The organism is Corynebacterium sp. sy017, from assembly GCF_017918135.1.
Taxonomy (GTDB): Bacteria; Actinomycetota; Actinomycetes; order Mycobacteriales; family Mycobacteriaceae; genus Corynebacterium.
This window is the reverse complement of the sequence record NZ_RZUE01000001.1, coordinates 692,058-749,728: the sequence shown is the minus strand read 5'-3', so window position 1 is coordinate 749,728 and position 57,671 is coordinate 692,058. Positions and strand designations below refer to the sequence as shown.

Annotated in this window: 51 protein-coding genes, 3 tRNA genes and 1 riboswitch; of the genes, 35 read left to right on the top strand and 19 right to left on the bottom strand. The window is 49.1% G+C overall.

Annotation, left to right across the window (positions count from 1 at the left end):
• Positions 1 to 46 precede the first annotated feature (46 nt).
• Entirely contained in the window at positions 47 to 1,510 is a 1,464-nt protein-coding gene (locus EML15_RS03360) for a hypothetical protein (RefSeq protein ID WP_144273394.1), read from the top strand.
• 92 nt (positions 1,511 to 1,602) lie between these two features.
• Here the strand turns inward: EML15_RS03360 and nadE are convergent, their stop codons facing one another.
• Positions 1,603 to 2,484: an ammonia-dependent NAD(+) synthetase gene (nadE, locus tag EML15_RS03355; protein WP_144273393.1), complete on the bottom strand. Its 882-nt coding sequence runs from the start codon at positions 2,482 to 2,484 to the stop codon at positions 1,603 to 1,605.
• Between the two features lie 162 nt (positions 2,485 to 2,646).
• Between nadE and ykgO the strand changes: the two genes are divergently transcribed.
• Complete coding sequence (gene ykgO / locus EML15_RS03350) at positions 2,647 to 2,769, top strand: type B 50S ribosomal protein L36 (protein ID WP_005511141.1); 123 nt, start codon at positions 2,647 to 2,649, stop codon at positions 2,767 to 2,769.
• 112 nt (positions 2,770 to 2,881) lie between these two features.
• Here the strand turns inward: ykgO and EML15_RS03345 are convergent, their stop codons facing one another.
• Positions 2,882 to 3,043 (bottom strand): hypothetical protein, encoded by a 162-nt coding sequence (locus EML15_RS03345; protein ID WP_185967153.1) that lies wholly within the window; start codon positions 3,041 to 3,043, stop codon positions 2,882 to 2,884.
• 133 nt (positions 3,044 to 3,176) lie between these two features.
• Between EML15_RS03345 and nrdH the strand changes: the two genes are divergently transcribed.
• From nrdH to nrdE, 3 genes are all read left to right on the top strand, one after another.
• Positions 3,177 to 3,410 carry a glutaredoxin-like protein NrdH gene (nrdH, locus tag EML15_RS03340; protein ID WP_144273392.1) on the top strand — a complete coding sequence of 78 codons (234 nt, stop codon included), beginning with the start codon at positions 3,177 to 3,179 and terminating at the stop codon, positions 3,408 to 3,410.
• An 80-nt stretch (positions 3,411 to 3,490) separates the two neighbouring features.
• A complete protein-coding gene (gene nrdI / locus EML15_RS03335) occupies positions 3,491 to 3,955 on the top strand; it encodes a class Ib ribonucleoside-diphosphate reductase assembly flavoprotein NrdI (RefSeq protein ID WP_144273391.1) in 465 nt (154 codons plus the stop codon).
• A 3-nt stretch (positions 3,956 to 3,958) separates the two neighbouring features.
• Positions 3,959 to 6,121, top strand: a complete 2,163-nt coding sequence (gene nrdE / locus EML15_RS03330; protein ID WP_144273390.1) for a class 1b ribonucleoside-diphosphate reductase subunit alpha — start codon at positions 3,959 to 3,961, stop codon at positions 6,119 to 6,121.
• 119 nt (positions 6,122 to 6,240) lie between these two features.
• Here the strand turns inward: nrdE and EML15_RS03325 are convergent, their stop codons facing one another.
• Positions 6,241 to 6,726 (bottom strand): ferritin, encoded by a 486-nt coding sequence (locus EML15_RS03325; RefSeq protein WP_144273389.1) that lies wholly within the window; start codon positions 6,724 to 6,726, stop codon positions 6,241 to 6,243.
• 413 nt (positions 6,727 to 7,139) lie between these two features.
• Between EML15_RS03325 and nrdF the strand changes: the two genes are divergently transcribed.
• The 4 genes from nrdF (at position 7,140) to EML15_RS03305 (ending at position 12,534) form a co-directional block, all read left to right on the top strand.
• Positions 7,140 to 8,126 (top strand): class 1b ribonucleoside-diphosphate reductase subunit beta, encoded by a 987-nt coding sequence (gene nrdF, locus EML15_RS03320; protein ID WP_144273388.1) that lies wholly within the window; start codon positions 7,140 to 7,142, stop codon positions 8,124 to 8,126.
• A gap of 443 nt (positions 8,127 to 8,569) precedes the next feature.
• Positions 8,570 to 10,303 (top strand): cytochrome c oxidase subunit I, encoded by a 1,734-nt coding sequence (ctaD, locus tag EML15_RS03315; protein ID WP_144273387.1) that lies wholly within the window; start codon positions 8,570 to 8,572, stop codon positions 10,301 to 10,303.
• A gap of 126 nt (positions 10,304 to 10,429) precedes the next feature.
• Positions 10,430 to 11,704, top strand: coding sequence for a phosphoserine phosphatase SerB (serB, locus tag EML15_RS03310; protein ID WP_246846902.1), 1,275 nt, complete (start codon positions 10,430 to 10,432; stop codon positions 11,702 to 11,704).
• Between the two features lie 44 nt (positions 11,705 to 11,748).
• Positions 11,749 to 12,534, top strand: a complete 786-nt coding sequence (locus EML15_RS03305) for an aminoacyl-tRNA hydrolase (RefSeq protein ID WP_144273386.1) — start codon at positions 11,749 to 11,751, stop codon at positions 12,532 to 12,534.
• On the opposite strand, the gene EML15_RS03300 is transcribed toward EML15_RS03305, so the two are convergent.
• From EML15_RS03300 to EML15_RS03290, 3 genes are read right to left on the bottom strand one after another with little or no spacing between them, the layout of a single operon-like run.
• The gene (locus EML15_RS03300; protein ID WP_144273385.1) at positions 12,531 to 13,064 is read right to left on the bottom strand and encodes a GNAT family protein; all 534 of its coding nucleotides are present in this window, start codon (positions 13,062 to 13,064) and stop codon (positions 12,531 to 12,533) included. The genes EML15_RS03305 and EML15_RS03300 overlap by 4 nt on opposite strands.
• 19 nt (positions 13,065 to 13,083) lie before the next feature.
• Positions 13,084 to 15,063 (bottom strand): ATP-dependent DNA helicase, encoded by a 1,980-nt coding sequence (locus EML15_RS03295; protein WP_144273384.1) that lies wholly within the window; start codon positions 15,061 to 15,063, stop codon positions 13,084 to 13,086.
• A gap of 6 nt (positions 15,064 to 15,069) precedes the next feature.
• Positions 15,070 to 16,389, bottom strand: a complete 1,320-nt coding sequence (locus tag EML15_RS03290; RefSeq protein ID WP_255455976.1) for a nicotinate phosphoribosyltransferase — start codon at positions 16,387 to 16,389, stop codon at positions 15,070 to 15,072.
• A 101-nt stretch (positions 16,390 to 16,490) separates the two neighbouring features.
• On the opposite strand from EML15_RS03290, the gene clpS reads away from it, so the two are divergent.
• The 10 genes from clpS to rdgB all read left to right on the top strand — a co-directional run bounded on the left by clpS (position 16,491) and on the right by rdgB (position 25,871).
• Positions 16,491 to 16,820 (top strand): ATP-dependent Clp protease adapter ClpS, encoded by a 330-nt coding sequence (gene clpS, locus EML15_RS03285; RefSeq protein WP_185967152.1) that lies wholly within the window; start codon positions 16,491 to 16,493, stop codon positions 16,818 to 16,820.
• Positions 16,821 to 16,839: 19 nt separating this feature from the next.
• A complete protein-coding gene (locus EML15_RS03280) occupies positions 16,840 to 17,382 on the top strand; it encodes a DUF2017 domain-containing protein (RefSeq protein ID WP_144273383.1) in 543 nt (180 codons plus the stop codon).
• Between the two features lie 41 nt (positions 17,383 to 17,423).
• Complete coding sequence (locus EML15_RS03275; RefSeq protein ID WP_144273486.1) at positions 17,424 to 18,401, top strand: P1 family peptidase; 978 nt, start codon at positions 17,424 to 17,426, stop codon at positions 18,399 to 18,401.
• Positions 18,402 to 18,742: 341 nt separating this feature from the next.
• Positions 18,743 to 19,993, top strand: coding sequence for a hypothetical protein (locus EML15_RS03270; RefSeq protein ID WP_144273382.1), 1,251 nt, complete (start codon positions 18,743 to 18,745; stop codon positions 19,991 to 19,993).
• Positions 19,994 to 20,368: 375 nt separating this feature from the next.
• Positions 20,369 to 21,871, top strand: coding sequence for a hypothetical protein (locus EML15_RS03265; protein ID WP_144273381.1), 1,503 nt, complete (start codon positions 20,369 to 20,371; stop codon positions 21,869 to 21,871).
• Between the two features lie 165 nt (positions 21,872 to 22,036).
• A complete protein-coding gene (locus tag EML15_RS03260; protein ID WP_246858066.1) occupies positions 22,037 to 22,756 on the top strand; it encodes a rhomboid family intramembrane serine protease in 720 nt (239 codons plus the stop codon).
• Positions 22,753 to 23,589, top strand: a complete 837-nt coding sequence (murI, locus tag EML15_RS03255) for a glutamate racemase (protein ID WP_144273379.1) — start codon at positions 22,753 to 22,755, stop codon at positions 23,587 to 23,589. The genes EML15_RS03260 and murI overlap by 4 nt, the downstream gene beginning before the upstream one ends.
• Positions 23,590 to 23,644: 55 nt before the next feature.
• Positions 23,645 to 24,412: an MBL fold metallo-hydrolase gene (locus EML15_RS03250; RefSeq protein ID WP_144273485.1), complete on the top strand. Its 768-nt coding sequence runs from the start codon at positions 23,645 to 23,647 to the stop codon at positions 24,410 to 24,412.
• A 44-nt stretch (positions 24,413 to 24,456) separates the two neighbouring features.
• On the top strand, positions 24,457 to 25,197 hold the full coding sequence (gene rph / locus EML15_RS03245) for a ribonuclease PH (RefSeq protein WP_144273378.1): 741 nt from the start codon (positions 24,457 to 24,459) through the stop codon (positions 25,195 to 25,197).
• A gap of 38 nt (positions 25,198 to 25,235) precedes the next feature.
• Positions 25,236 to 25,871 (top strand): RdgB/HAM1 family non-canonical purine NTP pyrophosphatase, encoded by a 636-nt coding sequence (gene rdgB, locus EML15_RS03240; RefSeq protein WP_144273377.1) that lies wholly within the window; start codon positions 25,236 to 25,238, stop codon positions 25,869 to 25,871.
• Between the two features lie 4 nt (positions 25,872 to 25,875).
• Here rdgB and EML15_RS03235 read toward each other — a convergent pair whose 3' ends face one another.
• Both EML15_RS03235 and EML15_RS03230 read right to left on the bottom strand, forming a co-directional pair.
• Complete coding sequence (locus EML15_RS03235; RefSeq protein ID WP_144273376.1) at positions 25,876 to 26,226, bottom strand: DUF3817 domain-containing protein; 351 nt, start codon at positions 26,224 to 26,226, stop codon at positions 25,876 to 25,878.
• A 34-nt stretch (positions 26,227 to 26,260) separates the two neighbouring features.
• Positions 26,261 to 26,620, bottom strand: a complete 360-nt coding sequence (locus EML15_RS03230) for a hypothetical protein (protein ID WP_246847006.1) — start codon at positions 26,618 to 26,620, stop codon at positions 26,261 to 26,263.
• Positions 26,621 to 26,994: 374 nt separating this feature from the next.
• On the opposite strand from EML15_RS03230, the gene EML15_RS03225 reads away from it, so the two are divergent.
• The 3 genes from EML15_RS03225 (at position 26,995) to EML15_RS03215 (ending at position 37,154) form a co-directional block, all read left to right on the top strand.
• Positions 26,995 to 27,076, top strand: a tRNA-Leu gene (locus EML15_RS03225).
• A gap of 384 nt (positions 27,077 to 27,460) precedes the next feature.
• Positions 27,461 to 36,643 (top strand): type I polyketide synthase, encoded by a 9,183-nt coding sequence (locus EML15_RS03220; RefSeq protein WP_255455975.1) that lies wholly within the window; start codon positions 27,461 to 27,463, stop codon positions 36,641 to 36,643.
• Between the two features lie 118 nt (positions 36,644 to 36,761).
• Positions 36,762 to 37,154: a holo-ACP synthase gene (locus tag EML15_RS03215; protein WP_185967151.1), complete on the top strand. Its 393-nt coding sequence runs from the start codon at positions 36,762 to 36,764 to the stop codon at positions 37,152 to 37,154.
• Positions 37,155 to 37,157: 3 nt separating this feature from the next.
• Here EML15_RS03215 and EML15_RS03210 read toward each other — a convergent pair whose 3' ends face one another.
• The gene (locus tag EML15_RS03210) at positions 37,158 to 37,814 is read right to left on the bottom strand and encodes a TetR/AcrR family transcriptional regulator (protein WP_144273375.1); all 657 of its coding nucleotides are present in this window, start codon (positions 37,812 to 37,814) and stop codon (positions 37,158 to 37,160) included.
• Between the two features lie 16 nt (positions 37,815 to 37,830).
• Positions 37,831 to 38,304, bottom strand: a complete 474-nt coding sequence (bcp, locus tag EML15_RS03205) for a thioredoxin-dependent thiol peroxidase (protein WP_144273374.1) — start codon at positions 38,302 to 38,304, stop codon at positions 37,831 to 37,833.
• 137 nt (positions 38,305 to 38,441) lie between these two features.
• Here bcp and EML15_RS03200 point away from each other — a divergent pair, with 137 nt between their 5' ends.
• Positions 38,442 to 38,717: a DUF3618 domain-containing protein gene (locus tag EML15_RS03200; RefSeq protein WP_144273373.1), complete on the top strand. Its 276-nt coding sequence runs from the start codon at positions 38,442 to 38,444 to the stop codon at positions 38,715 to 38,717.
• A gap of 54 nt (positions 38,718 to 38,771) precedes the next feature.
• Here the strand turns inward: EML15_RS03200 and EML15_RS03195 are convergent, their stop codons facing one another.
• The 4 genes from EML15_RS03195 to EML15_RS03180 form a co-directional block, all read right to left on the bottom strand.
• Positions 38,772 to 39,335 (bottom strand): isochorismatase family protein, encoded by a 564-nt coding sequence (locus EML15_RS03195; protein WP_144273372.1) that lies wholly within the window; start codon positions 39,333 to 39,335, stop codon positions 38,772 to 38,774.
• Positions 39,336 to 39,387: 52 nt separating this feature from the next.
• Positions 39,388 to 40,629 carry a Fic family protein gene (locus EML15_RS03190; RefSeq protein ID WP_144273371.1) on the bottom strand — a complete coding sequence of 414 codons (1,242 nt, stop codon included), beginning with the start codon at positions 40,627 to 40,629 and terminating at the stop codon, positions 39,388 to 39,390.
• Between the two features lie 119 nt (positions 40,630 to 40,748).
• Positions 40,749 to 40,821 (bottom strand) — tRNA-Lys (locus tag EML15_RS03185).
• Positions 40,822 to 40,948: 127 nt separating this feature from the next.
• Complete coding sequence (locus EML15_RS03180) at positions 40,949 to 42,436, bottom strand: APC family permease (protein ID WP_144273370.1); 1,488 nt, start codon at positions 42,434 to 42,436, stop codon at positions 40,949 to 40,951.
• 348 nt (positions 42,437 to 42,784) lie between these two features.
• Here EML15_RS03180 and EML15_RS03175 point away from each other — a divergent pair, with 348 nt between their 5' ends.
• The 5 genes from EML15_RS03175 to EML15_RS03155 all read left to right on the top strand — a co-directional run bounded on the left by EML15_RS03175 (position 42,785) and on the right by EML15_RS03155 (position 48,417).
• The gene (locus EML15_RS03175; RefSeq protein WP_144273369.1) at positions 42,785 to 43,933 is read left to right on the top strand and encodes a tyramine oxidase subunit B; all 1,149 of its coding nucleotides are present in this window, start codon (positions 42,785 to 42,787) and stop codon (positions 43,931 to 43,933) included.
• Positions 43,934 to 43,996: 63 nt separating this feature from the next.
• Complete coding sequence (locus tag EML15_RS03170; RefSeq protein WP_144273368.1) at positions 43,997 to 45,175, top strand: FAD-dependent oxidoreductase; 1,179 nt, start codon at positions 43,997 to 43,999, stop codon at positions 45,173 to 45,175.
• Positions 45,176 to 45,334: 159 nt separating this feature from the next.
• Entirely contained in the window at positions 45,335 to 46,525 is a 1,191-nt protein-coding gene (locus EML15_RS03165) for an Ig-like domain-containing protein (protein ID WP_185967150.1), read from the top strand.
• Positions 46,526 to 46,664: 139 nt separating this feature from the next.
• Positions 46,665 to 47,933, top strand: coding sequence for a cation:proton antiporter (locus EML15_RS03160; RefSeq protein ID WP_144273480.1), 1,269 nt, complete (start codon positions 46,665 to 46,667; stop codon positions 47,931 to 47,933).
• Between the two features lie 31 nt (positions 47,934 to 47,964).
• A complete protein-coding gene (locus EML15_RS03155) occupies positions 47,965 to 48,417 on the top strand; it encodes a hypothetical protein (RefSeq protein WP_144273367.1) in 453 nt (150 codons plus the stop codon).
• A 38-nt stretch (positions 48,418 to 48,455) separates the two neighbouring features.
• Here EML15_RS03155 and EML15_RS03150 read toward each other — a convergent pair.
• The 3 genes from EML15_RS03150 to cmrA all read right to left on the bottom strand — a co-directional run bounded on the left by EML15_RS03150 (position 48,456) and on the right by cmrA (position 50,088).
• Positions 48,456 to 48,531, bottom strand: a tRNA-His gene (locus tag EML15_RS03150).
• Between the two features lie 53 nt (positions 48,532 to 48,584).
• Entirely contained in the window at positions 48,585 to 49,235 is a 651-nt protein-coding gene (gene orn, locus EML15_RS03145; protein WP_144273366.1) for an oligoribonuclease, read from the bottom strand.
• Positions 49,236 to 49,275: 40 nt separating this feature from the next.
• Positions 49,276 to 50,088, bottom strand: a complete 813-nt coding sequence (cmrA, locus tag EML15_RS03140) for a mycolate reductase (RefSeq protein ID WP_246847005.1) — start codon at positions 50,086 to 50,088, stop codon at positions 49,276 to 49,278.
• A gap of 226 nt (positions 50,089 to 50,314) precedes the next feature.
• Positions 50,315 to 50,417: riboswitch (TPP riboswitch) on the top strand.
• On the opposite strand from cmrA, the gene EML15_RS03135 reads away from it, so the two are divergent.
• From EML15_RS03135 to EML15_RS03120, 4 genes are all read left to right on the top strand, one after another.
• Entirely contained in the window at positions 50,408 to 50,995 is a 588-nt protein-coding gene (locus EML15_RS03135; RefSeq protein ID WP_144273365.1) for an ECF transporter S component, read from the top strand. (Overlaps the previous riboswitch by 10 nt.)
• 33 nt (positions 50,996 to 51,028) lie before the next feature.
• Complete coding sequence (locus EML15_RS03130; protein WP_144273364.1) at positions 51,029 to 52,429, top strand: ABC transporter ATP-binding protein; 1,401 nt, start codon at positions 51,029 to 51,031, stop codon at positions 52,427 to 52,429.
• Complete coding sequence (locus EML15_RS03125; RefSeq protein WP_144273363.1) at positions 52,426 to 53,187, top strand: energy-coupling factor transporter transmembrane component T; 762 nt, start codon at positions 52,426 to 52,428, stop codon at positions 53,185 to 53,187. The genes EML15_RS03130 and EML15_RS03125 overlap by 4 nt, the downstream gene beginning before the upstream one ends.
• Positions 53,184 to 53,741: a hypothetical protein gene (locus EML15_RS03120; RefSeq protein WP_185967149.1), complete on the top strand. Its 558-nt coding sequence runs from the start codon at positions 53,184 to 53,186 to the stop codon at positions 53,739 to 53,741. Before EML15_RS03125 ends, EML15_RS03120 begins: the two co-directional genes overlap by 4 nt.
• Here EML15_RS03120 and EML15_RS03115 read toward each other — a convergent pair.
• A complete protein-coding gene (locus tag EML15_RS03115) occupies positions 53,696 to 54,073 on the bottom strand; it encodes a CrcB family protein (RefSeq protein WP_144273362.1) in 378 nt (125 codons plus the stop codon). The genes EML15_RS03120 and EML15_RS03115 overlap by 46 nt on opposite strands.
• Positions 54,066 to 54,440, bottom strand: coding sequence for a CrcB family protein (locus EML15_RS03110; RefSeq protein WP_246858065.1), 375 nt, complete (start codon positions 54,438 to 54,440; stop codon positions 54,066 to 54,068). Before EML15_RS03110 ends, EML15_RS03115 begins: the two co-directional genes overlap by 8 nt.
• A 145-nt stretch (positions 54,441 to 54,585) precedes the next feature.
• Here EML15_RS03110 and pgm point away from each other — a divergent pair, with 145 nt between their 5' ends.
• The 3 genes from pgm to EML15_RS03095 all read left to right on the top strand — a co-directional run bounded on the left by pgm (position 54,586) and on the right by EML15_RS03095 (position 57,597).
• On the top strand, positions 54,586 to 56,235 hold the full coding sequence (gene pgm / locus EML15_RS03105) for a phosphoglucomutase (alpha-D-glucose-1,6-bisphosphate-dependent) (RefSeq protein WP_144273361.1): 1,650 nt from the start codon (positions 54,586 to 54,588) through the stop codon (positions 56,233 to 56,235).
• A gap of 47 nt (positions 56,236 to 56,282) precedes the next feature.
• The gene (locus EML15_RS03100) at positions 56,283 to 56,771 is read left to right on the top strand and encodes a DoxX family protein (protein WP_255455974.1); all 489 of its coding nucleotides are present in this window, start codon (positions 56,283 to 56,285) and stop codon (positions 56,769 to 56,771) included.
• Between the two features lie 61 nt (positions 56,772 to 56,832).
• Entirely contained in the window at positions 56,833 to 57,597 is a 765-nt protein-coding gene (locus EML15_RS03095) for a thioredoxin domain-containing protein (protein ID WP_144273360.1), read from the top strand.
• Positions 57,598 to 57,671 lie beyond the last annotated feature (74 nt).

Below are 57,671 nucleotides of genomic sequence, written 5' to 3'. Positions count from 1 at the left end.
GTGGGGTGGAGTGGACTGTGACACTGGTTCTACCTGTGTGAAACAAGTGGGGGATGAAACACAGGTCACCTGGCAAGTACAATTATCACCTTTGGTGATGTCTGAGGATCACATCCAAACCTCTCGTGGTGCGCAAATCATGATCCCATCAACGGTGAAAGATGTGTCTATTAAGCTGACGCATATGCCGGCGCAAAAATACTATGATTTCCCTAACGGATCTATTATGCCGACTGTTGTGCCTGCGAAGATGGTGGATTATCAGGTTCCTATTGTTAATTCAGAGGAAGAACTAACAGATAACGAGACATATTACGTGTCGTCATTTGTGAAGAATCCTCATGGTTCTCTGGAAAATATTGATTCTTATCAGGGTGGTTCATATGGCGTGGAGCCTTCTTCTTATGGATATCAGCCTGATTGGGATTTTTATCAAATTGGCTTGTATGCCATAGGTATTTTTACTTTCGAGGTGACCGGTACTGTTGAAGCAGTTGGTGAGGATACTTATATTCCAATTCGCGCGGATAATGAGTTGTGGAAGTGTTCTTCCGAGGGTGGTGGACCTGGTAGCGCTGAAGAGGGGTGCCAGAGTCTGAAAGATTATTACTGGGGTAACTCTGGTGAGTTGCCTCCTGTGTCTATTCCTATGATTGCGGAGGATGATTCTGCGTCTTCAGCACGTAAAGCAGAGATTGTTCAACGCAATAAAGAAATCGCCCTAGAGAATGAGAAGATTGCTGCTTTGTATGCTGAACAGGGCACGAAGCACGGTTTAACGAATGTGGGTGCGTGTGCGGTTACTCGTAATACTGGTCGGTTCGATACCATTGGTAATGACGTTGAAACTGCTGGTGAGAAGTATGGTAAGTATGTGCAGACGTTTAATCTTCACTTGAATCCTGGGGTGAGGTATTTTGGTCCGCTTAATGGTGCTGAGGATAACTGCGACCAGGGTTTCCAGCATATTACTCTTTGTCCTGATGAGGAGACTGAGGTGCCTCCTAGTGAGGAGCCTGTAGAGTCTGAGGAACCAACACCAAGTGAGGAAACCCAGGAACCTACTCCTTCTGACGAAGAGGAGGTCGATCCTGCTAAGCCTTCTAAGGAAACGGAGGAGCCAACCTCTAGCGAGGAACCACAGGAGTCTGAAGAGCCAACTCCAAGTGAGGAAACCCAGGAACCTACTCCTTCTGAAGAACCACAGGAACCTGAGCAGGAGAAACCTGTGAAGCCGGTTGATCGTCCTGAGGAACGTGAGGAACCAGTTAAGCCTGTTGTTCCACCAACTCTTCCTGACACAGACACTGAGGTTGAGCAGGGTGAGGTTGTTACCACCGTTGTAGAGCCTGAGCAGGACAAACCTGCCGATTCTAAACCAGAATCCAAGCCTGCACCTAAGACTGTTATCTCTGAAAGTGTGAAGGATAACGTCGCTAAGCAGGCTAAGACTGTAGCAAAGAAAGACCGTCCTAAAGTTACTACGGGCGGACATCTGCGCGCAGCGTAAAACTAGTTACTGCATTTACACGTGAACCCCAATCTGTGGCGGTCGGTTAGTGATCACCGCCAAGGATTGGGGTTTTGCGTATGTTTGGGTGCCTAGCGCCACCATGTATCACCAGGTGCAACGGGTAGGTGGCGTTTGTGTTCGCCTGCATACCAGAGTTGTTCTAGGCGTTCACGGCTGTGTGTTGGCACTTCTTGGTTTTCTAGGTAGTTGTCGATGTCGTGGTAGCTCACGCCAAGGGCTTCTTCGTCGGGGAGTCCGGGGCGATTATCTTCTAGGTCGGCGGTGGGAACTTTCTTCCAGGTAGATTCTGGTGCGCCGAGTGCTTGGAGTAGTGCTGCGCCTTGGCGCTTGTTGAGCCCAAAGAGAGGGATAATATCGGCGGCGCCGTCGCCATGCTTGGTGAAGAAACCGGTGATATTTTCTGCAGCATGGTCAGTGCCAATGACGAGCAGTTTCTTTTCGCCTGCGATAGCGTATTGGGCAATCATGCGTTGGCGTGCCTTGATATTGCCTTTGTTGAAGTCGCTCAGTGGTTGTTCTAGTGCGGCACTTGCTGCGGCGACGGCAGCGTCGGTGGCGTCTTTGATATTGATGACAATGCTGTGATCTGGAGCAATGAACTCTAGTGCGGTACGCGCGTCAGCTTCATCGGCTTGTACTCCATATGGCAAGCGTATCGCCCAAAAAGCTACTTCTTTGCCTTCCTTTCGCAGCTTTTCGACGGCTTTCTGTGCCAGTTTTCCAGCCAGGGTCGAATCCTGGCCGCCTGAGATGCCGAGGGCAAAGCCGCAAGCTCCGCTGGCGCTGAGATAGTCACAGAGGAAATTGATGCGCTTGGTGATTTCTGTTTGTGGGTCGAAAGCGGGAGCGATATCTAACTCTTGGATAATTTTTTCTTGTAGACTGCGCCCTTTTTCTTTATTTGCGCTGGTGGTGGTAGTGGGGCTTGGGGAAGGGTTGTGAGTATTCATGGTTTTATCCTAGTAGTATTTTGTATTTAGGGCGCGACTGTAATACGATGTTTCTTCGTGTCGTAGATAGATTTATTTATCCGTGTTCTATCTACTGTATAGGTATTGTGAAGTCTCATGCTTTGCTGGCTTCGCTTTTATGATTCAAGAAAGGAGCGCCCAATGAAGGTTCGTAAATCCCTTCGGTCGCTGAAGAACAAGCCTGGCGCTCAGGTTGTGCGTCGCCGTGGCAAAGTTTATGTGATCAACAAGAAAGAGCCACGTTTTAAGGCTCGCCAGGGCTAATTTCAGCTTTGCATTATCGCCTTGACTACTTATGTGTAGTTAAGGCGATTTTTTATTAACCAGAAAACTCTAGAAAATCGCACAAAATATAAAAACTATGTTTAGTGTCACACTATCGATATTTTTCTGTTCCCTTAAAAACGGCAATCATGCGCTGAACTGGGCAAATGGTGATATGGCAACAAAGGGCAAACAACACCGATGTAATTTCTTTAACGAAAATTATCGCTATATCTGGGGGCTGCTTAAGTGCCATGCTGGGAATTTCATCCATGTAACTACTATATATAGTATATGTTGCATACTTCCGACACAAAGTATAGTGTTTAATCTCGATTGCTAGTGAGAACCAGCAGCAAGGTGCCAAGGCATATCTGCTGGTGCGAGGAGAACGTAAGGAATACCCAATGTCGATTACTGTGTACACCAAACCAGCTTGTGTTCAATGCAACGCCACCAAAAAGGCACTTGACCGCGCAGGTCTTGACTATGAACTCATCGACATTAGCGTTGATGATGAGGCTCGCGACTACGTAATGGCACTCGGATACCTCCAAGCCCCTGTCGTAGAGGCTAATGGCGAGCACTGGTCAGGTTTCCGCCCAGAGCGCATTCGCACCCTCGCAGCGCAAGTTGCCTAAGCGCCATCTTTTTTGCCCCAACAGGGGCTTTTCTATTTCCGGTCTATTCCTAAGCAGAAGAAGCAGAAGAGGAGTCGCGTATGCTCATCGTTTACTTTTCCTCTGCCACGGAAAACACAAAGCGTTTCGTCGAAAAGCTCGGTTTTCCGGCGCAGCGCATCCCGTTGCATTCTGCAGAACAGCCCCTAGAAATACGCGAACCCTATGTGCTGATATGCCCTACCTACGGTGGGGGAGCGTCGATAAGCGGAGCCACATCACGCCCAGTGCCGGTGCAAGTGATTCGGTTCTTAAACGATGAACGCAATCGCTCGTTTTTGCGGGCAGTGATTGCCGGGGGAAACACCAACTTTGGCGCAGACTTCGCAAAGGCTGGGGATATTATCGCGAAAAAATGCAACGTGCCTTTTGTTTATCGCTTCGAGCTTATGGGCACAGATGAAGATGTGCGAGTAGTCAGAGCCGGTCTTCTCGCTCATGCTCAGCGCTTAGGACTAGAACACACACCAACACCACCACAATCAAGAAAAGAAAAGGTTTCCTAAAACATGAACGCAGCAAATCTAGGTCGAACCGTCGCAGAGCCTGCTAGCCGCCAGGAACAATTGGATTACCACGCGCTTAACGCATTGCTCAACCTCTACGACGCTGAGGGCAATATCCAATTTGATAAAGACCGCGAAGCAGCAAATCAATTCTTCTTGCAGCACGTCAACCAAAACACCGTATTCTTCCATGATCTTGAAGAAAAAATCGACTACCTGGTCACCAATAAATACTACGACCCAGAAGTGATCGAAAAATACGAATTCGCCTTCATTAAGCAGCTGTTCAAGCAGGCATATGCGCACAAGTTCCGGTTCCCGACATTCCTTGGCGCATACAAGTATTACACCTCTTATACTCTCAAAACCTTCGACGGAACCCGTTACCTAGAGCGTTTTGAGGATCGCGTGTGCATGGTAGCGCTCACGCTTGCCGACGGGGACACCACGCTAGCGCAAAACCTCGTCGACGAAATTATGGCTGGTAGATTCCAACCTGCAACGCCAACATTCCTCAACTCCGGCAAAGCGCAACGTGGTGAACCAGTATCGTGTTTCCTCTTGCGTATCGAAGACAATATGGAATCCATTGGACGCTCGATTAACTCCGCACTACAGCTCTCAAAGCGCGGTGGTGGCGTCGCATTATTGCTATCTAACCTGCGTGAAGTAGGAGCGCCAATTAAGCACATTGAGAACCAGTCTTCTGGTGTTATTCCCGTGATGAAGCTATTGGAAGACTCTTTCTCCTACGCAAATCAATTAGGCGCGCGCCAAGGTGCAGGTGCGGTGTATCTGAGTGCGCACCACCCTGACATCCTCAGCTTCTTGGATACCAAGCGTGAAAATGCTGATGAGAAAATCCGTATCAAGACCCTCTCCCTTGGCGTGGTAATCCCGGATATCACCTTTGAGCTGGCCAAGCGCAATGATGATATGTACCTTTTCTCGCCATACGACGTCGAGCGCGTCTATGGTAAGCCTTTTGCTGATATTTCCATTACGGAGCACTATGAGGAAATGGTGGAAGATCCACGCATTCGTAAGAAGAAAATCAATGCGCGAGAGTTCTTCCAAACAATTGCGGAAATTCAGTTTGAGTCTGGTTACCCCTACATTATGTTTGAGGACACAGTCAATAAGGCGAACCCTATTGCTGGACGTATCAATATGTCTAACCTGTGTTCCGAGATTCTTCAGGTAAATACCGCCTCTTATTTCAATGATGATCTCAGCTATGCGCAGGTAGGCGAGGATATTTCTTGTAACCTTGGCTCTCTTAACATCGCAATGGCTATGGATTCACCCGACTTCGCCATCACTATCGAAACCGCTATTCGTGGTTTGACTGCGGTGTCTGCGCAGACTGCAATCAACTCTGTGCCTTCCATCAAAAAAGGCAATGACGCAGCTCATGCCATTGGGCTAGGTCAAATGAACTTGCACGGTTATTTGGGTAGAGAGCACATTCACTATGGCTCTGAAGAAGGTCTGGACTTTACCAATGCCTACTTTGCCGCAGTGCTCTACCAATGTTTGCGTGCCTCCCATAAATTGGCGCAAGAACATGGGCAGCCTTTTGCTGGGTTCGCTGATTCTGAATATGCTTCTGGAGCATATTTTGATCGCTTTGACCCAGCAGAGTTTGAGCCAAAAACTGAGAAAGTAAAGCAACTTTTCGCTAACTCATCTATTCATACCCCAAGTGCTCAGGACTGGCAGGCACTAAAAGAAGATGTCATGCGCGATGGTATCTTTAATCGCTATCTTCAAGCTGTGCCACCGACCGGTTCGATTTCTTATATCAATAACTCGACCTCGTCGATTCACCCTATTGCCTCTAAAATTGAGATTCGTAAAGAGGGCATTATCGGTCGCGTGTACTATCCGGCACCGCATATGAACAACGATAACTTGGAGTATTACGCTGACGCCTATGAGATCGGCTATGAAAAGGTTATCGACACTTACGCAGTAGCAACCAAATATGTTGACCAAGGTCTGTCATTGACCTTGTTCTTCAAGGACACTGCTACTACTCGCGATATTAACCGAGCGCAAATTTACGCATGGCGTAAAGGAATTAAGACCTTGTACTACATCCGTTTGCGTCAGGTAGCTTTGGAAGGAACCGCTGTGGAGGGCTGCGTTTCTTGTATGCTCTAAGCGCTTAAAACGCTAGTTTTCGTATAGCGTTATGCAGCGGACCTAATCGCGTTGCAACGGCAAAAAGGGCGTGTACCTCGTGGTGAGGTGCACGCCCTTGGGTTTGTTTATGCCAGGGATTAGCGAGCGCCAAGCTCAGCGTCGATCCGCAAAATACCTGAACCGGAATCTGCGATACGCAGGCGGTCAAGAATTTCTTTCACTGTGGATTCTTCTTCGATTTGCTCGTTGAGGAAGTGGTCGAGCAGTGGGCGAGAATCATAATCCTTAACAGAATCAGAAAGAGCTGCCAGCTCACGGATAAGACCAGAGATCTTCTGCTCATGAGCAAGAGCTGCCTCAAATGCGTCAATTGGGCCGTTGACATCTACCTTTGGTGGCTGAATATCGCCGATTTGTGGGGTGTAGTCACGATCGAGCAAGTGCTGAGCGAAAGCCTGTGCGTGCTCAAGTTCTTCAGCGTGCTGAGCTTTCATCCAGTCGCGCATTCCGGAGAGGCCAAGGTCGTCGAGAACATAAGAGAGCTGAAGGTAAATAAGAGATGCTTCTAGCTCTGCGGTTACTTGATTATTTAGTGCTGTAGCCAGCTTTTCATTGATACTCATGCCACAGATATTAAGCCTAGTTATGGCAGCTGTCATCTAAGGTAAGCGCAGCTTAAGTGCATTTTTGGGATAGGTTTGGCTAAGGGAAGTTCAATAAATAGGCGGTTATTTTTAAGAGATGATTATCTAAAAGATGTGGTCAATCCCACTTTCCATCAGTGCCGCCGTGGAAGCTGGATTGTATAAGGGCAACCTTATTACATCAAATTATGTGATAAATCTAACATGAAATCGGGTCGTCGATATGCTGCCGACGCACTTCTCGAGCGCAAGAACTGCCGGTGCGTCGACGCTGCCGCGGGTGTTTGCCGCGGGGGTTCTTATGCGTTTCATTCGCACAATATGTGCTCGTTCGCGCGATTGAGGGTACGCTACATAAAAGTAAAGTTTTTCTTAGAAAGAAGGCGGCATATATGAGTGTGCACGACGGCTCTCCTCAAAGTTCTCCCACCCCAGTGCGGGCAATTAACTGGAATAACATTCCAGATGAAAAAGACTTAGAAGTATGGGATCGTCTCACTGGTAATTTCTGGTTGCCAGAGAAAGTGCCAGTATCTAATGATGTGAAAAGCTGGAATACGCTCAATGAGCTAGAAAAGCAAACCACAATGCGAGTATTTACCGGGCTTACTCTCTTGGATACTATCCAGGGAACCGTGGGTGCAATATCAATGGTTCCTGATGCCTTGACTCCTCATGAGGAGGCGGTTTATACCAATATCGCTTTCATGGAGTCAGTGCACGCCAAAAGCTATTCCAATATCTTCATGACTCTCGCCTCCACTAAAGAGATTAACGAGGCGTTTAGATGGTCAGAAGAGAATGAAAACCTGCAGCAAAAAGCAAAAATTATTCTTTCGTATTATGAGGGCGAGGACCCACTCAAGAAAAAAGTAGCGTCTACTCTCTTAGAGTCATTCCTGTTCTACTCTGGTTTCTACTTGCCAATGTACTGGTCAAGTCACGCTAAGCTGACCAATACTGCCGATATTATTCGGCTTATCATTCGCGACGAAGCGGTGCATGGCTATTACATTGGCTATAAGTATCAGCGTGGGCTGGAGAAAGTAGAGCAGCAGCGTCGTGATGAGCTTAAAGAATATGCTTTCGACCTGCTCTATGATCTCTACGATAATGAGACTCAGTATTCAGAAGATCTTTACGACAATCTTGGTTGGACTGAGGATGTTAAGCGTTTCTTGCGCTATAACGCCAATAAGGCGCTTAATAATCTTGGCTATGAGGGGCTATTCCCGGCAGATGAGTGCCGTGTCTCGCCTGCAATTCTTTCTGCGCTTTCGCCCAATGCCGACGAAAACCATGACTTCTTCTCTGGCTCTGGTTCTTCTTATGTGATTGGTAAGGCAGAGAACACCACCGACGAGGATTGGGACTTCTAGTACCATCCCTCTACTGCTTAACGACGCTCACCCGTAGTTCATCGACTGCGAAAATAACGGGTGGGCGTCGTTGGTGTATATGGCCATAGCCTGCACTTATCAACCTTTGGATTGATTACTGTTAGGGGGAAATGGGGAGGTTGGTGCGGGGTAAAAAGAGCGGGGGAGTGCAGTGAAAAATGTGTTACCTATCACTATTTTTTGGTGGGTGGTGTTGGGAAAGCTATGGGAAAGATTTATATCGGGCGTGGACTTATGGTTTTTTCCAGGAAAAATGATGCGCTCAGTTTCTCTTCGGTGAGGTATTCGGGATAAAATTAAGGAAATCTTAGTCAAGAAATGGCTGGATTAAACATTTATGCTGCAATAAGATAAAGGCAGCGTATTTTTGGGCTGCTTACTTTTCGCTAAAAGATGGTAGCCCTCTTAGTCAGGAGGAACGTATGACCTATGTGGCGCCACGGCGTGAGGATTACTCAGAGCCAACCAGACCTGCGCCAGCTGGTAATGGTCGAAAAGGCTCATTAGCCTGGACAATGCTTACCACCACCGACCATAAACTACTTGGCGTTATGTATATCGTCATGTCTTTCGTGTGGTTCTTTGTTGGTGGTTTGATGGCTTTGCTTATCCGTGCTGAGTTGTTCTCACCAGGATTGCAATTCCTATCAAATGAACAGTTCAACCAGCTTTTCACCATGCACGGAACCGTCATGCTTTTGGCATTCGGTACGCCAATCGTGTGGGGTTTTGCTAACTATGTTTTGCCACTGCAAATCGGTGCACCAGATGTGGCATTCCCTCGTCTAAATGCTTTTGGTTTCTGGATTACCCAGATCGGTATTGTGGCAATGCTTGCTGGGTTCCTTACCCCAGGTGGTGCTGCAGACTTCGGTTGGACCATGTACCAGCCACTTGCTGATTCTATTCACTCACCAGGAATCGGCTCAGATATGTGGATCGTAGGTGTGGGTGCTACCGGTGTTGGTACTGTGGCATCTGCAATTAACATGATCACCACGTTGATCTGCTTGCGTGCACCTGGTATGACAATGTTCCGTTTGCCAATTTTCAGCTGGAACATTTTTGTGGCATCCGTGCTTGTGCTCATGATCTTCCCATTGCTTCTTGCAGCGGCATTGGGCGTACTCTACGACCGCAAACTCGGTGGTCACATTTATGATCCAGGCAATGGCGGCGCTGTATTGTGGCAACACCTATTCTGGTTCTTCGGACACCCTGAGGTATATGTTCTTGCCTTGCCATTCTTCGGTATTGTGTCTGAGATTATTCCAGTATTCTCCCGTAAACCAATGTTCGGTTATATCGGTCTGGTATTCGCAACCCTATCTATCGCTACCTTGTCTATGGCAGTGTGGGCGCACCATATGTTCGTTACCGGCGCTGTGCTCTTGCCATTCTTCTCCTTCATGACCTTCCTTATCTCCGTTCCTACTGGTGTTAAGTTCTTCAACTGGTTGGGAACAATGTGGAAGGGTCATATCTCTTGGGAGACTCCAATGATCTGGGTGATGGGCTTCCTCGTTACCTTCCTCTTCGGTGGTTTGACCGGTATTATGCTCGCGTCTCCTCCACTAGACTTCCACCTTTCTGAGTCTTACTTCCTCATTGCACACTTCCACTACACCCTCTTTGGTACGGTTGTGTTGGCTGCTTGTGCTGGTGTGTACTTCTGGTTCCCTAAGATCACTGGTCGTATGCTCGACGAGCGCCTGGGCAAAGTTCACTTCTGGCTCACCTTTATCGGGTTCCACGGAACCTTCCTCGTACAGCACTGGCTCGGTAACATGGGTATGCCTCGTCGTTATGCTGATTACCTTGACACCGATGGCTTTACTACCTTGAACCAAGTTTCAACAGTGTTCTCATTCCTGTTGGGTATGTCAGTTATCCCATTCGTGTGGAATGTCTTTAAGTCATGGCGCTATGGCGAAATCGTTACCGTTGATGATCCTTGGGGATACGGTAACTCTCTTGAGTGGGCAACCTCATGCCCACCACCACGCCACAACTTCACGTCAATGCCACGCATTCGTTCCGAGCGTCCAGCATTCGAGTTGCATTATCCTCACATGGTTGAGCGTATGCGTCGAGAAGCACACGTGGGGCATCACACTGAACCAGTGACTAAGAAGAAACAAGAAGAACTGGTTTAAGTCGGTTAGCTCAACAGCGTTTCATTCCTTGACTTAAATAATTCTCAACGACCTTCATCTTTAAGCACTCCGCAAAGATGGAGGTCGTTGTGCTACATCTCGATTAAATATCGAAAAGAGTACCTCGTGTCAGTTAAAAAAAATTTACGTCCTAGCGTATCGCTCAAAGAATCATATATTCCTGCCGTCGTCACAGCTGCTGGAGCAGATCGACAAGGTGTTACCGCAGCGTTCTTCCGAGTGCTAGCTTCACATGATGTTCAAGTGCTCGACGTGGAACAATCACAATTTAGAGGTTTCCTCTCCTTGGCGGCTTTCGTAGGTGTTAATCCACAGACAATTGAGAATCTCGAACAAGGTCTGACCGAAACTCTCAAAGCCTATGGGCAAAGCATCACCTTAGAATTGCAAGAAACAGCGCAATCATCACGACCACGATCAACCCATGAAATAGTGGTCTTGGGAGATCCCGTGGAGGCATTAGCCCTGTCTCGCATTGGACAAACCCTCGCTGATTATGGGGCAAATATCGACACAATCCGAGGCATAGCAGACTACCCGGTCACAGGGTTAGAACTCAAAGTGACAGTGGCGAACCCAGAAATAGGCGGCGCCATTCCACTGCGCAAAGCACTCGCACAATTAACCGGCGAACTAGGGGTAGATATTGCCATCGAGCGAGCCGGACTAGCACGTCGCAATAAACGCCTCATCTGCTTTGATTGCGACTCCACACTGATTACTGGCGAAGTCATCGAGATGTTGGCAGCCTATGCTGGCAAAGAAGAAGAAGTTGCTCAGGTAACTGAAAAAGCAATGCGTGGTGAATTAGATTTCGAGCAGTCCTTACGCGAGCGAGTAAAAACCCTGGCAGGCCTAGATGCACGTGTCATTGATGAAGTCGCGCGCGCCATTGTGCTCACCCCAGGAGCACGCACGACGATTCGCACACTAAAGCGGCTTGGCTATAAAACAGCAGTGGTTTCTGGTGGGTTTATCCAAGTGCTTGATGGTCTTGCCGCCGACCTAGAGCTGGACTATGTCCGCGCCAATACCCTAGAGATTGTTGATGGCAAGTTGACTGGGCGAGTCGTTGGAAAAATCGTCGATAGAGAAGCAAAAGCAGAGTTTTTGCGTGAGTTTGCGGCGGACTCAGGACTCGAGATGCGTCAAACCGTTGCCGTGGGCGACGGCGCAAATGACATTGACATGATCTCGGCAGCGGGACTCGGCATTGCATTTAACGCTAAACCAGCATTGCGTGAAATTGCAGATACCTCAGTTAATTCACCGTTCCTCGACGAGGTACTGCATATGCTCGGCATAACGCGCAATGAAATCGAAGCAGCAGAGGAAGAAGCCCAAGGAGGCAGCAGCTACCAGCGGGTACCGCTGGACTAACAACCCCAGAGAGCACAGGAAGCCCCAGAGAAAACGGACACATTATGGATACACTTGCCATTGCTCATCGTCGATTAGCACTGCATTGTCAAGGACGTTATTCGGGTCGTCCTAGGGCGAATGACCAGGAATACCAGACAGAGCTACTGGAAAACCCAGATGATCCGAGCACTATTCAAGCCATGCAAATGGTGCTCCACCTGCCTAAACAACAGCCGCCACCTCGGGCGGATGTGCTTGCCGCTAGCGCACAAGCAGTAGTGGCAGTATGCCTTGCCCCGCAAGCTGGACACGATGGCGCCTGGGCACAAGCCCTAGAGCGCTGGTACACGCACCGGATTCGGAAAGTCGCCAGAAGAGCGCGGGGGAGTGCATGGCACAAAGTGCACGTATTACCTGGGGTGAGCGTCGAAAGTGGACAGGCACAAGTGCGTGCCTTTGTGCCCAGTGCAGTAGCTGAAGTACCCGCACAGATTGCTAAATTGCAAATACATGGTACGGATGTGCCGTATGAGCCTGTGGCACAACCCCCAGCGGAAGATTTGCCTGTCATTTATGTGGATCGCAGTCTGGGCATGACTATGGGAAAGACTGCGGCACAAGTCGGACATGGGGCAATGCTGCTGGCAGCAGAATTATCCTATGCCCACATCCTGCAGTGGCAGCACAATAATTTTGCCTGCACAGTTCGAGAAGTCGATGCGCAACAATTCCGCCTGGCGTGCGACCAAGCACCAGTACGCGTACAAGATGCCGGCTTTACCGAAATCGCACCAGGGTCGGTCACAGTGTGCGCAGCGCCGCGACCGCTAACACTATCACAATGCTAAACCGCGCCAGGATTGATAAGCGCATATAATGCCATGTCATAGTAGCTACCATTGTGGTAGTTATGCTGGCGCAAAATACCTTCTAACTCAGCACCAGCTTGCTCGGCGACATGACGCGAAGCCTGATTATCCACCCGGCAATAAATTTCCACGCGATGCACACCATGAGCAAAAGCATGAGCAAGCACTAACTTCAACGCTCGAGTCTGCAACCCACGACCGCGTGCCCACGGCGCAGTGTTATACCCAACATCAACGCGTCTCGCTTGCTCATCAAGAACACGCAACTCAATAGAACCCAGGTAGTTATCCTCAGGATCTGATAACGCCCAGCGCAAAGCTGGACTCTCAACATAATCGCGTGCGTGTTCCACAGTATAAGGATCAGGAAGTGAAATAAACGCACGCATACGCGTATCGGTGCAACACTGGAATACCGCATCGGCATCTGCGCTACGCAGCGGGCGAAGAATGAGGTCGCCGTCGTTTAGCACGCTGACTGGAACTGTCCAAGAATTCATCGAACTCATTGGATAAGCATACCAAGCATTAAGGCCTAAGCCGCTTTAATGCCCCGCGCACTACTGTGGGATCACTGGTGCACCAGAAACTTGGCATAGAGGCACGAATGAAAGAACCATAGCTTTTGAGCACAATGCGTTTATCCAACACAGCTACCACGCCTCGGTCATCAATACTACGCAGCAAACGACCAGCACCTTGCGCCATTAGCAATGCAGCATGAGTAGCCGATACCTCCATAAACCCATTTCTGCGTTGTTGGTCGGCATTCTCTTTGCGCGCTTGCAACAGCGGATCATCGGGGCGAGGGAAAGGTATTTTATCAATAATCACCAGAGAGCACGATGATCCAGGAACATCAACACCTTGCCATAGGCTTAGCGTGCCAAACAAACACGTATTTTCTTCCTTACTGAATCTCCTAATCAGTGCCGAAGTAGCATCATCACCCTGGCACAGCACATCAAAAGGTAATCGGGTACGCATTGCCTGGGCTGCTTCTACCGCTGCGCTACGCGAGGAAAATAATCCGAGAGTGCGCCCACCAACTGCCATGATAAGCTCATGGATTTCGTCGAGAGTTTCTGGACTCAACCCATCCCGACCCGGCAGTGGCAAGTGAGTAGGCAAATACAAAATACCTGCTTTTTCTGGGTGGAAAGGCGTGCCAACATCAATACCATCCCATTTCCCAGCAGGCAGCCCCCAATGCGCTGCCATTGCGTTGAAATTACCACCAATGCTCAAGGTTGCGCTGGTCAGAACCACCGTTTTGCGCGCAAAAAGATGGCTGCCCAATAAATCGGATACGGCCAAAGGTGCAATATGTAATACGCTACCTCGACGATCATCATGGCTAACCCATACCACATCACGATCTGGCTCATCAGTGGTGCTGTTCTTGGCAGTTAAAGACTCAAAAGCTCGAGTGAAACAATCACTATGGCTTTGCAACACATTAGCCAGGCTCAAACGCTCTGCATGACGAGTAGGGTGATCCGCTGCCTCATTAGCAGGAGCAGCAGAAATAGTGCGGCAGCATTGGTCAATGCGTTGCCTGAGGGCCTGAGAACTATGCAGCAAAGATGTGGGCAGCGTCAATAAGCGACCAGCCTGGGTGTGCTCTAATTCGGCAGACCATTCTTTGATGACCTCCAAGAGTTTTTCTACCTGTGCGCCCAGTTTTTCTGCGCGTCGAGCGGCCATAGACAAGGCAGTGGCGCTGAGTTCATCAGCGGCAGCAGCAGTGATCCGATCGCTTAGCTCATGTGCCTCATCCAGAACAACCACATCATGTTCGGGTAATACATTGGCGTCGAAAAGCGAATCAATGGCAAGCAGTGAGTGATTAGTCACCACAATATCGACGTCATGCGCGCGCAGGCGTGCCTTTTCCGAGAAACAATCCTGGGAATGGGGGCAGTTTTTGGCTCCGACGCACTCCTGGGCACTCACACTGACTTGTTTCCATACCAGGTCAGAAACACTGATCTCTAAATCTGCGCGATCTCCTGTGTCGGTTTCTGCTGCCCATGTGCGCAGCTCAAGGATTTGTTCGCCCATGTTGCTGAGTTGCTCTGGTTCGATGAGCGACTCAGCTTGCGCCTCGAGATCCTCAGGGGCATGGAGTTTATTGAGGCACACATAGTGTGAACGCCCTTTGATAAGCGCAAAACTAGGGTCGCGGGATAGTTGCGTGCGCAATGCCTCGCGCAGGCGTGGCAGATCCCGATTCACTAATTGGTTTTGTAGGGCAATAGTTGCGGTAGACACCACCACAGTGGAGTTGGTTTCATGCGCGTATTCAATGGCAGGAACCAAATATGCCAATGATTTTCCGGTGCCGGTACCAGCCTGTACTGCCAGGTGGCGCTGGGTGTGAAACGCTTTGCTTACTGCCTGTGCCATAGTATTTTGCCCAGGTCGGGGTGCGCCACCGATAGCGCTTACTGCAGTATCAAGGAGCGCTTGGGTGGTGTGAGCGTAGTCAGTTTCGGAATCAGCCATAGGGCATTACTCAAACCCAAGGAAACGCGTGGTAAGCACTGGATCATCTTTAGACAAGGCGAGTCCTTCCCACGGCAGAGTAATGAGCTGTTCAGCTAAGTATGCGCGGGATTGTTCCAACGTAGGCAGCCCCTCGACGATCTCCCCATCACGAATAAGCGGAATAGTCAGTGGGCGCACATCAAGATTACCTACGCTAGGTAATTCTGCGTCGAATGGGAAGATGAGTTCTTCTACGGCAGTGCCTGTAGCCCGGTGCGCACGAGCAGCGCGTTTTGCCCCACCGACTGTCTTTTTGCCTCGGGAGCGCTTTGCCACTGGGTGCCCGTCTACCTCGACGAGCTTGTATACCATAGCTGCGGTGGGGGCACCAGAACCGGTAACTACTGAGGTACCTACGCCAAAGGAATCTACTGGTTCACCTCGTAATCCAGCAATGGCGTATTCGTCGAGGTCAGAGCTGACCACAATCCGAGTGTTATAAGCGCCAAGGCTGTCTAGTTCTTGGCGCACTTTGCGAGTCATAACCCCAAGATCACCTGAGTCAATGCGAACGGCACCAAGTTCAGTACCGGCAACGGCAATGGCGTTGCGTACCCCTTGGGTGATGTCGAAAGTGTCGATTAGTAAGGTGGTGTCGGTGCCTAGGGTTTTTACTTGGGAGCGGAATGCGGCTTCTTCATTAGGGGTGCCGTCTTCATTGACGTGGAGAAGTGTCCAGGCGTGCGCTGCGGTACCTGAGCTGGGGATACCGTATTTGTGTGCGGCTTGGAGGTTGGAGGTGCCCATGAAACCGGCAAGATATGCTGCTCTTGCAGCGCTTACTGCTGCGTGTTCGTGAGTTCTACGCGAGCCCATTTCTAAGATGGGGCGTCCGTCTGCAGCGGTTACCATGCGGGCTGCGGCAGAGGCGATGGCGGAGTCAGTGTTCATAATAGACAAAATGAGAGTTTCTAAAATGACACATTCGGCAAAGCTACCCCGCACGGTCAGAATAGGGGAGTATGGGAAGTAGAGTTCGCCTTCGCGATAGCCGTCGATATCGCCGGTAAAGCGATAGTTGCTGAGGTAGTCGAGGGTTTTGTCGTCCAAGAAAGTGAGGGAATCGAGTTGTTCTTGGGTGAATTGAAACCGCGAGAGTGCTTCTAAAACTCGAGCGGTACCAGCAACAACCCCATAGCGTCGTTCGTTTTGGAGGCGTCGGGCAAATACCTCAAAGACGCTGGAACGATGAGCCGTGCCGTCGGCAAGCGCTGATTGGAGCATGGTCAGCTCATACATATCAGTCAGAAGGGCTGTTGATTCTTGGACTGTTTCTTTGGTCACAAGCAAGTAGTTTAGACCGCTGAGCCGGAGATAGCCACCATAAGGTTTTCTTAGGGGTTATCACATGATAAAGCGCGGATAACTGTGGCATGATGGGTGGCATGAAATCACAAGAATTGAGCTTTCCGACGGCAAATATGCCCTTGGCTACTCCAGAGCTTGATGAACTGGTCGATATTGACATAGAAACCGCAGAGAACCTGCCGTGGATGTGCATTGTTTGGGATGATCCCGTCAATTTGATGAGCTATGTGACCTATGTGTTCCAAACTGTGCTCGGATATAGCAAAAAACGCGCTATGGAACTGATGATGCAGGTACACACCGAAGGCAAAGCGGTAGTCTCTAGCGGAGAAAAAGATAAAATCGAAGCCGATGTAAAGAAACTGCATACCGCTGGATTATGGGCGACGATGCAGCAGGCAGGATAAAACCAAGCAGGGTAAAGCTATGCAAGACTGGAAGAAGAAGAGATCCCTGGTGCGTGGCGCAAAATATAGTTGCGTGCTAGAGCCAATGGAGCGAGAAGTCCTGGGGGAATTGGCAGCCACAGTAAGCGAAGCACTGATTGCTCGTGCACAATCAGCACCACAAGATGAACTGGCCGAGCTTACCGGCATAATCAGTGGGCATAAAGAAGCCCCGAGTGATCCCGGGCTTGCTCGGTTACTACCAGATTTTGAGCGTGATTGTGATGAGGAGTACGAAGGCGATAATGCTCTGCTGCGCTCTTTACACGAGCATGACATCACGCGCGCTAAATTAGAACACCTGAGAGTTATTGTTGATGCGCTCGGACCTGATGGAGGCGTGCATATCAACATCAGCGAAGAAGAAGCACACGCGTGGCTGGCCGGACTCAATGATATTCGACTTTTCCTCTCTGCCAGCGAAGTACCTACACAAGAGCTTATGCAGCGGGAACAGATTGTGGAATGGCTTGCATATAATCAAGACAGTTTACTCACCGCCATGATGGGGGATATGCCGTGAGTGCGGCTGCCGGTGCAGATAGTCGGCATAGTGCAGAGAGTATAGGCGCCACCAGTGAGGTAGCCGGTATTTATTTCGGGCACACAAGTTTAGGTAGTACAGGGTGTACGGCAGTGGTAGCGCCTGAGTCTGCAATATGTGCAGTTGATGTGCGTGGTGGCGGACCTGGTACGCGTGAGACTGACCTACTGCGTCCAGAAAATACAGTGCAAAGAGTACACGCTGTGTTGTTGTGTGGCGGTTCTGCCTATGGACTAGCAGCAGCTGATGGCGCTACGTGCGCTTTAGAAGAAGCACATATTGGTTTTCCTGTTATCCCTGGTGCGCTCACCACACCTATTGTGCCTATTGTGCCCGCGGCGGTTATTTTTGATTTATTGGTCGGGGATAGTAAAACTCGCCCGCAAGCACAACATGGGTATGACGCGGTGCAGGCAGCTTTGTCCGTAGCAGCTGGTAAACAGGAGCAGGCACTACCAGAACATTCTTGTTTTGGTGCTGGTTGTGGTGCTACCGCAGGAGTGCTGAAAGGTGGGATAGGGATTAGTGCGCGCACAGTTGGTGGTTGGACACTGAGTGCCATTATTGTGGCTAACCCAGTCGGAAGTGTTATCAATCCCACTAGTGGAACCTTGTGGGCAGCTCAGGAATGTGAGTCGGTGCCCGTATGCGAGCAGGTGGACATTAAGCGTTATGCGCAATTAAAACCTTTGGCTAGTAAGTTGAACACCACAATTGGGGTAGTGCTTACCGACGCGCCGCTAACGAACGCGCAGGCAAAGCGTCTAGCAATGGTGGGGCATGACGGTATTGCCATTGCAATTAGACCAGCTCATTCGCCATTAGATGGGGATACATTGTTTTGTATGTCTACAGGTAGTGGGCAGGGTGTATCTGATGAGGATATGTATGCGCTTTCTAGTCAGGTGGCGAGTGTAGTAGCTCAGGCAATTGTGTCGGCGGTGCGCAATGCTCAGCCGGGGTATGAAGTGCCAGCGTATCGAGAGTTGCTCCTGTGAGAAACTATGTTGGCTTTGCGACGTTGAGCTGGTTTATTCGACGGTTTTGTGGTTATGATGAGTGTGCTTTTAGGTTTTTCTCAGCTTTGTGTTTGTGGTTGGGATGGCTTGGAAAGTGTTTTTGTTCTTTTTCCTAGGAGAGAAATAATGTTGTTGAATCGTTTTGCTAAGCGTGCTGCGGCTGTGGTTGCCGTAAGTATGCTTGGTTCGAGTTTTCTAGCCCCCCCCCCTCGGTATTAGCCGGTAGTAGCGGTAGCGACGGCTACCAAAAGACTGTTGATAATGTTCATGGTTCGTGGGGTGGTGCGAACTGTGATACGGGTTCAGTCTGCGTAAAACAAGTGGGGGATGAAAAGCAAGTCACGTGGCAGGTGCAGCTAGCTAAATTAGTATCATCTGATGATCACATCCAAACATCTCGTGGTGCGCAGATCATGATTCCATCCACGGTGAAAGATGTGTCAATTAAGTTGACGCATATGCCAGATGAATCTCCACAGGAGACTGAGGACTATGATCCTGTGCAGGAGGTGGATTATCAGGTTCCGATTGTTGATTCAATGGAGGAAGTGCCTGATGATGAAACATACTATATAGCGTCGTTTGTGAAGAACCCTTATGGTTCGTTGAGTGAAGTTAAGGATTCTGTTGCGACGTATGGTGTGGATCCTTCTACTTTTGAGAACCAACCTGATTGGGATTTCTATCAAGCTGGGTTGCTAGGAAACGGTATTTACACCTTTGAGGTCACCGGTACTGTGAAAGCAGTTGGTGCAGATACTTATGTTCCGATTCGGGCTGAGAATATGTTGTGGAAGTGCGGATTTGAGGGTGTTACCCCTGGTAGCGCGGAGGAAGAATGCCAGAACCTAAAAGAGAAAGTGGAGTTTCGTACTGGCGAGTTACCTCCTGTGACAACTGCTGAGCAGTCTGAGGAAACGCGTAACAAGATTGTCGAACTATATAAGAAGCAGGGGAAAGTTGATGGTTTGACTGGTGTTGGTGCGTGTGCGGTAACGCAGAATACGGATCGTTTTGACACTATTGGTAGTGATATTGAGGATGCTGCCGAGGGGAAACATCATGCTTATCGAAATAAGTTTAACCTTTACTTACTTCCTCAGGTGAATTTTTATGGTTCGCTCAATGGTGATGAGGATAATTGTGACCAGGGTTTCCAGCACATTACGTTGTGCCCTGATGAGGAGACTGAGGTGCCATCTAGTGAGGAGCCTGTAGAGTCTGAAGAGCCTACTCCTTCTGAGGATCCTGAAAAGGTTGGTCCTGCTAAGCCTTCTAAAGAATCTGAGGAGCCTACCGCTAGCGAGGAATCTGGGGAGTCTGAGGGGCCTACATCTTCTAAGAAATCACAGGAGCCTGGAGAACCTATTTCTAGTGAAGAATCTGTTTCTTCTGAGAGTAAGTTTGTACCATCTGCTCAATCTGAGCAGCATAAACCTGCCGATTCTAAGCCTGCACCTAAGACCGTTATCGCTGAAAGTGTGAAGGATAACGTCGCTAAGCAGGCTAAGACTGTAGCGAAGAAAGACCGTCCTAAAGTTACTACGGGTGGTCATCTGCGCGTAGCGTAATTTTTGTTTCTTAAGATGTTTAAGAGTCCTGGCACCATTGGTGCTAGGACTTTCTGTGTTTCTTGGGTTATGATGGGAAACGCTTTTAGGTTTTTCTCAGCTTTGTGTGGTTGAGGGGAATCTGGAAAGTGTTTTTTGTTCTTTTCCTAGGAGAATAGAGGAAATAATGTTGTTGAATCGTTTTGCTAAGCGTGCTGCGGCAGTAGTTGCCGTAAGTATGCTTGGTGCGGGTTTTCTAGCCCCCCCCCCTCAGTATTAGCCGCTGGCAGCGGTACTGGTACTTATAGCGGTGGTGGCGGCAGCTCCCGGGTTGGCGGTGCTGATAATGTTCATGGTGCATGGGGTGGTGCGAACTGTGACACTGGTTCAACCTGTGTGAAACAAGTAGGGGACGAAACACAGGTCACCTGGCAAGTGCAATTATCACCTGTGGTGATGTCTGAAGATCACATCCAAGCCTCTCGTGGTGCGCAAATTATGATCCCATCCACGGTGAAGGATGTGTCGATTAAGCTGACGCATATGCCTAATGTGCAATGGCATAGAGGTGTTGCCGCTCAGGGAGAAGATCCTGAGAAAACTTATTGGGAAGATTTGGATGGTAATCCGTTACCTGAAGAAAATATCATTTCATCAAGTAATGATAGTTATGTTCTTACCAAGGCAGTGGACTATCAGGTTCCGATTGTTGATTCGATAGCAGAGCTTACTGATAATGACACGTATAAGGTGTCGTCGTTTGTGAAGAATCCTCATGGTTCTTTAGCTGATGATGAAAAGGGAAGGTATGGTGTTCAGCGCTCTTCTTTTGCTGATCAGCCTGATTGGGATTTCTACCAAATCGGCTTGAACGCGCTGGGTGTATTCACTTTCGAGGTCACCGGTACTGTGGAAGCGGTTGGCGAGGATACCTACATTCCGATTCGTGCAGAGAATACACTATGGAAGTGTTCTTCTGAGGGCGGTGGACCTGGTAGCACTGAAGAGGGGTGCCAATCCTTGAAGGATTACGAGTGGGGTCGTACTGGTGAATTACCTCCTGTGTCTATCCCAATGATTCCTGAAGATGAGTCTGCATCTTCAGCTCGTAAAGCAGAGATTGAGCAGCGCAACAAAGAAATCGCTTTGGAGAATGAAAAGATTGCTGCTTTGTATGCTGAACAGGGCACGAAGCATGGTTTAACTGGTGTGGGAACCTGTGCTGTTACTCGTAACACTGATCGTTTCGACACGATTAGCAATGATATTGAGTCTGGTGGTGATCGCTACCGGCAGTATGCGAAGACTTTTAATCTTTACTTGAATCCTGCCGTGAATTATTATGGTTCATTGCTTGGAGCTGAGGATAACTGCGACCAGGGCTTCCAGCATATTACTCTTTGTCCTGATGAGGAGACTGAGGTGCCGCCTAGCAAGGAGCCTGTAGAGTCTGAGGAACCAACGCCTTCCGACGAAGAGGAGGTTGATCCTGCTAAGCCTTCTAAGGAAACTGAAGAACCAACTGATTCTGAGGAACCTGAGCAGTCTGAGGAGCCAACTCCAAGTGAGGAAACTCAGGAGCCAACTCCTTCTGAAGAACCACAGGAGCCTGAACAGGAGAAACCTGTGAAGCCAGCTGAGTATCCTGAGGAGCGTGAGGAGCCTAAGATTCCTGTTGTTCCGCCAACTCTTCCTGACACAGACACCGAGGTTGAGCAGGGTGAGGTTGTTACCACCGTGGTAGAGCCTGAGGATAAGGAAGAACCTGCTGAATCTAAGCCTGCACCTAAGACCGTTATCTCTGAAAGTGTAAAGGGTAACGTCGCTAAGCAGGCTAAGACTGTAGCGAAGAAAGACCGTCCTAAAGTTACTACTGGCGGTCACCTACGCGTAGCGTAATTTTTTATCCCACCCATTGAGCTAAGGTTTTTCTACCTATCTCAGGGGTGGGTTTCTTCTATACATTTATACATTTCTATACATGCTCTATGCATGCGTGTGGATACGGTGCCAAAATTTCGCACGTGCTACAGAAAAGTTGCTCAAGTGGGTAGAATGGTCGTGATGAACTCGCCATTTTTTCAGCAAGTGCCACAGCATAATCTGCAGCACACCCCGCAGCCGCAACCAGGGCGGAAGCCAGCGCGTCGGGGGTGGGCATCTCGTTTTCATACTGCCACAGCACTGTCGTATGCCGTGGGTTTTCCCATCATCATGTGCATGGTTTTTTTCTTCGGCAAACTCATGAATAACAATGCCATCATTGCTGCATTTGGCATTCGACCGTTAGATTTTTCGGCGATCTGGCATATTTTCACCGCCCCATTTATCCATATTGATATTGCCCATTTGATCTCTAATCTCAGCGTCGGGGTGGTGTTGTGTTGGTGTATTGGACTATCAGGGCACCGAGTGTTTCTTGAAGTCACCGCAATTGTATGCCTCATATCGGGTCTTGGTACTTGGTTCCTTGGCGGGGTAGGCACAGTCCATGTTGGTGCGTCTGGAATAATTTATGGCTGGTTGCTATATCTCATTGTGCGCGGCTTTTTTAATCGTAGTTTTTCTCAATCCGTCATGGGTTTTGTTTTGATCCTGCTCTACAGTGGGCTTATGTGGGGTGTTTTACCTGGTACTCAAGGCGTGAGTTGGCAAGCACACTTCTTTGGTGCCCTAGGCGGACTGTGCGCTGGCGCTATTCTTACTTCCGACGATCCACCTGCGCGCAAAGCACAACGAACCACACAAGGATCAACACAGCGAGGGTATGGTGAGTTGCGATGAGTACGGCACAAGGCAAGCAACAACTCGCTATTACTGCCCAGGCCCCAATCGGTATTTTTGACTCTGGTGTGGGTGGGTTGACCGTCGCCCGTACTATCATGGAGCAGCTACCTCATGAGTCTGTTATCTACATCGGGGATACTGCGCATTCTCCCTATGGCTCAAAGCCTATTGCGCAGGTGCGAGAGCTTTCTCTAAAAATTGCTGATGAGCTGGTGCGACGCGGCTGCAAAATGATTGTCATTGCGTGCAATACTGCTACCTCGGCAGCTTTGCGTGACGTTCGTGAGCGCCATAATATACCGGTGCTGGGGGTTATTTCGCCGGCTGTTCGTCGTGCGGTATCCACAACTCGCAATGGTAAAGTGGGAGTAATTGGCACCGAAGGCACAATCAACTCTGGTGCGTATCAAGAGCTTTTTTCGGTAAACCCGCAAGTGGAGTGTTTTGTGCAGGCGTGCCCACGCTTTGTGGATTTTGTGGAACGTGGTATTACCGCAGGTAGGCAGATTCTTGGGGTGGCACAAGCCTATGTGGAACCCCTCCAAGCCGCAGGCGTGGATACGCTCGTTCTTGGCTGTACGCACTATCCTTTGCTCTCTGGTGTTATCCAGTTGGCCATTGGCGATCATGTGACCTTGGTGTCTAGTGCGGAAGAAACCGCCAAAGATGTTATGCGCACTTTAACGCAACACGATATGCTTGCTTCAGCGGCATCTGAGCCACCAATGCGAAGTTTCGGCTCCACTGGTGACCCAGAACTTTTTGCTCACTTGGCTTCACGCTTTTTATCACCTCACGTTATGAACATAGAACAGCTTGGTAATATGTAACGCGACTAGCGTTGAAACTAGATAGCAACAGTAGTCCACAAGGGAAGGTGCGATGATGAAGATAACTGTCTTAGGTAGTTCTGGCAGTGTCGGGCAGCCAGGCAACCCTGCTTCAGGGTATCTCATTCGTACTGAGGGCAATCCCGCTATTCTTATGGATCTTGGACCTGGTGTGTTCGCAAAATTGCAGCAAGTTCATGCCCCCAGTGATGCGCATATCATTTTCAGCCATTTGCACGCTGACCATTGCCTAGATTTTCCCAGCCTCATGGTATGGCGGCGCTTTCACCCCCATGCTTCGGCACAGCGCAAACACATATGTTTAGGTCCCGAAGATAGCCCCACTCATTTAGGGCGATTAAGTAGTGATAGCGTTGACGACGTTGATGATATGTCTGATACTTTCGAGTTCAGCCCGTGGCAGCTGGGAAAACCAGAGCTTATCGACGATTTCTCCCTCACACCATTTCGCGCTATTCACCCCATAGACTCCTATTGCATTCGCCTGCAACACCGCAGCAGCGGAAAAATCATCGCCTACTCAGGTGATACTGCGTATACTGAACAACTCATTGAATGTGCCAAAGAAGCAGATGTGTTTTTCTGCGAGGCGACCTGGGGCGCAACTGGTGAGGGCAAAGCTCCCAATATGCATCTCAGCGGTAAAGAAGCTGGTGAAATCGCACGCCTAGCTGGCGCAAAGCGTTTGGTTCTCGTGCATATCCCACCGTGGTGTGATCCGCAAGAAAGCCTCGACGCTGCTCGCAAAGAATTCGACGGTCCGGTTGAACTGGGGATAAGCGGCTACGAACTAGAGCTCTAGGAACGTATGCTGAGTGTGTCCCCGCACTAGGGTAGGCTGGCAGCATGACTGATTCTCATACTTTTAGCCGTGCCGACGGGCGTCGCCCAGATCAAATGCGAACCGTGAAAATTACCCGAGGGTTTACCACCAACCCTGCTGGTAGTGTGCTCGTGGAGTTTGGTAACACGCGTGTCATGTGTACCGCGTCAGTAGAGTATGGCGTTCCTCGCTTTAAGCAAGATTCCGGCGAAGGCTGGCTCACTGCAGAATACTCCATGCTACCTGCGGCAACGCACGAGCGAATGCCACGCGAATCCATGAAAGGCAAAGTAAAAGGACGCACTCACGAGATTTCCAGACTCATCGGTCGCAGTCTCCGTGCCGCTGTTGATCTGCGCGAACTAGGGGAAAACACCATCAACATCGACTGTGATGTCCTCCAAGCTGATGGCGGCACTCGCACCGCTTCCATCACCGGTGCTTATGTCGCGCTTGCCGACGCCATCTCTCATCTTAAAGCAGCAGGTGTAGTGCCTGGTGAGCCACTCCTCGAGCCACTGGCAGCGGTATCAGTGGGCTTAATCGACGGCACAGTATGCCTTGACTTGCCTTATGAAGAAGATTCCCGAGCCGAAGTAGACATGAACGTTGTCATGACACAAAGCGGTGAATTTGTGGAAATTCAAGGTACTGGTGAGCACAATACCTTTACTCGGGCGCAGCTAACGGAATTGCTTGATTATGCCCAAAAAGGATGCGAAGAACTTATTGCTGCGCAAAAAGCAGCCTTGGGAATTGACTAGGTATAAGCACGAAGCAATAGAACAATGAGGAAAGAATTGTGCAGATTCTATTAGCGTCGAATAACAAAAAGAAACTTATTGAGCTGCAAAATATCATTGATGGTGCAGGCATTAACGGAGTAACAGTAGTTCCACTATCACACGTTGCCAGCTATCCAGAACCCAAAGAAGACGGCAGCAGTTTTGCCGAAAACGCGCTCATCAAAGCACGTGCAGGGGTGGCACACACTGGTCTGATCAGTGTTGCAGATGATTCTGGTTTAGAAGTGGCTGCCTTGAATGCAATGCCTGGTATTTTGTCCGCGCGGTGGTCAGGGGCAGGGCATACAGACGAGTCCAATAATGCTTTACTTTTGGATCAGTTAGCTGATGTTCCAGATGAGCGTCGACAAGCTGCTTTTGTTTCGGTATGTGCTTTGGTCACTCCTGATGGTGCAGAGCACGTGGTGGAAGGACGCTGGGAAGGGCGAATTTTACGCGAAGAATCTGGTGAAAATGGCTTTGGCTATGACCCACTTTTTGTGCCAGCAGAAGAGGACGCTGCGGGCACCCAGCGCAGTTCAGCTCAACTCAGTAGCGAGGAGAAGAATGAAATATCGCACCGAGGGCGAGCATTGCGCCAACTCATTCCGATAATCCAAAAGCTAGCGCAGCAGGAGATAAGTGCAGACTAGATGCCTAGCTGTCTAGCTGAAACGTCTGGGTGATTTCTTTGCGGCGTGAATGCTCCACGAAGAAAGATAAAAATGGGATTGTGCCAGCGATTGCGGTGATCAGCCATTTGGTTGGCTGCCACCGTGCAATGGTACCTAGATTGAGTGTGGTGACCAGATAGATCATATACAAACCACCGTGAACCTGGGCTACATATTTTGTCCATGTGGGTAAGTCCATATGGAAAATATATTCAGCAATCATGCGCGCTACGAGAATGAGCAAAAAGATACCAGTGCACCAAGCAGCAATGGAAAAGAAAGAGAGTGCTTGGCGGACACGGCGCTTGCGTTCAGGGTGAATCTGATGAGTCATGTTGAGTGCTCCTTGAAAACTGGATATGAGGTGATTAGGTTCCGCTACTATGACCACGACGCGGCTTATTCAACGCATTAAACTCTTCGACGCTGAGCTGTTGGCGCTGAGGCAATAACTCAGTAAAACGGTCATCGGCTTCATCGCCTGACTTGCGACGGGCTAGGGTAGTCGCTGCAGTAGAGTCATGCTCCGTAGACTCCTGCTCATCTTGGATATCTTGCTGATAACGGATATTTTCGTACTCAACAAACTTGCGATAAGCGTAGACAAAAAATGCGCCGAAGAAAGGCCACTGTAGGGCGTAGCCAAGATTTTGGAAGGTGCCAGAACCAGAGCGAAAACGAGTCCATTGCCACCATGCCAAGAAAATAGTGGCAGTAACAAGCACCATAAGGAACAGCAGATGCCATAGTCGCACCTTAAACCGCCGTGGTGGCACTGAATCGCTATCGCTAGGGTATGCAGAACTCACGAAAGACAAGTCTACTCTTAATTTAGAAAAGAGCTGTACTGGGTGCTGCTGAGTTATATCAAAATGGTTTGACCTCAGTCGTTCGGCGCTCTCCACGTAGCTGGAGGGTCAATGGCTGAGATCGATGAAACAAGCATATTGTTATTTTGCAGTTTGGTCAATGCTTTTTATCAAAATTTTTTGCTTTGATTTTTCTCAACTTTCATAGACTTACAATCTGCTTTTCTCTAAGAAAACCCTTATGACGTGTGCATTAGTAAAACTTATGGAAATGCGGTAGACTTTCTGCTCATGCGCCTGTGGCGGAATTGGCAGACGCGCTGGATTTAGGTTCCAGTGCCTTAGGGCGTGAGAGTTCAAGTCTCTCCAGGCGCACAATAAAAAGGTTGCTCAATATCTCGTTGAGCAACCTTTGGGGGTTAAGGGGTAAAAGGGGATAAATAAGGGGCAATGGGTAAAGCTGTGGAATATGTAGGGCATGAGAGCGCGTTGGGGTATGAGAATGCTGATCATTTTCCCTGTTGAGCGCATTGACGGGGGTAATACTTAGGTGGAAGAAACAAAATATATGACACTTTCCTCATGTTTTGGCAAAATGTTTCATATGGAAAACCTTTTGTGGTGTTTGCTCCACATGTCGTACTCGTGTGCTAACAATGGGGAACTCAGCATGAATCTGCTGGATCACAAAGGGGAACTAAACTAAGTAGCAGCATAAGATATTTATGTGCGCTCAACGTTCAATAGGAGAACAATATCGTGGCAACTTCTAAGATAACCGAATTGGTCGATAGCTCTTGGAATTATCGCTTGATAGACACTTTTGTCCAGCACCCATATGCACTTGTATTTGCTGGTCAAGGTGTTCCGTGGTTGGGTACCCTAGCGCAGTGCTTAGCCCAGGGCGCAGATAAAGAACTCTCGGAAATCGTCGAAAGTGCACATGAATTATTAGCTCCCGTTGCTGGAGAATTGCTCAGGATACGACCACATGGTTTTCAACCAATCCAATGGGCATGGCGTACCCAAGAACAGGAACATCATGTGCCCGACTATGTGAATCATGCGGCCAGTAGCGTACCAGGTATTTATCTGAGTCAGATTGCACTTCTTTCCCTCTTGGAAGCACAAGGTCTGCCGAGCGCCCAAGCGGTCAGTGTATTGGGTCATTCGCAGGGAGTATTGGCGGTTTATGCCTATGAACAGCCAGAACGCAAAGCAGAAATTTTAGCAATCGCCCAGCTTATTGGAGCTGCGATCACCCGCAGAGCACAACAAACGGGATTAGTGCAGGTAGGCAGTGCTGTACCTATGATCGCTGTCGACGGGATCTCTCGGACACAGCTAGTGCACGCTATCGAAGAAAGTTGTGCACACACTGACCAGCAGATACGTCCTGTCATTGGGCTATGCAATGGGCGCAAAAAATATGTAATAGTAGGTCGACCAAAAGACAATGAGAAGGTCATTGCCTACCTAGCGCAGTATGGGGAGCAGTACACAGTTAAGCCAAAAATCACTCCCTTGAATATCTCCGCTGGGTTTCATCACCCAGCAATGCTTGAGGGAGTTGAGCAAGTAGTAGCCTGGGCTAAGCACATAGGCGTTGATTACGAACTTGCTCGTCAAGCAGCACAAGCGGTGATGTTCACCCCTGTTGATTGGCAGCAGACCGTCGAGCATGCTCAGCGTCAAGGCATCCGGTGGTTCCTCGACGTAGGACCTGATACCGGGGTAGAGAAAATCACCAATGCGTTGTTGATTGGCACAGGTGCCCGCTCCTTATGTGTGAGCACAGAAAAAGGACAACAGCAGCTTTTCGACGTAGGTGCCGCACCACACGTAGCTCAACCCTACAGTAACTTTTTGCCACGACTTGTCCGTGACGATGAAAGCACCGAGGTTCGTCTGGCAACGAAATTCACCGAACTTACTGGTTGTAGCCCCATCCTATTAGCTGGCATGACCCCGACAACGGTGGACCCAGAAATTGTTGCCGCTGCCGCCAATGCTGGACATTGGGCAGAGCTTGCTGGTGGCGGTCAAGTAACTCCGGAAATAGCGCAACACAATCTGGAAAAATTAACCCAGCTTCTACAACCCGGAGTGAATGCACAATTCAACTCCATGTTCTTAGATCCAAAACTATGGCAACTACATATCGCTGGAAAAGCACTCATCCCTAAAGCCAGAGCTCAAGGAAAACCAATTAACGGAATCGTCATTAGCGCTGGTATTCCAGATAAAGATGAAGCAGTGGCACTCCTGCGTGATTTAAGAGCACGAGGCTTTTCTTGGATAGCATTTAAGCCTGGTGCAATAACACAAATTCAGCAGGTCATTGCGATTGCCAAAGCCACCCCAGAACTACCTATTATCATGCAGGTCGAAGGTGGTAAAGCAGGTGGTCACCACTCATGGGAAGACCTAGACGATCTACTCCTGGCTACATATAACGATATTCGAGAACAAGAAAACCTCATTCTTTGCGTCGGAGGCGGTATCGGCACACCAGAACAAGCAACCCACTATCTCACCGGCGAGTGGGCTAAGAAGTATGAGTTTCCCGCCATGCCAGTAGACGGCATTCTTCTTGGTACCGCTGCTATGGCAACAAAAGAAGCAAAAACAAGCCACAGCGTAAAAGAATTACTGGTCGCTACCCAAGGCAGTGATACATGGGTTCGTCCAGGGCAATCACGAGGCGGAATGACCTCTGGGCGCTCCCAACTTGGTGCTGACATCCACGAAATAGACAATTCCTTTGCCAAAGCAGGACGCTTGCTTGATGAGCTTGCAGGCGACGCAGAAAGCATTGCTCAAAGAAAAGCAGAGATCATTGCTGCAATCAATAAAACTGCTAAACCTTATTTTGGTGACCTCGACTCCATGACCTATGCCCAATGGCTTGAGCGTTATCTCGAACTCTCCGGCCCCCAAGCAGGAACAAACACATGGCAGGATCACAGCTGGTTCACTCGCTTTAGCCACATGATTGACCGCACCCAATCGCGGCTTAGCGACGTCGATCATGGCAGTTTTACAGCTGCAATAACCCTTAGCACTGACGATGATCCACGAGATATCGTCGAAAAGCTCACAGCAATGTATGACACCACGCATACTTTGCACCCTGCGGATCGCGCCTGGTTCTTGCAGCTTGCCCGGTCAGCAGGAAAACCAGTGAACTTTGTGCCAATCATTGACAAAGATGTGCGTGGTTGGTGGCGATCTGACTCACTGTGGCAATCCCACGATGATCGCTATGATGCTGATCAAGTAGCGATTATCCCAGGAATTGCCGCGGTTTCTGGAATCACACAACTCAATGAGCCAGTAGCTGAATTATTTGCACGCTTTAATCGCAATACAATTCAAGCCCTAGAACAACAAGGCGTAGCTCCTCAGCAGCAAGAAACCACAATCCTCGAGCGGATTATCCATGCAACAGGCACCTATTGGGCTGGACGACATATGCCCTCCCTTACTGCTCTTATCGGTGCTCCAGATACTTGGCGCATTGATAACACAGCCCAGGAGGCTTATCACGCTGGAACCGGCGCACAATTGACCACAGAAGACGCAGAGCACGCACTCCTTCGTATTCCACTGCACCGCCCAAGCCAGGTAAACGCTCAACAGGCTACGCCAGAGCTAGAAATTCGCCTTGAGCTATTAGCAACCAGCCCACGAAATGCAGTTCCAGTTGTTACCACTACTGACGCTGAGCAAGCAATGGATGAGCTTATCCGAATTGCTGCCGGCGGTACCCTCGGTGAGGTTGATACACAGACCGGGCACGTGCATTGGCGTGCCACTTTCGACGACACCACACGCGCTGACTACCACAATGTACTAGCTTCCTGTTTGCCACATTCACTCAGTCCAGCAACCACTGCTCCTGATGCGCTCGTAGGTTTAGCATGGCCGGCAATTTTCGCCGCAGTGAAAGAAGCACACATACCAGGGAAAACAGATGCACGAGTTTCAGAAGGAATGTTGTCACTCGTCCATCTAGAACACCGCATAGAAATGTGTCAACAAGTACCAACACAGCACAGCAATATCGACGTATCTGCTCATGTTGAACACGTAGCAGATACTGCTTTGGGGCGGTTAATAGAAGTTCGTGCTGAACTTACTGTTGGCAAAAATAATAAAGATGATAACGACAGTGAAGGTCGCAAAGACCACCAAGACGGACAAGAAAGCCAAGAACAAGAAACAGTAGCAAGGCTCACAGAACGCTTTATTGTGCGTGGTCGTAAAGGAAAACACGCATTACCTGAAGAAGAAAAAACCACGCACCAGGTACAGACCCCGCGTGCTGTGCGTGCCCATGCAGTGCTAAACGCACCAAGTTCTATGGCACCTTTTGCCGCGGTATCTGGCGACCACAATCCCATACATGTCAGCGATATTGCAGCTCGCCTAGCTGGATTACCTCAAGGCGTTATTGTGCACGGTATGTGGACCTCGGCGATTGCCCAATTAGTAGCAACCTCAGGCGATAGTGAACATGGCACTGCACCAGCACAGATACGGGAGTACAAGAGCACTATGCTGGCACCAATTCTGCCAGGGCAGCAGCTCGAAGTAGAGGTATATCGCGTGGGATTCGATACTCGCCCCGGATACGGTGAGATACGCGAAATCACCATCACAGTAGACAATGGGGAGAAAATAGTTCTCAAAGCCACCGCCATCATGGCAGCCCCCAAGACCATGTATGTGTTCCCTGGGCAAGGCATCCAATCCCAAGGTATGGGTATGGCAGCGCGCCAAGAATCAGCAGCAGCGCGTGCCCTATGGGATCAAGCAGATCACTACACACGCACACGGCTTGGCTTCTCTGTGCTAGAAATTGTGCAGAATAATCCGCACGAGGTGATCGTCGACGGCGAAAAATTTGCGCACCCTCAAGGCGTGTTGTTCCTAACCCAATTTACCCAGGTGGCAATGGCTACCTTAGCGATTGCACAGGTGGCGCAATTACGCGAGGCTCAGGTGCTTGATGAACAAGCGTGTTTTGCTGGTCATTCCGTTGGTGAATACAATGCGCTTGCTGCCTATGCGCAGGTTATTCCTCTTGAGGCAATTCTTGCCATTGTGTATCGTCGAGGGCTTACTATGCACCGACTGGTGGAAAGAGATGCAGCTGGTAATTCTAATTTTGGGCTGGCTGCGTTGCGACCACACAAGATGGGGTTAAATGCCGCAGAAGTATTTGATTACGTGCGTGGTATTGCCGCTGAATCTGGTGAGTTTTTAGAGATCGTTAACTATAACGTCGCTGGTCGACAATACGCCGTGGCAGGAACCTACCGTGGTCTGAAAATTTTAGAAGAAAAAACCCAACAACGAGCACCTGGCGAACGCGCATTTATCCTTATCCCTGGTATTGATGTGCCGTTCCACTCCAGCCATTTGCTTGGGGGCGTAGATGATTTCCGAGAACACCTCGACCAGCTAATTCCCGCAGATCTTGACCTCTCAGTCCTAGTAGATCGGTATATTCCTAACTTGGTGGCGCGTCCTTTCGCACTCAGTAAAGAGTTCGTAGCCGCCATACTCGATGTTGTTGATTCCCCCATCCTGGCAGAGGTACATAAGCATTTCGACGCACACCTGAGCAACCCCACTGCCTTAGGGCGACTCATACTCATTGAGCTTTTAGCATGGCAATTTGCCTCACCAGTGCGCTGGATTGAGACTCAAGAACTCGTCATGCGTGCCCCGGAACAAGGTGGGCTAGGTATCGAACACTACATTGAAGTAGGCGTGGGATCAGCACCAACACTTGCCAACTTAATGGGGCAGACGCTTAGCCTGCCTGAGCATAGCGTCGAAAAGCCAGAGTTAGAAGTGCTCAATGTAGAACGAGATCAGCTGCGCATCTTTGCCAAAGATGAACAACTACGCGTGATAGAAGATACAACACCCCACGATGACACTGCTGAAACAGCACACAACATTGCACAAGAACCTAGTGCTTATGCCCAGGTAGTTCCGCAAGCAGAGTCCGCGCCTGCTGCACCAGCGTCACCACCAGCTGATATTGAATTTAGTATTTCCGATGCGACGCGTATGCTCGTAGCACTATGGACAAAAGTGCGTCCTGAACAAATAACAGCAGCTGACTCTATTGAGACGCTCGTCGAAGGCGTATCATCTCGACGCAACCAGCTGCTCCTAGACCTCGGCGTGGAGTTTAATCTTGGCGCTATCGACGGTGCAGCTGACGCTCCACTAGATGAGCTTGCTCAGACAGTGACGAGCATGGCAAAAGGCTATCAACCATTTGGTTCTGTGCTCGGCGATGCAATTTCTGATGCATTGCGCAGACTCACCGGACCTGCTTCACAACGTCCCCACTACATTGCAGAGCGTATCAGCACAGTGTGGCAATTAGGACAAGGGTGGATAGACAATGTTCATGCAGAACTAACCATAGCCACGCGCGAAGGCGCGTCATTGCGCGGTGGCGAATTAGCTACGTTACTACCAGTTGCTCCGAAGAACACCCAAGAACTAGACCAGCTTATCGACGCAGCGATCAACACTATCGCTGTTCGCCTTGGGGTAAGCGTCGCACCAGCAACTGCACCTGCCACAAACAGCGCCCATGAGGTTATTTCCACCGAGGCACTATCTGCCATAACCGGCGACAAAGGAGTATTAGCACACACTGCACGTACATTATTGCGTGCACTAGGATTAACCGATCCCAGTGCAGCACAGTCCGAAGTCCACGACCGCACGCAAGATGAGGAAAATGCCCAGCTCTATGCGGCTGTTACACAAGAACTTGGTACGGATTGGATACGACAAACCCAACCATGTTTCCAACCTGAGAAAGCAGTTCAACTAGACGACAGGTGGGCATCAGCACGAGAAGATATCAGCCGCGTTGCCCTTGGTGAATTAGCAGCATCTGCCGTGGATATTACCGGTGCTGGAAAAGCTGCCGCAGCACAAGCAGCATATTTTGGTTTGCATGAGCTAGCTGCCCAAGCTCAAGATACCCAAGCATTACCCCACAGTGAAGACGTTGCCGTGGTCACTGGTGCATCGCCGTACTCCATTGCTGCAGCAGTAGTAGCGCAGTTGCTTGCCCAAGGCGCAACAGTGATTGCGACAACATCTTCGCTTAGCCATGAGCGCATGGATTTCTACAAGCAGCTTTATCGAGAAAATGCACGTGGCTCAGCGTGTTTATGGGTTGTTCCTGCCAACATTGCTTCTTATCGTGATATTGATGCGCTTGCCCAATGGATTGGCACACAGCAACGCCACACCGTCAATGGCAGTTCGCAGCTGATTAAGCCAGCCTTATACCCAACACTACTATTCCCATTTGCAGCCCCAAAGGTACATGGCACCCTCGCAGATGCAGGGCCACAAGCAGAATCACAAATGCGCGTGTTGCTCTGGGGAGTTGAGCGGCTTATTGCACAATTGGCAGCACTAGGTGCAGACACAAATGTGCATGGCACGCTCCACATTGTGCTACCGGGTTCACCTAATCGTGGCAAGTTCGGTGGCGATGGAGCTTATGGTGAAGCCAAAGCAGCTCTCGACGCTCTCGTGCAGCGCTGGCACGCAGAACCATTATGGCGTGAGCGTACGTTGATAGCGCATATTCTCATTGGTTGGGTACGTGGTACAGGTCTTATGGCGGGCAACGATCCGCTGGTCGCGGCAGTAGAAGCTCAAGGAGTGCGCACATATAGTACCGATGAAATGGCGCGCAATATCATGGACAATGTTACTGCCCAGGCGCGTACCCAGGCAGCCACCATGCCAATAGTTGCTGACTACACTGGTGGATTGGCAGAAAAAGACATAGACCTAGCAGGTCTAGCTCAGAAAATGCGTAGTGCATCCAATGGAACAGACACCCAGGATGCTCACGAGGAACACAATACGCAGTCACGACTGTTGCCTGCATTGCCTAATATGGCTAAATTCGACATGGTTCGTCCAGATTTCTCTGGACAAGTAACGCAGTCTCTCGACGATATGATCGTGATTGTTGGGGCTGGGGAACTAGGACCGTGGGGTTCATCGCGGACGCGCTTTGAGGCAGAAATGAGCGGGGAACTCAGTGCAGCTGGTGTTGCAGAACTGGCGTGGTCTATGGGGCTTATCCATTGGGATACTAACCCCGAACCTGGTTGGTATGACCGCAACGACGAGTACATTGCAGAAAGTGACATTTATCCTCGGTTCCGTGAGGAAGTATTAGGTCGAGTAGGGGTGCGCCAATACCATGATGATGGTGATATGGTGTCGAACCTTGCCCCAGAATTGACCACAATCTATCTTGATCAGGATCTATCGTTTAGCGTTTCTACTGAGGAAGAAGCCTACAGCTTTGTCAATTCTGCGCCTGAGTCGACTCAGGTTGTGTATGAAGCAGATACTGATGAATGGCGTGTGACGAGAAAAGCGGGTTCTGCTGTCCAGGTGCCGCGTCGTATGGCAATGAGTCGATTTGTTGGTGGGCAGATTCCAGAAGGTTTTGACCCAGCAGTCTATGGCATACCAGCGGATATGATTGATAATCTGGATCGGTTAGCCGTATGGAACCTTGTGTGTACCGTCGATGCGTTTTTATCCTCCGGTTTTAGCCCGGCAGAATTATTAGCTCATGTACACCCTGGCGCAGTGTCATCTACTCAAGGCACCGGCTTAGGCGGTACCAGCGCAATGCACTCGCTTTATATCGATGGACTATTGGGCAACGCACGGCAAAATGACATTCTGCAAGAGGCATTACCCAATGTTATCGCAGCTCATGTCATGCAATCCTACATTGGTGGCTATGGTCAAATGGTACACCCGACGGCAGCCTGCGCTACCGCAGCAGTATCCCTTGAAGAAGCCGTAGATAAAATTGCACTTGGCAAGTCTGATTTTGTCGTCGCTGGTGGTTTTGATGATCTCTCTGTGGAAGGAATCACTGGCTTTGGTGATATGGCAGCAACGGCTGACTCCCAACAGTTACGCGATAAAGGTATCCCAGACCGCTATTTTTCCCGCGCCAATGATCGCAGACGAGCTGGTTTCATTGAATCAGCTGGTGGAGGCACGATATTGGTAGCGAGGGCACGGCTTGCAGCACAATTGGGACTTCCTGTTTTAGGAGTCATTGCTTATGCGGAATCCTTTGCCGATGGTGCACACACATCAATCCCAGCACCAGGTTTGGGAGCATTAGGTGCAGCACGTGGTGGGCAGCAATCGCGGCTATATCGTGGGCTTGCCCAGTTGGGAGTTCACCCAGATGATATAACGATAGTGTCCAAGCATGACACCTCTACCACGGCAAATGACCCTAATGAGTCGCAATTGCACGAGCGACTTGCCCGAGCACTAGGCAGAAGCGAAGGCAATCCGCTTTATGTGATTTCGCAAAAAACTGTGACCGGTCATGCCAAAGGTGGTGCCGCCGCATTCCAAGCAATCGGTCTGACACAAGTGCTTAACTCGGCGCTTGTCCCAGCAAATTATAGTTTGGATTGCGTCGATCCAGTGCTGGCAGAGTACGAGCACTTGGTATGGTTGCGTCAACCACTCAATTTAGCCCACAACCCACCAAAAGCCGGTTTGCTTACTTCTCTTGGTTTCGGTCACGTCTCTGCATTAGTAGCAATTGTGCATGCGGAGGCATTCTATGAAGCACTAAGGCAAGAACAAGGGGAAACAGCAGCAACGCGGCACTATGAGCAGGCACAACAACGGCTTTATGCTGGTTATTTGCGGATATTATCTGCGATGTATGGTGGTGCTGCGCTCTATGAACGTCCAGTTAACCGTAATCTTGGTGCTGTTGCCAGCACCGGGACACCGTCGCATAAAACACAACAATATGAAAGTGAAATGCTATTGAGCACGCGTACCCGCTTGCAAGATGGTGTGCTGCGTGCACAGCCATAGGGAACCAATAGGAGTACAACCTAGGGACATAAGGGAAATATAAGAGCAAGAAAAAGAAGACGGATAAAAGCGTGTGCTGTGTAAGCACACGCACCGTGCGTCTCCTATTCTAAAAATCATGAGTGTGTTTGTTGGCACTGATATTGTGCATATCCCTGCTTTTGCTGAGCAATTGGCTATGCCAGGGTCGCATTTCGCCAAGGTTTTTAGCCCCCTAGAACTAAGACTAGCGGCGCAGAAACCACAGCGTGAAGAATCCTTGGCAGGGAAATGGGCAGCAAAAGAGGCTTTTGTGAAAGCATGGTCGCAGTCACGCTTTGGACAAAAACCCCTGCTAAGCCAGATTGATTGGGCACAGATCACCGTCACTAATGATGCCTATGGCAGAACTCTGATTAGATTGTCCAAGCAGCTTGCGCAGGTAAGTGGCATTGACCAAGCCCAGGTAAGTATCAGCCATGACGGTGAATACGCAATGGCAGTATGCGTGCTAGAGCTAGCAGAACACTGAGCATTAAGACGTAGCAACCGCAAAAAGATAAGCAACGATCATTCTTTTAATTTCGCTGATGATACGGTTGAAGGATTCGTCGTCAGTCGCATTATGCACTGCATAATTGAGCAGCGGAATTACCGTATGAATAAGTAGCCGTGCCATTTCTTCGCGCATAGCGTCGCTCATGCCTGGGGAAAGAGGCGTGAGCACCTGCGCCAAAATGTCGAGTAAGGGGCGTTGGGTTGCAGCTGCAGTATCACGAGTAGCAGGTGTGGATTGTACCGCGTGCCATACAGCGCGCCGAGATGGGTCGGCATGCCACATCTGTGCGAGGTGTTCAATCAATTCATCCAAAAAGTCGGGCCACTGCAATCCTGGTACCTGTTCGGCAAAGCGATGCACTTGCTCCAAGGTTGCAGCAGTATCTTCTCGATCTAATTCGCAGATGAGAGCATATTTATTGGCAAAGTATTGGTAGAGCGTACCAATGGGCAGTTCTGCGCGCTTTGCCACTTCGTCGAAAGTAAAGGACTCAACTCCGACGTCCACCAATACTTGGCGCGCAGTGATAAGTATTTTAGAAAAGCGCTCGCGGGAACGTTGTTGCGCAGGGCGACGTCGGGGCAGAAGGATATTTTCTGCCCCTGACCCGGGGGGTGTCTTGTTCTCGCTCATACGCATTAGAGTAAGTCTAGTTGTTAAGATCGCGAATCAGCCGTGCTACGTGTCCAGTAGCTTTTACATTATAACTAGCCAAACCAATAGTTGCGTCTGGTTCGATGAGGAACGTGGAGCGGATAACACCCTGCACAACTTTCCCATAATTCTTTTTCTCGCCAAAAGCGCCATAGGCTTTCATGATGTTTTTGTCTTCGTCGGAAAGCAAAGGGAAATTGAGTTGGTGATCTTCGCGGAATTGGGCAAGTTTTTCTGGTTTATCTGGTGAAATACCTACGACGTCTATGCCAAGGTCATTGAGTGCAGTTAAGTTATCGCGGAAATCGCAGGCTTCTTTGGTGCAACCAGGGGTATTAGCGCGAGGATAGAAGTACACGAGAACGCGTTTGCCTGCGTAATCTGCCAAAGAAGTGGTGCTGCCAGAGTCATTGGGGAGGGTGAACTCGGGTGCTTTGTCGCCTTGTTCTAATCGATTTGCGTTGTCCATATTTCAACAATAACGCATAGCGTGGTGTAGCGGATTTTGAGAAACACAGATATTTTTCGTTTCTGAGACAGCGCAGATGTGTGTTCTTACGGTAATGTGGAACCAGAGAAAAACGTTTTACTGAGGAGAGAAAATCCGTGGCACGCAATATTGAAGATATTCAACGCGATATTGAGCGTACTCGTAAGCAGCTTGCGAGCACTTTAGATGAGATTGCAGATCGCAGCAAACCACAGCATCTTATCCAAGATGCTAAGAGCCAGGCGACCACTAAAATACAAGATCCTCAAGTACAGAAAATTCTTGCAGGTGTTGGTGCTGCTGTAGCAGCTCTCATTGTTATTGGTGTGGCACGTTCTCGTAAGAAGCGTAAGGATCTCAAAGAAATCCAGAAGCTATTGGCTAATCGCTAAGCCTTTCTCATATTGACTGTTGGCATAGAGGCGCTCCTTGTGATGAGGGGCGCCTTAAGCTATTTGTGCCCCTGCATTGAGCATTTCTGCGATAGCGTCTTGGGCGGTTTCTTCATGCACGGGTGCACATAGATCGCTGAGAATACGCACTTCTAAGCCTTGGGCTAGAGCGTCGAGTACAGTGGCTTTGACGCAATAATCAGTTGCAATGCCGACGACATCAATAATCTCAACACCTCTTGTGCGTAACCATTGGGCTAAGGGTTGTTCTTCTGAGGCGCTAGTTCCCTCAAAGCCGGAATATGCAGCACTGTATTGACCTTTGCGGAATGTTTCTTCAATACGGTGCGCTTGTCGCTCTAGGCTAGGGTGAAATTGTGCACCTGCAGAATTGGCGACGCAGTGGGTAGGCCAAGAATCCTTGTAGTCGGGGGTTTCGCTGAAATGTGCCCCTGGGTCGATATGCCAGTCTTTGGTGGCAATGATGTGGCTATAACGATCAGCGTGGGTGTCGATTAGTTGGGCAATATCGTGTGCAACTTGTCCACCGCGTTCGGTGGCAAGGGAACCGCCAGGGCAAAAATCATTTTGGACATCGACGATAACTAAGGCTCTCATGCACAGTAGTGTAGTTGATGGTGGCTATCTTGGGGTAGGAAGTCAATGGATTTTACAACCCTAATTTGGTAATTCCTTGTTGGGATAGCTGAAAAATGAGTGGTCGTTTTTCGATAATATCTATCAGACCTTTTCGCTGTAGTTTGTTCAGGTAAGGGCGAATAGTATGTTTTGTCCGTTTTAGATTGTGCGCAATATCTTCTAGTTTGACTCCGGAGCGAGGTCCGAATAGATAGGCTTGACCGAGAATGAAAAGGATACCGGATTGGTATTTGTCATATGCAATGGTGCCAGCAGATTGTAATTCTTGTAGCTGGGATTGCAGAATCTCGAAAGACGCTTTTTTCTCACGTAGCTCTTTGTAGAGGCGGGTTTGTGCCTCACGTGTGAACAGTAACATTTTTTCTGCAAAAAAAGTTAGTTCAGCATGATTGAGTGGATGCTCAGCGTCCTGAAACGCTTTATAATACAGTGCTTTTTTCTCAAAGAGTTGTGCAGAAAGCGACAATGCGGTTGGTGCAGATAATAAAGAAACTAAACGCAGGCTGAGGAGAAAACGCCCAAAGCGACCGTTTCCGTCATAGAACGGGTGAGTGTGTTCTAGCATGAAATGCTCAACCATTGCATTAACGAGACAAGATCCCTGGTTATCCTGTGCAGAATCTAGCATGGAATGCATATTGTTGATGATATGAGCTTCATCGGTTACACCGGCATGGACTGTTCCTTGTGCGTTAGAAATATAGACTGAATCGGCACGGAAAAAATGTCCATCTGGCATATCGTGGTCAGCAATTTCTTCTGCGAGAAGTTCGTCGTATAGCTGTCGTAGCTCTGCCATAGTGCGAGGGTAGCGTAGTGCATTGCTTTCGCTTGCCCCAAAAAGCATGAGGAAAGTATGCGCCATTTTCTGGAAAGGCTTGTGAGTTTGGGGAGATGTCCGGGCAAGTTCTAGAGCATCTGCTATGTCTTTTCGTGTGGAGTGGATATTTTCGATTTCATTGGTAGCTATGATCTCACTGATCATGAGGGTATAGATGTAGTGTTGCTGTGCAGCGAGCGGCAAGGTGTCCCAGAGCTGTGAAATTTTGAGTTCCTGCTGCCATATTTCATCTATTATGCGGCATATTTGTGTCGTCATCATGACAAAAATAGGTTCGTCTTTTATGCGGTAGTTCCACTTCATTGTCGACGCAGATTCACGTCGTTTACTTAGCGCATCGTCTATTACAGCGTATGTATTTGTACGTGTTTCGTGAAAAATTGTTTTGAGGGGGCGGTAGTTGTGCGACATATCGTTACTCCCTCCATAAAATCTGCATAATTGGTGGCCTAATAGGCAGAAGGATAAAGAGAAAAGTGGGAAAGCAAAAGACCTTAACGGAATAATTCCAGCTAAGGTCTTTTCTTGAGTGCGCCATCAGGGAATCGAACCCCGAACCCACTGATTAAGAGTCAGTTGCTCTGCCAATTGAGCTAATGGCGCAATGCTGCAAAATTTCAAGAGCTTGCGCCCATAGAGTGTTTTACAACGAAGAAAAATATAACTCATGTGACGGTTAAAGTAAAATCACCTGTTCAGGACTGTGGGGAGCGTCGTATAGCTAGTCAAATTATGATGCGTGTTTGGCGTAGTTTTTTGGGAGTTCCTCGGGGGTGAGAAGCTGCATAGTGGGATCTGGAGTAAGGGCAGCGCATAGCCAACCACTGCCGACGCTCAGTGGTACAGATAAGGCCAGTGCCCAGGCAACTTGACTGTCGCCGCCGACGAGACTGACGAGATTTGCGGTAATGAAAAAGCATGCCACGCTGAGTCCGATAAGGGAGAGACAAGGAGCACCAATGCGGTGGAAAAAGGGATCTTTGCCGGCTGGATGAGAGCGGAAATACTTGATGATGGCGATGTCTACCATGATCATGAGTACCACGATGGCGAAAGTTGCTAGTCCACTAAACCAGGTGAATATCTCTAGAACTGGGTCAAGGCCTGCGATAAGTGAGCACAGGGTGAATACAACAATAGTCAGTGTTTGTAGCAGCGAAGAAATATGCGGTGAATTGTGGATAGGGTGGACTAGGGATACTGATTGTGGCAGGCATCCTTTTTTCGCGATTGCGTGTTGATAGCGGGTCAGGACATTGTGGAAGGATAAAGCTGCGGCAAATAGGCTGGTGAGTAAGAGAATTTGCACTGCTACTCCTGCCCAGGGGCCAACATATCGGGTAGCGGTGATGATGACCATTTCTTCGGGGTTTTCCGCTGCAATGGCAGCAATGTTCTCTGCACCCCATGCCTCGACAATAGCCCAGCCGGAAAGAGTGTATAACAATCCAATGATCGCAATGGCTATGTATGTGGCTCGAGGAATGGTGCGATCAGGGTTTTTAGCTTCATTGCGAAAAACTGTTGTGGACTCAAAGCCAATAAAGCCTGCGAATGCCAGCATGAGTCCAACACCTGGGGTGCCGGACATTATTGCTTGTGGGGTGAATGTTTCTGCGCTTAAACCGTTAGAGCCGCCTGCGAGGATAATTCCAACGACGACGATGAGCGTTATGGCGATTTCTGCAATGAGCGCTGCGCCGAGAGCTTTGGAGGATAATTCAATGTCGCGATAGCCTAGGAAACCAACGATAGCCACAATCGTTAGGGTTGGTATCCACCAGGGGAGATTAAATCCAATGTGGGCGAGGAGAAGTGATAGCTGTGCGCCAAGGTAGGCGTATATTGCAAATTGCACGACAGTATAGGTGAGCATGGCTAGGAAAGCGGTGCCGATTCCCCAGCGGCGGTTACTGGCGGATTCAACATAAGAAAAGAACGCTCCTGGTTCGCTTATTCTCCTGGACATTGTGACAAGACCAACGGAAAAAACCATGAGAACGATGCCACTGAGTGCGTACATGGCGGGGTAGCCGGCGCCATTGCCAGTTGCGATGCCAATGGGAAGTGCGCCACCGATCACTGTTAGTGGTGCGGCGGCGGCAATGACCATAAAGACGATAGAGCCTACTCCTAGTGTTCCTTGACTCAGTTCTGATGTTTTTGCTTTGTGGGATGTAATACGTGCTGTGGTCTGTGGCAAAGGTTTGAGTGACATCTTCTTGTCCTATTCCTTGCTTGTTGGCTTGTTGGCTTGTTGGCTTGTCGGCTTGTAGTGCTTGAGGGCACATGATGAGTCATGGTGGTAATGCTCTGTGGGGGTTATGCTACATAGATTTTTCTATAGATCAATAGGCAAAAGGATCTCACCCCCGTTTAACTATCATACGATAGTTAATAAATGTGCTGGAAGATCCACATATTTAAGATATTCTCCAGATTGCATATTATTACCCCCATATTCTATCAACCTATAGAATATGGGTAAGTTTAAGTTACACAACCTACGCAGAGCACAAGGTTGCATAACCAAAATGAAAAGAACACAAAGAAGGGGAAAGCCATTATGTCGCAGACCTCAGCACATACTCGACTCGATACCTTATTCCTCAGCGAACCAGACATGATTGCCGCTGGCGTAACAGATATGCCAGCGTGCGTAGACACAATGGAAGAAGTTTTTAGATGCCTTAGCGTCGAGGACTATCGCATGGCTGGGAAAAATAATAATTCACACGGGGCAATGGTGGTATTCCCAGAATCTTCCCCACATCCACAGATGCCGCTCGATGCGACTGATCGTCGATTCATGGCAATGCCAGCATATCTAGGCGGTTCTTTCCACCGAGCAGGCGTGAAATGGTATGGCTCTAACGTCGAAAATCGCAATCATGGTTTACCACGCTCAATTCATATGTTCGTGCTTAACGACGCGGTGACAGGGGCACCACTTTCCATTATGAGCGCTAATCTATTGTCCTCCTATCGCACTGGCGCAATTAGCGGAGTAGGCGCACGGTATTTAGCTCGAGAAGATGCCAAAGTAGTAAGCATTATTGGCCCTGGAGTCATGGGCAAGACAGCTCTCGAGGCTTTTGTTGCCGCGCGACCTGGGCTAAATACTCTCAAAGTTAAAGGTCGTGGTGCAGATTCACTTCGTTCTTTTATCGCGTGGGTCAAAGAAACACTGCCGCAGTTTACTACCATTATCACGGCAGAAACAATAGAAGAAGCAGTGCGTGACTCCGATATAGTCAGCGTATGCTCCACAGCTGCAGCAGGCTCTGCAAATTATCCCATGATTGAAGCTGAATGGATCAAAGCTGGTGCTCTCATTACAGCTCCGGGTTGTGCGAACTTTAATAATGAATACCTCAGCTCTGGAAAAGTACGCATGGTGGTAGACAATAGAGGACTGTATGAAGCATGGCTAGAAGAATACAGCCCTCAGGCTTTCGAGGACGTTGGAATCATTGGAGTGAAGTTCCTACAAATGGAACAAGATGGTGACCTTACTCCTGGAATAGTTACGGATATAGGGCAGATCATTACCAACGAAAAACCTGCGCGTACCAGCGAAGAAGAGGTGATTATCTTCTCTGTTGGCGGTATGCCTGTCGAAGATGTTGCCTGGGCGTCCTATGTATACGATCGTGCGCGTGAGTTAGGCATTGGCACATGGCTCAACATATGGCACACCCCTGAATTGGCATAGATTGGCATAAAACTAATTGATTGTTGATTGGCAAAAGCAGAAAACCAAAAGGAGAAAACATAAATGGACGTGCAACCTAGCAGGGTGGTAGAGGTTGATTATGCCGTTGTAGGTGTGGGAACAATGGGGTCGATGGCACTGTGGCAATTATCAGAATTGGCGCCCGCGGGCAGCACAATTTTAGGCATTGAGCAGTTTGGTCGTATCCATACTCGTGGCAGCTATACCGGGGAGTCTCGACTTTTTCGCGTAGCACTTAAAGAGGGACAAGAATTCGTCTCTTTTGCGCAACAAGCCCGCCAATTGTGGTTGGATCTGAATGAAAAATCTGGGCGAGATGTCTTTTTGCCCATTGGTGCCTTAAGCATCGGTCCGGCTGATTATCGCACTATAGTCGCAACGCAGGAGGCAATCGACGAGTTTGCATTACCTCATGAATACTTTAATGCTGAACAACTACGGCAACGCTTTCCACAATTTAGCATTGACGACACTGACATCGGCATTCTCGACCCACAAGGTGGCGCCATTCGACCTGAGGTAGCTGTGGCAACAGCCACGCAACAAGCGCTCAACAATGGAGCACAGTTATGGACACACACCAAAGTGATAGGCGTCGATAAGCATGGCTGTGAGGGCATTGTGCTGCGTACCGATCGCGGCACTGTCAAAGCACGACACGCTATTTTTACCCTAGGATCGTGGGCGGGTGAATTATTCCCCGAATTGCGTGCAGCCATTACAGTGCGACCACTCGTACTGACGTGGTTCATGCCCCGCACACCCGCTGCATTCTTGCCTGACACATTGCCCATTTTTCTCTACGACAAGCCTCATGCTGACGGGACAAGTTTCCACATCTATGGCGCGCCCAGCATAGATGGGTTTAGTGTCAAGTTCTCCACGGAACTATTGTCTGAGGTACGTGCCACACATCCAGATGATATACCTGCGACGGTATCCGACCAGGTGCTCAACGCCTTTGCGCAACGAGTAGCAGAGACAGTGACAGATTTCTATCCAGATGTGGCACGGTTGAGTATGCATCATGATGGTTTTACCTCCACAGGTCATGCAATTATTGATACTCAACCAGATCAGTCTTTTAGCATTGCTGTGGGAATGTCGGGCACTGGTATGAAATTTGCGCCTTATTTTGGGCAGCTTGCTGCACGTCTGGCCTTAAGTGGTGATACCCAGTTGCGACCAGATTTCTTGAGTATGGCTGCTCATTTATCGTGATGGTTTCGTCGCAGAGCAATAAGCAATGAGCACGCGTATAACATCTGTGTAACAAGTTGCTGAGTATAAGGATATATAGAGGAGAATGCTCGTAGGATAGTGGTTCTGAACCCATTATTCATAAGCACATATAGTTTTAATAATTAAGGGAAGTATCTAGTGTTTCATAGCAGTATTAAGCGTATAGCAGCAGCTTTTCTTTGTTTATCTTTCACGCTTAGTGCTTGTTCACATGGCAGTGCTGATACTGCAAACACAGCTCATAACACAGTAAAAACTTCACAAGCTCCTCGGCAAAAACTTGCTCCTGCTGCAAGTGTGAAAGACGGAGAGACAGACGTTAACCCTAAAGAGATTATCTCGGTTACATCTCGTGGTGATGGTCTAAAAAAGGTCACTATGACCAACGAGAATGGCAAAGTGGTTGCCGCCCAGCTTTCCGACGATAAAAAAGAGTGGAAATCTGCTGAACCACTAGGCTACGGTCGCACCTATACCATTGCAGCCGTCGACAATAATGGCAAAGAACTCCATACTTCCTTTTCTACCGTGTCTCCTTATGACACAGTCGCATTATCCATGACACCTCTGCCGGATTCTGTGGTAGGGGTTGGCCAAACTATTAACTTTGTATTCGGTTATGACGTAGCCAACCGCAAAGCAGTGCAAGATGCGATAAAAATTACGACGGAACCAAAGGTAGAGGGGGCATTCTATTGGATTGCCTCTAATGAATTACGCTGGCGTCCACGAGAATTCTGGGCGCCAGGAACCAAAGTGCACGTGGCAGCAGATCTCTATGGCGTCAACATTGGTGATGATATTTATGGCACCGCTGATGTCACCAATAATTTCACCATTGGCGATCGCGTAGAAGCAATCGCTGATGATAACACTAAAACTATGACCGTCTACAAGAACGGTGAACTATTGCGTAGCATCCCAATATCTATGGGATCAAGCCAGTGGCCAACCCCCAATGGCGTGTATATGATTGGCGACCTGAACCCAGAGATGGTCATGGACTCGACCACTTATGGATTATCTTTGGAAGCCGGAGGATACAAAACAAAGGTGAAGTATGCTTCACAAATGTCTTATGATGGCATTTATGTTCATGCTGCGCCTTGGTCAGTATGGGCACAAGGAGTACAAAACACATCACATGGCTGTATCAATGTCTCAACTGATAATGCACAATGGTTCCAAGGCTTAGTTAAGCGTGGAGATATCGTCACAGTAAAGAACACCATTGGCGGCTTTATGAGTGGATATGATGGCTTGGGTAGTTGGAATATCCCGTGGGAGACATGGAAAGCAGGTAATGCGCAGCCGAATAATGCCCAATAGCTATCACTTTGGTGTGCTATAAGGTTGCCATACTTAGTTTTTGTGGAGTTTATACTACATAATAGTGGTCATGCTCGTACCACAATTTTTGTTTGTCCCTTCTGCTGCATCTTCTGCGCCGTCTGCATCTATGGATTTTATGCTTAGCGCTAGTGCTAACACTGCTGAAACAGGCACGCACGCTCTGGTATCTTTCGCCTGGATCATGGCTGCTGCTTTAGCCGCACCTATTCTGTCGTGGGCAACAAGAAAACATATTCCTGCTGTGGTGTTTTTACTCGTGCTGGGTGTGATTATCGGACCCCATGTATTAGGTTTGGCACGCAATGATTCCAGCATTGATATGCTCAAAGAACTAGGGCTGGGGCTTTTATTCTTGCTCGCCGGGTTCGAGATAGACCTGGACACCATGAAAGATAAAGCAGGTAAAAGTGCCCTGATAACCTGGGTAGTCTGCATGGTCTTTAGCTTTTTTGGTGCCTTACTTGTAGTAGGTGCTGATGACACATCAGCGGCAATTGTATTAGCGATCGCATTGACCTCTACCGCGCTAGGCACGCTTATGCCGATTCTGAAACAACAAGGCTGGTTAGCAACACCGATTGGTCGTCGGGTGATGATTCATGGTGCCATCGGCGAACTTGCGCCTATCATGGCGATGGCACTGCTGCTTTCTACTCGTAGCACTTTTCTCACGGCGATTGTGCTCGCGCTCTTCTTCCTCATTGCCTTATTTGTCGCATTTTTGCCACGTACTGTACGGTTCTTTGCGCCTTGGGTGCGTCGTGCCATGATCGATGGGGCGAGCGCTACTAACCAAACAGTCGTGCGTGCAGTGCTACTCATGCTGGCAATTTTGATGTCTGCTGCTGCGGTATTCCAACTCGACGTGGTGCTTGGGGCGTTTGCTGCCGGTATTATCCTCAAGCAATTAGTGCCGGAGAATCTGCGTTCTGCGCTAGAAGAGCGTCTCGACGTGCTGGGCTACGGATTACTCATCCCAGTGTTTTTCGTAGTGTCTGGGATGGGAATTGATATTGGTGCTGTAGCACAAGCGCCATTTGCGCCGATTATCCTAGTGGCAGTGATTCTGCTGACTCGTGGTGTGCCGATTATGATTCAGGAGCTTTTCTTCGCCAAGGACACTCAGCTAGAGACTTGGCAGGACAAAGTGCAGGTAGGTTTCTATTCTGCTACTGGGTTGCCCATCATTGTTGCTGTAACAGAAGTTGCAACACATTCGCATATCATCAGGGCTCAATATGGATCATTGCTGGTCGCTGCTGGAGCAGCAACAGTGTTGGTCTTTCCACTATTGGCAGCTGCTGTTGGGCGAGCAGCGGTGCATAAAAAGCCAAGCCGAGAAAAGCAAAGAGCAGACAAGCATGAACAAGAAAAATCTATGTAGGTTACCGCTACTGAGTATATGCATATGTGGTGTGAGCGTTCTCGCACTAACCTCGTGTGCCCAAGAACAAGATAAACACGTTCAGAATGGGCAGCAGGAGGTAGCGCAATTTGCTGTGAATAGCACAACCGAGAACGCAGAAAGTGAAAGTATTGTTCTTGGGTCTAATGATGATCGTTCAACTGGCTATGGTGTAGCTCGTCCTACCTATACCAATAATGGTGGTTCTTCTAGCGGCATTATCAGTGATATTGTCTGGGATAGTTGGGGTGGTGAGATCGCTGAGGGTACGGGTATGGCCTTGGCACAGATTCCTGGGATGGCTCTTGCCGAAAGCCCTTTTTTAGCGCACGCAGTGGTCGCATATGACCTTGGAATGTGTGATGGTAAGCGTGCTTATCGACGCCTAGCAACGTATCGACCTGATTTAGGTGAAACCTTTACCTATGGTTTGGGCATTGATGTGTGTTGGAGCGAACAATGAGACAACCCCGATATTCATTCTGAATATCGGGGTTTCTTTGGGGTGGCTGACGGGGCTCGAACCCGCGACACCCAGGATCACAACCTGGTGCTCTACCAGCTGAACTACAGCCACCATTGCTGCTGGAATTTTTGCAGCGAGGTCTATACTAACGCAAAGTAGTTAATTTACAAAAAATGCTGGTAGGCCTCGGTAACGCTGTCACTAGCTGCCTGTGCGCTTTGTGCATCCGTGCTCTCTTTTAATAAAGCCTCACGATAATAAGCAAGTTCGCGGACAGATTCCACAATATCAGTGAGCGCGCGATGGCTCAGTGCTTTTTGCGGCTGGTGATAGTACACCTGAGGCTGCCACCGCTTTGCCAATTCCTTGAATGAAGAAACGTCAATCATGCGATAATGCAGCACACTATCGAGTTTAGGCATATATTCGCGGATAAAAGAACGATCGACAGCAATGGAATTGCCCGCCAATGGCATAGGATGTTCAGTACCACAATAAGTATGGATAAGCTCGATAACGCGTTGCTCGGCTTCTTCTAAGGTCAGCGTCGAACGCTGTATCTCTGCTAGAAGACCAGACGAGGTATGCATATCAGTGACGTAACTATCCATGTGGGCTAGTTGCTGCTCATCAGCATGGATAACCAAATCAAGACCTTGACCAAGAATGTTCAGGTTGGCGTCGGTAATGAGTGCTGCTATTTCGACGATGGTGTGCTTGTGGACATCAAGACCAGTCATCTCGAGATCAATCCACACTAAGCGATTGTCTTTGTCGGCAAGCGGCTGATCCGGTGTTTCGGGGGAGATAGTCATTAGAATCCTTGAATCATAGAGTGAGTAGGGGGCAGGAGACTTAAGCGTCATTGCCCATTTTCTTATAAAAATTACCGATAATCGGTGACAAAATTGCTGTTGGCGCCACCGAAGAAATAACATTCATGGCCTTAGACAAAGGTCCAGGAACTACTCGACGACGCCCCTTTGCCATAGCTGCTAAAGTTTCTTCTGCGCAAGACTCATAGGTTGTCCATAAGAAATCAGGCACGACCTTATCGACGATCGACTGCTCAGATTCTGGAACCACAGCCTCACGTACTGGACCTGGAGCAAGGAGAGTACAACTCACCCCTGTGCCTTTGAGTTCATAGTGCAAAGCCTCGGTAAAAGCATTGATTCCTGCTTTAGTGAGCACATAGGTGGCATTATTCGGAATAGGGATATTTCCAGCAGCAGAACCCACATTACAAATAGCGCCATTACCACGTTCAATCATGCCTGGTAATACTGCATGAGTGAGCTCAAAAACCGCTGTGGCGTTAAGCTCAAATTGCTGTGTTTCATAATCCCACTGTTGCTCAATAAAAGGACCAAAACTAGCGATACCAGCAGAATTGATAATGATATTGATTTCTTGTTCTGCAATATGCGCAATGAGTTCTTGACGCTGTGCACTATCTGCAAGGTCACAAGCATAGACCTCTGCGCTAATAGCATGACGTTTTTCTAGCTCAGCTGCAAACTCCTCTAGGACTTCTTTGCGACGCGCTACCAAAATGAGATTATGCCCCATGCGCGCAAGTCCACGTGCCAGCGCCATTCCAATTCCTTGGCTCGCCCCAGTTACCAGAGCACGAGCAGAAATACTAGGGGTGGGCAGGGCAGAGATGGGACGAGCAGTCACAGCAAGAACCTTTCAGCAAATCAGAAAAGAAGTTTCTCACTCATCATACCTGTATTTTGTGGGGACTTTATGGGGGAGCATACCTAGTTTTATGTTGGGGAGCAGTCACATCGAGTGCTACACTCAAAAACCATTGTGGATCATTTTTGCCAGAGCACTCAAGGGACTAGAACCTAATAAGAACCTGAGGTGTTTTGCGAAACCTGATCTGCATAGTCAACACGGGTGCTATATATGCTGAGACGCCAGATAAGGCGAACCGTAAGAACCTGATCCGGTTAATTCCGGCGCTAGGGAGGAAACTATGCGCACTACTCAATGGCGCGTTATTGATATTGTTATTGCCAGTGTTCTCGGGCTTGCCTGCGGATTCATCTTTGTATTGTGGAACTCGGCAGGATACGCCTGGTTCAAGGTTATGGATGCACTTACTCCCGGATTAGGCGGGCTTACCACAGGAATCTGGCTCATCGGCGGAGTAGTTGGCGGGCTAGTAATCCGTAAACCAGGTGCTGCCCTCTATGTAGAAACCTTTGCATCCATTGTGTCCATGCTTCTTGGCAGCCAGTGGGCAATCAGCACTATTTATTCTGGTCTGGCACAAGGACTAGGGGCAGAATTAATTTTCTTATTATTTGTCTACAAAAACTTCAAGCTCAGTGCCACTATGCTAGCTGGTGCTGGCGCTGGTGTTGGTGCTTTTATTTTGGAACTATTCACTAGCGGAAACGCAGCATTATCGCTGAGTTTTAATATCATTTATCTTGTTTGCCTCATCATCTCTGGAATGATCCTCGCCGGTATTGTCGGTTTTTACTTGGTGCAAGCACTGGCAAAAACCGGTGCCCTTGACCGCTTTGCTGTTGGTCGAGAACTACGCGGTCGAGTATAAACCGAGTAGAAAAACAACGACAGGTAGCACATAGTGTCAGAGTGCGTCATCGAGGCAAAGAACTTTTCTTGGCGTCATGCCACAAGAAAAGATCCAGCTTTTCCCCCCCTCAGTTTTCGCATTAACCGAGGCGAGTGCATATTGCTTAGCGGAGCGTCGGGTGCTGGAAAATCCACCTTGCTCAGTGCAATAGCCGGGGTGCTCGGCGGGGCAGAAGAAGGCGAACAGTCCGGTAGTTTAGAGGTTGCCGGACTTGTAGGTTTAGTGCTCCAAGACCCAGATTCGCAGGTCATTGCATCCCGAGTAGGTGATGACGTGGCGTTTGGGTGCGAAAATCTCGGTATGCCAACTGCGAGCATATGGCACCGAGTACATGAGGCATTGGCTCTTGTTGGACTCGATATGCCTCTTGACACGCCAACCCGCTATCTTTCCGGTGGGCAAAAGCAGCGTCTAGCGTTGGCAGGGGTCATTGCTATGGGAGCAGATATTATTATCCTCGACGAACCCACCGCTAACATTGATCCTCAAGGTCGCCAAGAAGTACGCGCTGCCGTCGAAAAGCTGCTGAGTAATCGTGATGTTACTGTGCTGATTGTAGAGCACCGCACCGCACTATGGCACAACCTTGCCACACGGTTTTTATCACTCGACAAGCACGGCATTCACGAGCTCCCCCCGGAGCACCTGCCCCAAGCACTGACCCTGCCCCCCGCTCAACCAGAGCGCGCTCAGGCTGAACCGCTCATTCAGGTGCAACACGTGCGTACCATTACTAATCGCGAGCATACTTTCGACGTTCCGCTGGGGGCTTCCACTGTGCTTACTGGACCCAATGGGGTAGGAAAAACTCAACTCGCGATGGTGCTATCGGGAATCGACGCTCCTAGAGCAGGAACTTTGCTTGTGCATGAGAAAATAGCCAAAGGACTGCACACCCCGCCACACAAGTGGAAATCTGCCCAGTTGGTGCACCGAATCGGCACGGTATTCCAAAATCCAGAACACCAATTTTTGGCAAGAACTGTGGCAGAAGATTTATTGCTGAGCGGGAGTAGTGAGCGAGCAGAAGAATTACTACATAGATTACGGCTTGACCACGTACGTGACGCACACCCTTTTACCTTATCCGGTGGCGAAAAACGACGATTATCAGTGGCAACAGCACTGATGGGCAAACCTGAACTGCTCGTACTTGACGAACCAACATTCGGACAAGACCCCGCCACATTTGCAGCACTTACTCAGTTACTACGCGAACTCAATGACGAAGGCGTGAGCATTTTTTCCATTACCCATGATGAACAATTCATCGCTACCCTAGGCGACAAACACATTCACATTGATCCGCTTCACACTCCTTCTCACATAGCAGGTACCCCGCACGCATCTGCCAGCCGAACCCCCAGTCACGCGCCAAGGAATAACTCATGAATGTACTTGCCCCGGTGAACCCCGTGACCAGAATCATCGGCATTGCGCTTGCTACCACACCATTGCTGCTCAGCATTGACTGGCTCTCTGCAACCATCGCCATCATTCTGAGTTGCATCGCAGCGCCAATATGCGGCGTACGCTTTGGCTACCTCATACGTCGCAGTATTCCCTTATTGATCATTACGCCACTCACAGGTATATCAATGTTGCTCTATGCGCGCCCAGGGGGCAAGGAGTATTTTTCTTTTCTGAGCATGCACATCACTGATAATTCCATTGCACTTAGCATTGCCATCATGCTGCGGGTTCTTGCATTTGGTCTGCCAGTCGTGGTACTTTCTGCCCGCATTGATCCCACCGATCTTGGGGACGGACTGGCACAAATACTACATTTACCTGCTCGGTTCATCATTGCGGCGGTGTCGGCAACCAGATTAATCAGTTTGGTAAGTGATGATGCTGCAAGTATCAGGCGTGCCAGGAGATCACGAGGTGTCGCTCAGCAGAATAAAATACGTACTGCGTTGGGAATGTCCTTTAGTGTGTTAGTCTCAGCACTGCGTCGGGGGGCTAAACTATCCACAGCCATGGAAGCCCGAGGTTTTGGTCGCACTGACATTAAACGTACCTGGGCACGTCCAGCACACCTGCATACCAGAGACTTTATCGTGCTGATAGCCTGCATACTCATGCCCGTTATCGCACTAGTCTCTGCCTACTATGCTGGCACGTTTAGCTTTTTAGGAATGTCATGATCCGTACTGTGCTTATCGACGGTCAATCCGGTTCCGGTAAAACCACCTTCGCCACAGAATTAGCGCGCAGAGGACACACTCATGGCTGGCAGCTGGTGCAGCTCGACGAATTTTATCCAGGCTGGACCGGACTAGCGCACGGTGCCAAACTTGTTGCTACTGATGTACTCGCACCCCACAACCCCAGCTATCCAAAATGGGATTGGCATAACAATACTGTGAGCACCCGAGTGCCTTTGGCCGCGGATCGCCCCATGATTATCGAAGGAGTAGGTGCGATAACCGCGGCTTCTTTAGCAGCTGCAAAACAACGCGGTGACTACATCAGCGTGGTACTACATGCTCCTGCCCAGTTACGGAAAAAACGAGCCTTAGCACGTGACCCTTACTATGCGCCGTGGTGGGATATGTGGGCACGCCAAGAGGAACACCATTGTGCCGAATTAGAAAAACTCACAGTTGATTATTGTTTATCGCCGCCCCAGATGACGGGGGATAACTACCTTGCTCAGGTAGCGAAAATTGCGGCGGCAATGGGACTGCCAAGCACATAAGCTCCCACAGAGCAGATACAGGTGAGGGAAAAATAGCCCGCGCACAATGTATAAGAATGTGATTTCACCAAGCTGCCTAATTCTTGCGCCAAGGCAGACCAGGTGGATAGGGCACCACAGAACCCAACAACACAGAAGAGTTGAAAGAATAGTGCGTGATCGTCGGAAGTTTGTGCGTGGACTGCAAGACTGAGCACAAAACATGACACTGCATTGGCTAAGAGCGTTGCCCACAATGAGCGAATATGCTTGTGCTGCGCATATTTCTTCATCGCATAACGTAGTGCGCCGCCGCAGAATGCCCCACCGATGAGAACAAAGACATTAAGCATGAGTCCTCCGCCTGGGGTGCTTGGGGTGTTTGGTGTGCAGAATGTCTCCTAGAAGCCACAGGGAAATACATAGGAGGGGCGTCGCAAAGAAATAATAACCAAGGAAAGTGAGATCAGTGCTGTGAGCGGCGAGCACAAAGATAAAGGTGGAAAAAGTGCTCAAGCCGCCAAGGAAACCCGTGCCCCAAAACAATGCTGGTTTGAGATATCCCATGAGAAAACAAGCGATGATATTGATCCCCATTGTTATGAGTGCTGGGCTTAACGAGACAAAACTGGCAGCATAAACGCCAATCGCATAGCGGCTCAAGGCACCTAGTGCAGCACCGCAACCTACTACTGCCATTTCTTTGAGCACTTCTTTCATCGCACAAAGTATAAGCCAAAAAGGGGAGTAAGTGGGGCGCGGAGAATGCAACGAGAAAAATAAACACGATTAGCTCTGGAAAAGTTATCCCAGAGCGCGCATGATGGAAAGTGACTTCTGTTTAAGGTTCTCTAGGAGGAACGCAATGGCTCACCAGCGTGCTGGCCAACAAGCACAACCACAAGACTTAATTGATGTTGCACAATTAGTCACCGCCTATTACACACGCACCCCCGATATGACTAACCCCGATCACCACGTGGTTTTTGGCACGTCAGGGCATAGGGGCAGCTCTCTAGACTGCGCTTTCAACGAGAGCCATATCTTAGCGATCACCCAAGCCATCGTAGAATATCGCAGTGCCCAGGGCATAGGCGGTCCATTATTCATTGGACGCGACCCCCACGCGCTGAGCGAGCCGGCAATGATTTCTGCACTTGAAGTATTGCTGGCACATAAGATTCCAGTTTTTGTCGACGACCGAGGACGCTACACACCTACACCCTCGCTATCCCATGCCCTCGTGCGCTATAACCAAGGCAAAGCTACACATGAATACGCTGATGGCATTATCATTACCCCCTCGCATAATCCGCCTCGCGATGGCGGCTTTAAGTACAACCCTCCTCACGGTGGTCCAGCTGATACTGACGCCACAGATGCGATTGCCCGTCGCGCCAATGAGATTTTGCATGACGATGCCCAAGCAAGCTCGGTCAAGCGAGTGTCAGTGAGCGGCGTATTAGACCCACGAGCACACAAATACAATTATCTCGACTCCTATGTTCAAGACTTACCCCAGGTCATTGATATTGATCTGATTCGCGAGTCAGGGCTTTCTATTGGCGCTGACCCTATGGGAGGCGCATCCGTGGACTATTGGCAAGCAATCGCCGATACACACCGGCTTAACCTTAGCGTAGTTAATCCGCTTGTCGACGCCACCTGGCGCTTTATGACACTCGATACAGATGGCAAAATCCGCATGGATTGTTCCAGCCCAGATTCCATGGCCTCATTAGTGGCACAACGCAGCAAGTTCGACCTAGCAACCGGCAATGATGCTGACGCAGATCGACATGGCATTGTTACTCCCGATGGTGGGCTGATCAACCCTAATCATTACCTCGCAGTAGCCATTGACTATCTTTTTACCCACCGCCCGAGGTGGTCCAAAGATATGCAGGTAGGAAAGACTCTGGTGTCCTCGTCGATGATTGATCGAGTGGTTGCTCAACTAGAAAGAACTCTCGTAGAAGTGCCAGTTGGATTTAAGTGGTTTGTGCCCGGTCTTATGCACAGTACGCTGGGCTTTGGTGGGGAAGAATCAGCAGGAGCCTCATTCTTATGCCACGACGGTAGCACATGGTCAACGGATAAAGATGGCATAATTTTGGACTTGCTTGCCGCAGAAATAACCGCAGCTACTGGGCTTAGTCCATCGCAACGCTATGCTCAATTGGTGGCACAACATGGTGCACCTGCCTATAAACGCACTGATGCTCCAGCTACGCGCCAAGAAAAAGCACTACTCAAACACCTATCAGCGCAGCAAGTAACTGCACAAACACTTGGTGGCGAGCCGATTACTGCAAAAATTACGGTTGCGCCAGGTAATGGTGCGCCTCTTGGGGGCTTGAAAGTAACCACCGAAAATGCATGGTTTGCGGCACGACCTTCGGGGACAGAGGACAAATATAAGATTTATGCGGAGTCTTTCCACGGAAGTGACCATGTGCAGGTGGTGCAGGAAGAAGCTAAAGCCCTTGTTTCTGAGGTTTTGCAAAAGGGTTAGCTAGTGGTGGTTCGTCGTGAGCGGAAAATTGCTATAGGGTTTAACTTGTGACGAATACTGTAGAAAAAGCAGATGTAAAGCGCGACAATAAAAAGCTGATTTTAGATGTTATTAGTTTTATTTCGCGCTTTGCTATGGCATTGGTGTGGTTGGTAGCTGGGTTCACAAAATTAGGTGAGCGGGTTGCGGAAGCACAGGCAATCAGGGCATATGACATCTTTGGTGCTACCTGGTCGAATTATTTGAGTTATCTCATTGCGCCATTAGAAATAGCAGGTGGAGTGTTATTGCTCTTTGGTATTTTCTTGCGTCATTCTTCGCTGGTTTCGACGTTTGTACTGGTACTTTTCATTATCGGTATTGCTCAAGCGTGGCAGCGAGGGTTGGTTATTGACTGTGGCTGCTTTGGTCCCAAAGACGCTGACCCCGGCGTAGGTATGGATTATGCTCTCACCATTGCACGTGATGTGTTGTTCATATTCTTCTCGTTGTGGACTTATTATCGCCCATTCAAGAAATTTGCGATATATGCCTAATCCTTAGCTTTTTGCTAAGGTCGGTTTAGATAACTTGTGGAAAGAAAAGCAAGGTTGAAAAATGAGTTCAAGTTCTAAAGTTAAAAACCCAAATGAAAAATCACATGGTTTCGTTTGGGCTATTGTGGCATTGCTGGTAGTTATCATTGCCGTAGTTGCCTACATTGTGATTGACGGTAAAAAAGCAAATAGCGAGCGTATTGCGCAAAATACAGAATCTGTGGGGTTCAACGTATCCTTTGCCGACAATGCTGTGGTGCTTAAGTCCGATAAAGCAGCAGCGGATGCAAAAAACGTTGAGGTCTATGAGGATTTTGCGTGCCCACACTGTGCCGACTTGGCCACTGCCACAGATGAAGCCATGAAGAAAGCAATCGAAGACGGCAAGATAATTGTGCATATTCGTTCACTGAACTTCCTCGACGGCATGGCTGAATCCAAACCAGGCAGAGAAGCACTTACGACGATCAACGGCCACGCAACTAAAGCTGGTACCGCTGCCTATGTTGTGGCTAAAGCGCAAGAAGGCGACGCTTATTGGAATTTCCGCAAGTATCTATTGGAAAACCAGAGTGACATTTATGGTTCAGTAGATGAGGAACAACTATCCAAGCTCGCTGCAGATTACGGTGCTTCTAGCGACGTTGTGAAGACGATTAAGAGCGGTAGCGAGAAAGAATCCTATCGCAAAGTAGCATTGGCAAATTATGACACTCTCGATAAAGAGCATGATGGCGTTTCCTCACCACGTATCTTCATCAATGGCGAAGAATATACTGGCGAGAATGGTCGCATGGAAGGCTGGGTCGAGGCAGCAACCAAATAAGTTGTAGCCTGTATAGTTTTCTGATTGATCCCCTAGTTAGTATGGCTCTAACTAGGGGATTAACTTATGGGCAG

Bases quoted from the DNA above. Each gene is read 5' to 3' on its own strand.
- nrdH (WP_144273392.1), top strand. From the start codon at position 3,177: ATGTCGATTACTGTGTACACCAAACCAGCTTGTGTTCAATGCAACGCC.
- EML15_RS03300 (WP_144273385.1), bottom strand. From the start codon at position 13,064: ATGAGTTCGATGAATTCTTGGACAGTTCCAGTCAGCGTGCTAAACGAC.
- EML15_RS03305 (WP_144273386.1), top strand. From the start codon at position 11,749: ATGGATACACTTGCCATTGCTCATCGTCGATTAGCACTGCATTGTCAA.
- EML15_RS03125 (WP_144273363.1), top strand. From the start codon at position 52,426: ATGAATGTACTTGCCCCGGTGAACCCCGTGACCAGAATCATCGGCATT.
- bcp (WP_144273374.1), bottom strand. From the start codon at position 38,304: ATGGACAACGCAAATCGATTAGAACAAGGCGACAAAGCACCCGAGTTC.
- EML15_RS03190 (WP_144273371.1), bottom strand. From the start codon at position 40,629: ATGTCGCACAACTACCGCCCCCTCAAAACAATTTTTCACGAAACACGT.
- EML15_RS03325 (WP_144273389.1), bottom strand. From the start codon at position 6,726: ATGAGTATCAATGAAAAGCTGGCTACAGCACTAAATAATCAAGTAACC.
- EML15_RS03110 (WP_246858065.1), bottom strand. From the start codon at position 54,440: ATGAAAGAAGTGCTCAAAGAAATGGCAGTAGTAGGTTGCGGTGCTGCA.
- ctaD (WP_144273387.1), top strand. From the start codon at position 8,570: ATGACCTATGTGGCGCCACGGCGTGAGGATTACTCAGAGCCAACCAGA.
- EML15_RS03280 (WP_144273383.1), top strand. From the start codon at position 16,840: ATGCAAGACTGGAAGAAGAAGAGATCCCTGGTGCGTGGCGCAAAATAT.
- clpS (WP_185967152.1), top strand. From the start codon at position 16,491: ATGAAATCACAAGAATTGAGCTTTCCGACGGCAAATATGCCCTTGGCT.
- nrdI (WP_144273391.1), top strand. From the start codon at position 3,491: ATGCTCATCGTTTACTTTTCCTCTGCCACGGAAAACACAAAGCGTTTC.
- EML15_RS03235 (WP_144273376.1), bottom strand. From the start codon at position 26,226: ATGACTCATCAGATTCACCCTGAACGCAAGCGCCGTGTCCGCCAAGCA.
- ykgO (WP_005511141.1), top strand. From the start codon at position 2,647: ATGAAGGTTCGTAAATCCCTTCGGTCGCTGAAGAACAAGCCTGGCGCT.
- nrdF (WP_144273388.1), top strand. From the start codon at position 7,140: ATGAGTGTGCACGACGGCTCTCCTCAAAGTTCTCCCACCCCAGTGCGG.
- EML15_RS03260 (WP_246858066.1), top strand. From the start codon at position 22,037: ATGAACTCGCCATTTTTTCAGCAAGTGCCACAGCATAATCTGCAGCAC.
- nrdE (WP_144273390.1), top strand. From the start codon at position 3,959: ATGAACGCAGCAAATCTAGGTCGAACCGTCGCAGAGCCTGCTAGCCGC.
- pgm (WP_144273361.1), top strand. From the start codon at position 54,586: ATGGCTCACCAGCGTGCTGGCCAACAAGCACAACCACAAGACTTAATT.
- EML15_RS03250 (WP_144273485.1), top strand. From the start codon at position 23,645: ATGAAGATAACTGTCTTAGGTAGTTCTGGCAGTGTCGGGCAGCCAGGC.
- EML15_RS03175 (WP_144273369.1), top strand. From the start codon at position 42,785: ATGTCGCAGACCTCAGCACATACTCGACTCGATACCTTATTCCTCAGC.
- EML15_RS03180 (WP_144273370.1), bottom strand. From the start codon at position 42,436: ATGTCACTCAAACCTTTGCCACAGACCACAGCACGTATTACATCCCAC.
- EML15_RS03215 (WP_185967151.1), top strand. From the start codon at position 36,762: ATGAGTGTGTTTGTTGGCACTGATATTGTGCATATCCCTGCTTTTGCT.
- orn (WP_144273366.1), bottom strand. From the start codon at position 49,235: ATGACTATCTCCCCCGAAACACCGGATCAGCCGCTTGCCGACAAAGAC.
- murI (WP_144273379.1), top strand. From the start codon at position 22,753: ATGAGTACGGCACAAGGCAAGCAACAACTCGCTATTACTGCCCAGGCC.
- rph (WP_144273378.1), top strand. From the start codon at position 24,457: ATGACTGATTCTCATACTTTTAGCCGTGCCGACGGGCGTCGCCCAGAT.
- EML15_RS03115 (WP_144273362.1), bottom strand. From the start codon at position 54,073: ATGCTTAATGTCTTTGTTCTCATCGGTGGGGCATTCTGCGGCGGCGCA.
- EML15_RS03295 (WP_144273384.1), bottom strand. From the start codon at position 15,063: ATGGCTGATTCCGAAACTGACTACGCTCACACCACCCAAGCGCTCCTT.
- EML15_RS03230 (WP_246847006.1), bottom strand. From the start codon at position 26,620: ATGGTGCTTGTTACTGCCACTATTTTCTTGGCATGGTGGCAATGGACT.
- EML15_RS03120 (WP_185967149.1), top strand. From the start codon at position 53,184: ATGATCCGTACTGTGCTTATCGACGGTCAATCCGGTTCCGGTAAAACC.
- EML15_RS03345 (WP_185967153.1), bottom strand. From the start codon at position 3,043: ATGGATGAAATTCCCAGCATGGCACTTAAGCAGCCCCCAGATATAGCG.
- EML15_RS03195 (WP_144273372.1), bottom strand. From the start codon at position 39,335: ATGAGAGCCTTAGTTATCGTCGATGTCCAAAATGATTTTTGCCCTGGC.
- EML15_RS03160 (WP_144273480.1), top strand. From the start codon at position 46,665: ATGCTTAGCGCTAGTGCTAACACTGCTGAAACAGGCACGCACGCTCTG.
- nadE (WP_144273393.1), bottom strand. From the start codon at position 2,484: ATGAATACTCACAACCCTTCCCCAAGCCCCACTACCACCACCAGCGCA.
- EML15_RS03095 (WP_144273360.1), top strand. From the start codon at position 56,833: ATGAGTTCAAGTTCTAAAGTTAAAAACCCAAATGAAAAATCACATGGT.
- EML15_RS03135 (WP_144273365.1), top strand. From the start codon at position 50,408: ATGCGCACTACTCAATGGCGCGTTATTGATATTGTTATTGCCAGTGTT.
- EML15_RS03210 (WP_144273375.1), bottom strand. From the start codon at position 37,814: ATGAGCGAGAACAAGACACCCCCCGGGTCAGGGGCAGAAAATATCCTT.
- EML15_RS03170 (WP_144273368.1), top strand. From the start codon at position 43,997: ATGGACGTGCAACCTAGCAGGGTGGTAGAGGTTGATTATGCCGTTGTA.